Annotated in this window: 49 protein-coding genes and 1 tRNA gene (2 of these 50 cut by a window edge); 22 read left to right on the top strand and 28 right to left on the bottom strand. The window is 35.4% G+C overall.

The window, feature by feature from the left end; genetic code table 11:
• The 6 genes from ACJJVN_RS13115 to ACJJVN_RS13090 all read right to left on the bottom strand — a co-directional run.
• Nucleotides 1-931 carry the 5' portion of a tetratricopeptide repeat protein gene (locus ACJJVN_RS13115; protein WP_405378614.1) on the bottom strand. Its footprint begins 2 nt before the window's first position, so 931 of the gene's 933 nt are visible here — the first part of the coding sequence; it begins with the start codon at nucleotides 929-931; the stop codon is cut by the window's left edge — 1 of its three bases falls inside, at nucleotide 1.
• Nucleotides 932-984: 53 nt separating this feature from the next.
• Nucleotides 985-1419 carry a dUTP diphosphatase gene (gene dut, locus ACJJVN_RS13110; RefSeq protein WP_405378612.1) on the bottom strand — a complete coding sequence of 145 codons (435 nt, stop codon included), beginning with the start codon at nucleotides 1417-1419 and terminating at the stop codon, nucleotides 985-987.
• On the bottom strand, nucleotides 1416-2882 hold the full coding sequence (locus ACJJVN_RS13105) for a lipopolysaccharide biosynthesis protein (RefSeq protein ID WP_405378610.1): 1467 nt from the start codon (nucleotides 2880-2882) through the stop codon (nucleotides 1416-1418). Before ACJJVN_RS13105 ends, dut begins: the two co-directional genes overlap by 4 nt.
• Before the next feature lie 301 nt (nucleotides 2883-3183).
• Nucleotides 3184-3990: a hypothetical protein gene (locus tag ACJJVN_RS13100; protein ID WP_405378608.1), complete on the bottom strand. Its 807-nt coding sequence runs from the start codon at nucleotides 3988-3990 to the stop codon at nucleotides 3184-3186.
• A 99-nt stretch (nucleotides 3991-4089) separates the two neighbouring features.
• A complete protein-coding gene (locus ACJJVN_RS13095) occupies nucleotides 4090-4584 on the bottom strand; it encodes a hypothetical protein (protein WP_405378606.1) in 495 nt (164 codons plus the stop codon).
• A 45-nt stretch (nucleotides 4585-4629) separates the two neighbouring features.
• On the bottom strand, nucleotides 4630-5763 hold the full coding sequence (locus tag ACJJVN_RS13090; protein ID WP_405378604.1) for a methionine aminotransferase: 1134 nt from the start codon (nucleotides 5761-5763) through the stop codon (nucleotides 4630-4632).
• Nucleotides 5764-6281: 518 nt separating this feature from the next.
• On the opposite strand from ACJJVN_RS13090, the gene ACJJVN_RS13085 reads away from it, so the two are divergent.
• The gene (locus ACJJVN_RS13085) at nucleotides 6282-7298 is read left to right on the top strand and encodes a fasciclin domain-containing protein (protein ID WP_405370046.1); all 1017 of its coding nucleotides are present in this window, start codon (nucleotides 6282-6284) and stop codon (nucleotides 7296-7298) included.
• A 454-nt stretch (nucleotides 7299-7752) separates the two neighbouring features.
• Here ACJJVN_RS13085 and ACJJVN_RS13080 read toward each other — a convergent pair whose 3' ends face one another.
• From ACJJVN_RS13080 to ACJJVN_RS13070, 3 genes are read right to left on the bottom strand one after another with little or no spacing between them, the layout of a single operon-like run.
• On the bottom strand, nucleotides 7753-8499 hold the full coding sequence (locus ACJJVN_RS13080; RefSeq protein ID WP_104514298.1) for a succinate dehydrogenase/fumarate reductase iron-sulfur subunit: 747 nt from the start codon (nucleotides 8497-8499) through the stop codon (nucleotides 7753-7755).
• Between the two features lie 56 nt (nucleotides 8500-8555).
• A complete protein-coding gene (locus ACJJVN_RS13075; RefSeq protein WP_405370047.1) occupies nucleotides 8556-10559 on the bottom strand; it encodes a fumarate reductase/succinate dehydrogenase flavoprotein subunit in 2004 nt (667 codons plus the stop codon).
• A 9-nt stretch (nucleotides 10560-10568) separates the two neighbouring features.
• Nucleotides 10569-11234: a succinate dehydrogenase cytochrome b subunit gene (locus ACJJVN_RS13070; protein WP_104514296.1), complete on the bottom strand. Its 666-nt coding sequence runs from the start codon at nucleotides 11232-11234 to the stop codon at nucleotides 10569-10571.
• Between the two features lie 398 nt (nucleotides 11235-11632).
• On the opposite strand from ACJJVN_RS13070, the gene ACJJVN_RS13065 reads away from it, so the two are divergent.
• The 3 genes from ACJJVN_RS13065 to ACJJVN_RS13055 are packed head-to-tail and all read left to right on the top strand — an operon-like array spanning nucleotide 11633 to nucleotide 16066.
• Nucleotides 11633-13234: a hypothetical protein gene (locus ACJJVN_RS13065; RefSeq protein WP_405378602.1), complete on the top strand. Its 1602-nt coding sequence runs from the start codon at nucleotides 11633-11635 to the stop codon at nucleotides 13232-13234.
• Nucleotides 13227-14603, top strand: a complete 1377-nt coding sequence (locus tag ACJJVN_RS13060; protein ID WP_405378600.1) for a LysM peptidoglycan-binding domain-containing protein — start codon at nucleotides 13227-13229, stop codon at nucleotides 14601-14603. The genes ACJJVN_RS13065 and ACJJVN_RS13060 overlap by 8 nt, the downstream gene beginning before the upstream one ends.
• Nucleotides 14600-16066, top strand: coding sequence for an MBOAT family O-acyltransferase (locus ACJJVN_RS13055; protein WP_405378598.1), 1467 nt, complete (start codon nucleotides 14600-14602; stop codon nucleotides 16064-16066). The genes ACJJVN_RS13060 and ACJJVN_RS13055 overlap by 4 nt, the downstream gene beginning before the upstream one ends.
• Nucleotides 16067-16073: 7 nt before the next feature.
• On the opposite strand, the gene ACJJVN_RS13050 is transcribed toward ACJJVN_RS13055, so the two are convergent.
• From ACJJVN_RS13050 to hemW, 3 genes are read right to left on the bottom strand one after another with little or no spacing between them, the layout of a single operon-like run.
• Nucleotides 16074-16892: a DUF6624 domain-containing protein gene (locus ACJJVN_RS13050; RefSeq protein WP_405378596.1), complete on the bottom strand. Its 819-nt coding sequence runs from the start codon at nucleotides 16890-16892 to the stop codon at nucleotides 16074-16076.
• On the bottom strand, nucleotides 16885-17250 hold the full coding sequence (locus ACJJVN_RS13045) for a hypothetical protein (RefSeq protein ID WP_405370052.1): 366 nt from the start codon (nucleotides 17248-17250) through the stop codon (nucleotides 16885-16887). The genes ACJJVN_RS13050 and ACJJVN_RS13045 overlap by 8 nt, the downstream gene beginning before the upstream one ends.
• 6 nt (nucleotides 17251-17256) lie before the next feature.
• Nucleotides 17257-18384, bottom strand: a complete 1128-nt coding sequence (gene hemW / locus ACJJVN_RS13040; RefSeq protein ID WP_405378594.1) for a radical SAM family heme chaperone HemW — start codon at nucleotides 18382-18384, stop codon at nucleotides 17257-17259.
• Between hemW and ACJJVN_RS13035 the strand changes: the two genes are divergently transcribed.
• The gene (locus ACJJVN_RS13035; RefSeq protein WP_405378592.1) at nucleotides 18383-19507 is read left to right on the top strand and encodes a serine hydrolase; all 1125 of its coding nucleotides are present in this window, start codon (nucleotides 18383-18385) and stop codon (nucleotides 19505-19507) included. The two genes, hemW and ACJJVN_RS13035, sit on opposite strands and share 2 nt — an antisense overlap.
• Nucleotides 19479-22298, top strand: a complete 2820-nt coding sequence (locus tag ACJJVN_RS13030; protein ID WP_405378590.1) for an Npt1/Npt2 family nucleotide transporter — start codon at nucleotides 19479-19481, stop codon at nucleotides 22296-22298. Before ACJJVN_RS13035 ends, ACJJVN_RS13030 begins: the two co-directional genes overlap by 29 nt.
• 65 nt (nucleotides 22299-22363) lie before the next feature.
• Here ACJJVN_RS13030 and ACJJVN_RS13025 read toward each other — a convergent pair whose 3' ends face one another.
• The 5 genes from ACJJVN_RS13025 to ACJJVN_RS13005 form a co-directional block, all read right to left on the bottom strand.
• The gene (locus tag ACJJVN_RS13025) at nucleotides 22364-23629 is read right to left on the bottom strand and encodes a serine hydrolase (RefSeq protein WP_405378588.1); all 1266 of its coding nucleotides are present in this window, start codon (nucleotides 23627-23629) and stop codon (nucleotides 22364-22366) included.
• On the bottom strand, nucleotides 23626-26538 hold the full coding sequence (locus ACJJVN_RS13020; protein ID WP_405378586.1) for a PEP/pyruvate-binding domain-containing protein: 2913 nt from the start codon (nucleotides 26536-26538) through the stop codon (nucleotides 23626-23628). Before ACJJVN_RS13020 ends, ACJJVN_RS13025 begins: the two co-directional genes overlap by 4 nt.
• A 304-nt stretch (nucleotides 26539-26842) precedes the next feature.
• Entirely contained in the window at nucleotides 26843-29557 is a 2715-nt protein-coding gene (locus ACJJVN_RS13015; RefSeq protein WP_405378584.1) for a carboxypeptidase regulatory-like domain-containing protein, read from the bottom strand.
• Between the two features lie 75 nt (nucleotides 29558-29632).
• Nucleotides 29633-30484, bottom strand: a complete 852-nt coding sequence (locus ACJJVN_RS13010; RefSeq protein ID WP_405370059.1) for a GLPGLI family protein — start codon at nucleotides 30482-30484, stop codon at nucleotides 29633-29635.
• Nucleotides 30485-30582: 98 nt separating this feature from the next.
• Entirely contained in the window at nucleotides 30583-31431 is an 849-nt protein-coding gene (locus tag ACJJVN_RS13005; RefSeq protein WP_405378582.1) for a GLPGLI family protein, read from the bottom strand.
• A gap of 120 nt (nucleotides 31432-31551) precedes the next feature.
• Between ACJJVN_RS13005 and ACJJVN_RS13000 the strand changes: the two genes are divergently transcribed.
• The 4 genes from ACJJVN_RS13000 to ACJJVN_RS12985 all read left to right on the top strand — a co-directional run bounded on the left by ACJJVN_RS13000 (nucleotide 31552) and on the right by ACJJVN_RS12985 (nucleotide 35735).
• Nucleotides 31552-33039, top strand: a complete 1488-nt coding sequence (locus tag ACJJVN_RS13000) for a sensor histidine kinase (RefSeq protein WP_405378580.1) — start codon at nucleotides 31552-31554, stop codon at nucleotides 33037-33039.
• Nucleotides 33032-33721, top strand: coding sequence for a response regulator transcription factor (locus ACJJVN_RS12995; RefSeq protein WP_405370062.1), 690 nt, complete (start codon nucleotides 33032-33034; stop codon nucleotides 33719-33721). The genes ACJJVN_RS13000 and ACJJVN_RS12995 overlap by 8 nt, the downstream gene beginning before the upstream one ends.
• Before the next feature lie 608 nt (nucleotides 33722-34329).
• Nucleotides 34330-35115, top strand: coding sequence for a hypothetical protein (locus tag ACJJVN_RS12990; protein WP_405378578.1), 786 nt, complete (start codon nucleotides 34330-34332; stop codon nucleotides 35113-35115).
• 2 nt (nucleotides 35116-35117) lie between these two features.
• Complete coding sequence (locus tag ACJJVN_RS12985; protein WP_104514283.1) at nucleotides 35118-35735, top strand: deoxynucleoside kinase; 618 nt, start codon at nucleotides 35118-35120, stop codon at nucleotides 35733-35735.
• 123 nt (nucleotides 35736-35858) lie between these two features.
• Here ACJJVN_RS12985 and trpS read toward each other — a convergent pair whose 3' ends face one another.
• Entirely contained in the window at nucleotides 35859-36827 is a 969-nt protein-coding gene (gene trpS, locus ACJJVN_RS12980) for a tryptophan--tRNA ligase (protein WP_104514282.1), read from the bottom strand.
• Between the two features lie 212 nt (nucleotides 36828-37039).
• On the opposite strand from trpS, the gene ACJJVN_RS12975 reads away from it, so the two are divergent.
• Complete coding sequence (locus tag ACJJVN_RS12975; RefSeq protein ID WP_405379256.1) at nucleotides 37040-37720, top strand: lysophospholipid acyltransferase family protein; 681 nt, start codon at nucleotides 37040-37042, stop codon at nucleotides 37718-37720.
• 136 nt (nucleotides 37721-37856) lie between these two features.
• Here ACJJVN_RS12975 and ACJJVN_RS12970 read toward each other — a convergent pair whose 3' ends face one another.
• The 7 genes from ACJJVN_RS12970 to ACJJVN_RS12940 all read right to left on the bottom strand — a co-directional run bounded on the left by ACJJVN_RS12970 (nucleotide 37857) and on the right by ACJJVN_RS12940 (nucleotide 45601).
• Nucleotides 37857-39479, bottom strand: coding sequence for an outer membrane beta-barrel protein (locus ACJJVN_RS12970; RefSeq protein ID WP_405378576.1), 1623 nt, complete (start codon nucleotides 39477-39479; stop codon nucleotides 37857-37859).
• Nucleotides 39480-39481: 2 nt separating this feature from the next.
• Complete coding sequence (locus tag ACJJVN_RS12965; protein ID WP_405378574.1) at nucleotides 39482-40030, bottom strand: RNA polymerase sigma factor; 549 nt, start codon at nucleotides 40028-40030, stop codon at nucleotides 39482-39484.
• Nucleotides 40031-40044: 14 nt separating this feature from the next.
• Nucleotides 40045-40467: a hypothetical protein gene (locus ACJJVN_RS12960; RefSeq protein WP_405378572.1), complete on the bottom strand. Its 423-nt coding sequence runs from the start codon at nucleotides 40465-40467 to the stop codon at nucleotides 40045-40047.
• A 112-nt stretch (nucleotides 40468-40579) separates the two neighbouring features.
• On the bottom strand, nucleotides 40580-41593 hold the full coding sequence (gene recA, locus ACJJVN_RS12955; protein ID WP_104514277.1) for a recombinase RecA: 1014 nt from the start codon (nucleotides 41591-41593) through the stop codon (nucleotides 40580-40582).
• A gap of 190 nt (nucleotides 41594-41783) precedes the next feature.
• Nucleotides 41784-41960, bottom strand: coding sequence for a hypothetical protein (locus ACJJVN_RS12950; protein WP_405378570.1), 177 nt, complete (start codon nucleotides 41958-41960; stop codon nucleotides 41784-41786).
• Nucleotides 41950-42213, bottom strand: a complete 264-nt coding sequence (locus tag ACJJVN_RS12945; protein WP_405378568.1) for a T9SS type A sorting domain-containing protein — start codon at nucleotides 42211-42213, stop codon at nucleotides 41950-41952. Before ACJJVN_RS12945 ends, ACJJVN_RS12950 begins: the two co-directional genes overlap by 11 nt.
• 367 nt (nucleotides 42214-42580) lie before the next feature.
• A complete protein-coding gene (locus ACJJVN_RS12940; RefSeq protein WP_405378566.1) occupies nucleotides 42581-45601 on the bottom strand; it encodes a T9SS type A sorting domain-containing protein in 3021 nt (1006 codons plus the stop codon).
• A 184-nt stretch (nucleotides 45602-45785) separates the two neighbouring features.
• On the opposite strand from ACJJVN_RS12940, the gene ACJJVN_RS12935 reads away from it, so the two are divergent.
• Both ACJJVN_RS12935 and dusB read left to right on the top strand, forming a co-directional pair.
• Entirely contained in the window at nucleotides 45786-46817 is a 1032-nt protein-coding gene (locus tag ACJJVN_RS12935; RefSeq protein ID WP_104514275.1) for a rhodanese-related sulfurtransferase, read from the top strand.
• A 79-nt stretch (nucleotides 46818-46896) separates the two neighbouring features.
• Nucleotides 46897-47889 carry a tRNA dihydrouridine synthase DusB gene (gene dusB / locus ACJJVN_RS12930; RefSeq protein WP_104514274.1) on the top strand — a complete coding sequence of 331 codons (993 nt, stop codon included), beginning with the start codon at nucleotides 46897-46899 and terminating at the stop codon, nucleotides 47887-47889.
• On the opposite strand, the gene ACJJVN_RS12925 is transcribed toward dusB, so the two are convergent.
• Both ACJJVN_RS12925 and rbfA read right to left on the bottom strand, forming a co-directional pair.
• Nucleotides 47874-49091: an ABC transporter permease gene (locus ACJJVN_RS12925; protein WP_104514273.1), complete on the bottom strand. Its 1218-nt coding sequence runs from the start codon at nucleotides 49089-49091 to the stop codon at nucleotides 47874-47876. The genes dusB and ACJJVN_RS12925 overlap by 16 nt on opposite strands.
• Nucleotides 49091-49486, bottom strand: coding sequence for a 30S ribosome-binding factor RbfA (gene rbfA, locus ACJJVN_RS12920; protein ID WP_348114861.1), 396 nt, complete (start codon nucleotides 49484-49486; stop codon nucleotides 49091-49093). Before rbfA ends, ACJJVN_RS12925 begins: the two co-directional genes overlap by 1 nt.
• A gap of 116 nt (nucleotides 49487-49602) precedes the next feature.
• On the opposite strand from rbfA, the gene mce reads away from it, so the two are divergent.
• The 4 genes from mce to ACJJVN_RS12900 all read left to right on the top strand — a co-directional run bounded on the left by mce (nucleotide 49603) and on the right by ACJJVN_RS12900 (nucleotide 52201).
• Nucleotides 49603-50007 carry a methylmalonyl-CoA epimerase gene (gene mce, locus ACJJVN_RS12915; protein ID WP_104514271.1) on the top strand — a complete coding sequence of 135 codons (405 nt, stop codon included), beginning with the start codon at nucleotides 49603-49605 and terminating at the stop codon, nucleotides 50005-50007.
• 74 nt (nucleotides 50008-50081) lie between these two features.
• Nucleotides 50082-50155 (top strand) — tRNA-Ile (locus ACJJVN_RS12910).
• 54 nt (nucleotides 50156-50209) lie between these two features.
• Nucleotides 50210-50500, top strand: a complete 291-nt coding sequence (locus ACJJVN_RS12905) for a GIY-YIG nuclease family protein (RefSeq protein WP_405378563.1) — start codon at nucleotides 50210-50212, stop codon at nucleotides 50498-50500.
• 492 nt (nucleotides 50501-50992) lie between these two features.
• Complete coding sequence (locus ACJJVN_RS12900) at nucleotides 50993-52201, top strand: LamG-like jellyroll fold domain-containing protein (protein WP_405378561.1); 1209 nt, start codon at nucleotides 50993-50995, stop codon at nucleotides 52199-52201.
• Between the two features lie 84 nt (nucleotides 52202-52285).
• Here ACJJVN_RS12900 and ACJJVN_RS12895 read toward each other — a convergent pair whose 3' ends face one another.
• Nucleotides 52286-53041 carry a helix-turn-helix domain-containing protein gene (locus ACJJVN_RS12895; protein WP_405378559.1) on the bottom strand — a complete coding sequence of 252 codons (756 nt, stop codon included), beginning with the start codon at nucleotides 53039-53041 and terminating at the stop codon, nucleotides 52286-52288.
• Nucleotides 53042-53356: 315 nt separating this feature from the next.
• On the opposite strand from ACJJVN_RS12895, the gene ACJJVN_RS12890 reads away from it, so the two are divergent.
• The 5 genes from ACJJVN_RS12890 to ACJJVN_RS12870 form a co-directional block, all read left to right on the top strand.
• Entirely contained in the window at nucleotides 53357-53752 is a 396-nt protein-coding gene (locus ACJJVN_RS12890; protein WP_104514267.1) for a molecular chaperone Tir, read from the top strand.
• 64 nt (nucleotides 53753-53816) lie between these two features.
• Nucleotides 53817-54530 carry a PspA/IM30 family protein gene (locus ACJJVN_RS12885; RefSeq protein WP_405378557.1) on the top strand — a complete coding sequence of 238 codons (714 nt, stop codon included), beginning with the start codon at nucleotides 53817-53819 and terminating at the stop codon, nucleotides 54528-54530.
• A gap of 63 nt (nucleotides 54531-54593) precedes the next feature.
• Entirely contained in the window at nucleotides 54594-55304 is a 711-nt protein-coding gene (locus tag ACJJVN_RS12880; RefSeq protein WP_405378555.1) for a hypothetical protein, read from the top strand.
• Nucleotides 55305-55307: 3 nt separating this feature from the next.
• Nucleotides 55308-55706, top strand: coding sequence for a hypothetical protein (locus ACJJVN_RS12875; RefSeq protein WP_405378553.1), 399 nt, complete (start codon nucleotides 55308-55310; stop codon nucleotides 55704-55706).
• Nucleotides 55707-55864: 158 nt separating this feature from the next.
• Nucleotides 55865-57671 carry the 5' portion of a flotillin family protein gene (locus ACJJVN_RS12870; RefSeq protein ID WP_104514262.1) on the top strand. 266 nt of this gene lie beyond the right edge of the window, so 1807 of the gene's 2073 nt are visible here — the first part of the coding sequence; the start codon lies at nucleotides 55865-55867; its stop codon lies off the right edge, out of view.

Below are 57671 nucleotides of genomic sequence, written 5' to 3'. Positions count from 1 at the left end.
ACTCTCCTACAGTAATATCGTACTTCTTCAAGTATTGATCCCAAATAGAAAGCATATCGTTTTCTTTGAGATTATTATAAACTACCTGAATAACATGTTCTGCATCTCTTGCATATGGGCTATTCACCGCATTATATTTAACAAAGGCATTTAGAATATTATCAAGAGCCTTTTCAAATTCTTTTGTTTCTATATAAACTCGTGAAATACCATAATAACCTTCAGCATCGTTGGGAAATACTCTAATGTAGTCTTGATATGCTAGAATTGCTTCTTGTAATTTACCGTCCATAAGAAAAGCTATAGGCTTATTCATAAGCGGCACCGCTCCTGTAGGGTCTAATTCTATAGACTTATCATAAGCCTCTACCGCTTTTTTAAACTGACCATCTTTTCTATAAGAAAGTCCAAGATTATCCCAAGCAAAAGCAAAATTCTTATCTTTTCTTACCGCTTTTTTGTAAGATTTGATGGCATTTTTGTAATCTTCTTTTACATAAAAATCCATTCCTTGCTCATAAAACTCAACAGCTTTTTTCTTTTCAGATATGGAAACTTCTGACTCTACTTCATCGCTAGACATCAATAATTTCATTTTGGGACATCTTTCTAGCAAGGCGCTTTGAACTTCTCTTTTATATTTATTCTTTTCAATTATTATATCATTTGTAATAGTAGAATCTTTACCAATACCTAAGGTGTTTTTAATACCTTCTGTCATTTGAAAAGTATTAGATGCGGTTTCAATACAATCGTTAATAGAGTTATATCTTTTCTTTTTTGCTGCATCTAGCTTTATATCAACTAAACATTCACAAGCATCTGCTGCAATAACCTCTATTGCTGGATCTACTTCTTCTTCAGTTTCTTGAGCATATGATATCATTCCCAGAGAAATGAAGAGAATAAAAAGTATCTGATTGTTTTTCATGAATATGATTATTAAATTTTCAAAGAGATTCCTGCTTGCGCAGGAATTAGAGCTTACTTCACTCCAGTACTCCCAAAACCACCTTCTCCACGTTCTGTAGAACTTAATTCTTCTACTTGTTGCCAGTCTGCACGTTCATGTTTTGCAATAACTAGTTGTGCAATACGCTCTCCATTTTCTACTGTGAATGGCTCGCTAGATAAATTTACAAGTATCACACCTATCTCACCACGATAATCTGCATCGATAGTTCCTGGCGCATTAAGGACAGTGACTCCTTTTTTTGCTGCTAGACCACTTCTAGGTCTTACTTGCGCCTCAGTCCCTATAGGTAATTCAATAAATAATCCTGTTTTTATGATCGCTCTTTCTAGCGGTTGCAAAGTCACTGCTGTTTGTAGATTTGCTCTTAAGTCCATTCCTGCACTTGCTTCAGTTTCATAATGAGGTAAAGCGTGCGATGATTTATTTATAATCTTGATGGTCATTTTCTTCTGAGAATTTTATTGATAATTTCTTTTTCGCGTAAGCAAACTACACCTAATATAACAAGAGTCATTAATACTCCTACTAGGTACGTTTGCCATGTTTCTATACCTAATTCACTTCTTACATAGTAAAAGAAAACTAATGATAATGAGATAGAAAGGCATAAATATAGCAGAATATTTTTGAGATCGTAAGGAACAGCGAGGTGTTTTCTACCTATCAAGTAAGAAACCACCATCATTAATCCATAAGCTGCGCAAGTAGCATAAGCACTTGCCATATATCCTATATGCGGAATAAGTAGTACGTTTACTACAATAGTAAGAATCGCTGCAGTAATAGAAATGTAAGCACCATATCTAGTTTTATCTTGGATTTTATACCACACCGATAGCGTTTGATAGACACCAGAGAAGAAATAAGCGATTAAAATCAATGGCACAACTTCCATGGCGGTTTCAAAACCTTTATCTACTATAAATGGACGTATAAAATCTACAAGAACTACATAGGCAACTAGAGCTACCGACCCTAGCGCTACAAATGCCTTAGTTATCAAAGCATATTGTTGTGTCGCATTTTTATCGCCAGACTGACTAAAAAAGAATGGCTCTACTCCTAACCTAAACGCTTGTGCATATAAGGTCATTCCTACTGCAAGTCGGTAACCTGCGGTGTAAACACCTACTATACCTTCGGCCTCTTCTTCATTTACAGGTAGTAGTTTTTGTAATAAAATTTTATCTACCGTTTCATTAATAGCAAAAGCAAAACCAGCGAGTAAAATAGGCCAACCGTAAGAAAGCATCGTTTTCCACAGTTTTTTGTCAAATTCCCATTTGGAGAAATAAGGTTTAATTACAATTAAAAATGTCACAACACTAGCAGAGAGAAAAGCTATAAAGAATAGTTCAATTTTATCTGTAGGTAAAACGTTTTGAATTACTGGGAAGTCCTTTAAAACAGTAAAGAAAAGTAAAGTCATCCCTACCGAAATCACCACGTTAAACAACTTTATTAACGCATAATTTGTAGACTTTCCTTGGGCACGCATGTAGGCAAACGGAATCACCATTAAAGTGTCAAAAACAATTACAGCTATCACCCATTTCCAGTATTGAGCAGAGAGCTCTGTCACTGCCGCAATTTGATCCATAAATAAATAAGCCGCACCTCCAAAAACTAATGTTGTTATTAATAAAGAGATAAGAGCAGTACTTAAGGTCTTTGCCTTAGTAGATGCGTCATTATAAAATCTAAAAAACGCTGTTTCCATACCATAAGTCAGGATAACATTTGCAAAGATGATATAGGAGAATATTATTGAAACCTCACCAAATTCTACTTTACCTGGCAAATACTCTGTGAGTAACTTAGTAAGTAACACGGTAAGCAATCGTGGTAAAACCGTCGCCAGACCGTAAATAAAAGTATTCTTAAAAAGGTTTTTTATGGAACTCAAAAACGTAGATTATTTGAATATCAAAGGTAGGATTATTTTCTATTCCCAAAAGGCATAATTAATTCTGCATTTTGGAGATATTTGATACCGTAAAAGCTTTTAAGACTTGACCTACTTACTATTTATTTGTGTCGACATTGTCCAGATTTGATCGTGATATTTTTCTTAAACAACCGTAGTCGTTTCAACATCAGGCATAACAGATAAACTTTAAAATATCAATAACAACCAAACATGCCAAGACACAAACTTGGCATGTTGGTCTTTAATAGGTTTTATCAAGTTTATGGGAAAAAATTAATTACCCAGCACAAACGACATCATGACTATGCACATGTCGTTTATTGCAGTTAGTTCCACTATAGTCTGTATAACCACCTGGCCATGTGATGCTCCCTTTGGTCATTTGAGCAAGTTTGATATAATCGTCAGTTACGTAATCACATATAATGATATGTACCGGTCTTTTAATCTGACTAGCAAGCGAAATATCTCTTATGCCGCTAGAGTCTGCTATGAGGACAAAATCCTTCTGTCCGTTGCACAATTCCTGACTGGCAAGAACCGCCTCGATATCATTTTCTGGACCGTCGCCTCCATTTCCATTATCTACTGCAGTAGCTACAGTCTTTAAAAATGCATCGATATCAGAATGATCTGGATGGTATATACCACCTGTAGCGCCTATAGCTTTTGCACCAGAATTTGCATTGCGGTTTCTATCATCTCCATCATTAAACAACACCATATTATGTATTAATTGTTTATCCTTATTTACATGATGCCATCTTACCACCTGTCCTACATAACTATACATACTACCAGTCCAGTCCACAATGACTGACATGTCTTGCCATTCTGGATGTACATTAAATGCATCAAAAACAACAGTACTATTAGAAGTACTTGTACCACCTATATGATGTTCTGTCTTAGCTTTGGCACTTTTTACGTAGTGTGTTTTTCCAGATTTATCTTTTACCTCTATCATTTCCTCAGACACATCTGCATTGATGTAGCCTCTTAATTCCTTTGCGATTTGTTCTCCTTGCGCTTTCGCGAAAGCGGAACTTAAAACAAGAACCGCAACTATAACTAGATTTTTCATAATTAAATATTTTGATAAACCTATAAAAAGAAAAGACTCACACATAGTTGCAATGAGTGAGTCCTTTATATGAATGAGTGAAAGATATATATCTTCTTTTTAATTCCTATTACCTTGAGGTGGCGCACTAGGATAAGCGATGGTTTCTTTTTGATCTATACCATCTAGCTTTACATAAATCGTTTTTCCATTTTTTAAGAAAGCAACAATTGCCTGATCATTATTTAATTGAAAAGGTAAATTTTCTAAAGATGGAGACTCGTTACCATATTCCTTTTTAGGATCTAGCGACATTTCCCTATCTCGTTGTGGAGAATCAAAACGAGTTACCAACATTTTTTTATTGTTAGAGGTAAAACTGGCAATTTTTTTCTCCATACCACGGAAGTAAACCGCTAGGAACTGATTTCCTTCTAGTATCGATGCAGGAAAATAGAGCGATACACCACTGCTAGATCCTGGCGCACCACCTGACCAAGATTGATAATAAGGTTCTAGCCCTGTTTGAAAATCTGATGCCATCATCGTTTCATTTATTTTTTGAGAACTGCAAGAGCTCAAAACAATCGCTATACATATAATAAGGTATTTCATAATATTAAGAATTTAATAAACTCAGGATTTCAATAAAATGATTTCTTACAAACTGTTCAATATTTTTGCAGCAGCAATTATATCATTATCTTTCTTTGCAAAACAAAATCGCAACATTTTAGGGTCGGCACCCTTCATAAAAACAGAGATAGGAATACTTGCAATTTTATGCTCTATGGTGAGTCTTCTTGCAAAATCAAAATCACCTTCATCAGTTATTGCGCTATAATCTAGCAATTGGAAATAAGAACCTTGCGCAGGTTTAAAGGTGAATTTACTTTCCTGAATCAAGTTAAGGAATAGATCTCGCTTACGTTGATAAAACTTACCTAGATCTAAATAACGTTCTGGTTTTTGAAGATAATGAGCCATTGCATCTTGCACAGGATGACTCACACAAAAAACCATGTATTGATGTATTTTATAAAACTCTTCCATGAGATGTCGTGGCGCGAGGCAATATCCCATTTTCCATCCCGTAACATGAAAAGTCTTACCAAAACTACCAGTTATAAAACTGCGTTCTAGCAAACCTCGGTATCTCGCAGCACTACGATGCTCTATACCGTCATAAATAATATGTTCATAAACTTCATCACTGAGAAGAACTAGATTATTTGTTACTACTATCTCTTCTAAAATCAACATATCTTGATGACTTAACACATTACCACTAGGATTATGTGGCGTGTTGATCATGATCATCTTTGTACGTGACGTTATTTTATCTTTTACTTCCTGCCAGTCTATGGTAAAGTCTGGTAAAGTCATTGGGATACTTATCGTTTTACCACCAGCTAGTTGAATAGCCGGTTCATAACAATCATAAGCAGGAGTGAAAATTATCACTTCATCACCTGGATGGACCACTGTCTGTATGGCGCAATAAATAGCTTGTGTAGCACCTGCAGTCAGGCATATTTCATTTTCTGGATTGTAAAACGCTTTATGCTGTTGCTGTGTCATATTAGAAATAGCAGCTCGCAAAGAAAGCAATCCTGCCATAGGTGCATACTGGTTCTTGTCTTCTTGTATAGCTTTAATATGCAAGTCCTTTAATATAGGATCTACAGAAAAATTAGGAAAACCTTGAGCAAGGTTAATAGCGCCGTGTTCTTGCGACAGCCTACTCATTATAGTAAAGATGGAGTCTGTAACGTTGGGAAGTTTTGAAATCATGAAGGTAAATTACAACATAGTATTATAAAACCGGAATAAATAAGTGGTATAAAACTAATCCAAATAGTCCGCAGGACAGATTCTTTTTACAATACCATCAAATCAAAATTAAAAAAGTTTCCATTTAACTATCATTATCCTTAAATTCATGTTAATAAATTAACCTTTGTTAATTATAATCTCTTTTAAGATTGTTTTTACTAGTTAAAAAACATCATTGAATAAATCAAAAAACACTTAACTACGTGTATATCTACGCATTATAACTATTTCAAAAATGATACAAGCATACGAAATCGATGAAATGCATTTTTAATTAAAATTAAATCTATAACGACACAATAAAAACATTTACAATCTAAACAGTTGATTATAAGTCGATTAATTATTAAAATCAAGTTTAAAAATATCGTTGTAATGCAATAATATCGGTTTTAAGAAAAATATTATAAACTTAAATAGCAATATTTAACTGATAAACCTGATATTTGAACATATAAACGAATAAACCGAAAATTATGAAAAATATTTACTTACTACGTAGCTTACTTTTAATGTGCTTTATGTCCGTCATTGTTTCTTGTGAAAAGGACGAATTAACTAACGAAGATTTATATGTAGATCCTGCCGGAGGTACTATCTCTTCTTTCATTAAGTCTCAAAACAATCTTACTACGCTAGCAACAGCATTAGAACAAGTGAACCTTTTAGGATCACTAGATGAAGAGGGCACTTCTTACGTTTTCTTGCCAGACAACAATGCCTTTGACGCATTCCTACAAGAAAACGATTATCAATCAATTGAAGAAATACCTAATAGCTACTTAAAACAAATATTACTTAATCATGTAATGAATAGTGATGTAGATATTAAATCACACAACATTGCTCCAGAATTAATCATCACAACCAAAGCAACTCAGTTATTTAACAGCGATATTAATATTGCTGCAGTAGTACAACACCAAGGCAATACCACAACATTAAATGGGGTAGATGTAATGAATGAAACACTGTCATTTTCTAATGGTAGCGCAACTATAGTAAATAACATTATAGAGCCTTCTACTTTACAATCATTAATCACAACTTGCGAATCTTTCAATATCATGAACGACATTATCTCTCAGAGTTCATCTAGTGAAGAAATCATAGCTTTATGTAATCAAAAAGTTTTAAGAAGTTCTGACACACCTTTTACAGTGTTTTTACCAAGACTAGATGTACTTACAGCTGCGCTTGTATTAGATGCTGACTCTAATAACGCACCAGTTGGCGATAGATTAGGAGACTTTATCAACTCTCACATATCTGTAACAGGAAGTCACTACATAGGACAGTTGCAAGATAATCAAGAAGTAGCAACTAGATTAGCTACTGCAACGACTAACGTAAATACTAATGGTAGCGTTTCTTTGACAATAAATAACGGTTTTCTACCTCACACTGTTAACCTAATAGGAGATCAAGAAGCTATAATTCATGTAGCAAACGGTACTGTTCAAAAAATAGCAGGTTCTCTATACACTAGATAATATTAGATTACACTTATCTAAATTCGGTTTATTAAAAAGCTCCTGTACAAAACTGTACAGGAGCTTTTTACTTTTACAATTCTAAAGAACATTAAATATCTAGCATTTAACTAGATCACAACCCAACAACACTACTTGCGAGTTACCGTTGTAACTCAATTAAATTCTTAATCAACAATACACATCTAAATCAACACCAAAAATCATCATGGAATACGTTGATTAGGATGATTTAAGACCATTACAACTCGCTAGAATACAACACTACTAGAACATAACAAAGTAATTATACAGGTGTTTAAACACCATGTTACAATATCTACAGACAGTAAGATATTAATGGATGCTATAAAAACCGATCATCAAACTAAATAGATGGATCAAAAAAAAGGCTCAAGAACAGAAAGTTCTTGAGCCTTTTTATAATTATATAGCCGTAATTACAACCCTGAATCTATCCTAATGTCTCTGCCTTAAGATACTCACGATTCATTCTAGCAATGTTTTCTAATTTAATTCCTTTAGGACACTCGATCATACATGCTCCAGTATTCGTACAGTTACCAAAACCTTCCATATCCATCTGACGTACCATGTTCATAACACGATCAGTAGCCTCTACCTCACCTTGTGGTAATAAAGCATATTGAGATACTTTTGCACTAGTAAACAACATAGCACTTGCATTTTTACATGCCGCAACACACGCTCCACAACCTATACAAGTTGCTGAGTGGAATGCTTCATCTGCCTTTGCTTTTTCTACAGGAATAGAGTTAGCATCTTGTGTATTACCAGAAGTATTCACAGATACATAAGCACCAGCTTGCTGTATTCTATCAAAAGAAGAACGATCAACAATTAAATCCTTAATTACTGGAAAACCAGCCGCTCTCCATGGCTCGATAGTAATGGTGTCACCATCATTAAATTTTCTCATGTGCAACTGACATGTTGTTGTCAACCTTTGTGGACCATGAGGCTGTCCATTAATCATCATAGAACAAGCTCCACAAATTCCCTCACGACAGTCGTGATCAAATTCTACAGGCTCTTCTCCTTTATTAATTAATCCTTCATTAACGATATCCATCATTTCAAGAAAAGACATATCTCCATCTACACCATCGATAGGGTAAGTGATCATGTTTCCTTTAGCTTCAGAATTAGCTTGACGCCATATTTTTAAAGTAAGTTTCATACTTCTATGTATTTAGTTTGTTCCGCTTTCGCGAAAGCGAGACAATTAAAATTCTATTATTTATAACTACGAGTTTTCAATTCCACATTTTCAAAGACTAGGTCTTCTTTGTGTAATTTAGCATCGCGAGGATTCTCGTTATATTCCCATGCGCTTACATAAGCAAAGTTTACATCATCACGTAATGCTTCACCTTCTTCAGTCTGGTACTCTTCTCTAAAGTGACCACCACAACTCTCGTTTCTATCAAGAGCATCCTTTGCAAACAGCTCACCTAATTCAAGGAAATCTGCTACGCGGCCTGCTTTTTCTAGTTCTTGATTCTTAGTATCTGCGCTTCCAGGAACTTTTACGTTCTTCCAGAAATCTGCTCTAAGTTCAGCTATTTCATTCATTGCAGACTTAAGGTCAGCCTCATTACGAGACATACCACACTTGTTCCACATGATTAAACCTAACTTTTTGTGATAATAGTCTACAGAATGTACACCAGCACCATTCATCAATTTCTCTATGCGTGCACGAGTATCTTTTTCTGCTTGATCAAACTCTGCTGTTTCAGTAGAAATAGCTCCAGTTCTAATCTCGTTTGCAAGATAATCACCTATAGTATATGGTAATACAAAGTAACCATCTGCTAGACCCTGCATCAATGCACTAGCTCCTAAACGGTTTGCACCGTGATCAGAGAAGTTAGCCTCACCAGCTGCAAAACATCCTGGCACTGTAGTCTGTAAGTTATAATCTACCCAAAGTCCACCCATCGTGTAGTGTACTGCCGGATATATTTTCATAGGCATCTCATACGGATTCTCATCTGTAATGTTGCGGTACATATCAAATAGGTTACCATACTTATTCTCAATTACCTTTTTACCTAATGCAATAATTTCTGCCTCACTAGCATCTTTATGACCACTAGTTAACGCTTCTATTTTACCATATCTTAAGAAAGATGCAGCAAAATCAAGATAAACTGCCTGACCTGTTTTATTCACACCATAACCTGCGTCACAACGCTCTTTTGCCGCACGAGATGCAACATCACGAGGTACAAGGTTACCAAATGCAGGATATCTTCTTTCTAGATAATAATCTCTATCTTCTTCTTTAAGATCTACACCTTTAAGTCTTCCTTCTTGTATAGCCTTAGCATCTTCTATGTTTTTAGGAACCCAGATACGACCATCGTTACGTAAAGACTCTGACATTAAAGTCAGTTTAGACTGGTGTTCACCACTTACAGGAATACAAGTAGGGTGAATCTGAGTATAACAAGGGTTTGCAAAGTGTGCACCACGACGGTGTGTTCTCCACGCTGCCATTACATTACTACCCATTGCATTTGTAGAAAGGAAAAATACATTTCCATAACCACCAGAAGCAATTACTACCGCATGCGCTCCATGTCTTTCTATCTCACCAGTAACTAAGTTACGAGCAATAATTCCACGAGCTTTACCATCTACCTTTACAAGATCTAACATCTCATGACGGTTAAATGGAGTTACTTTACCACGGTTAATCTGTCTGTTTAAGGCAGAATATGCTCCTAATAATAACTGTTGTCCAGTCTGTCCAGCTGCATAAAATGTTCTAGAAACTAATACACCACCGAAAGAACGGTTATCTAATAGTCCACCATATTCACGTGCAAAAGGAACTCCTTGCGCCACACACTGGTCGATAATATTTCCAGAAACCTCGGCTAGTCTATGTACGTTTGCTTCACGAGATCTATAATCACCACCTTTAATAGTATCATAGAATAAACGGAAATTTGAATCTCCATCACCTTGATAATTCTTTGCAGCGTTAATACCACCTTGTGCAGCAATAGAGTGCGCACGACGTGGTGAATCGTTATAACAAAATGTCTTTACATTATATCCTAGCTCTGCTAGAGTTGCAGCCGCAGCTCCACCTGCTAGTCCAGTTCCTACAACGATAACATCTATGTTACGTTTATTTGCAGGGTTAACTAGGTTAATATGATTTTTATGATTTACCCACTTTTCAGCAAGTGGTCCTTTAGGTACTTTAGAATCTAATACTGACATAACTTCTTATTAGGAGTGAGAAAAATGGTGAAACAATGCGATAAAGATAAATCCAGCAGGAATTATCACAGACCATGCATAAGTGAACTTTCTTAATCCATCACCTTTATTAATAGCCTTTGCTCCCATAGACTGGAACGAACTATTAAATCCGTGCCATAAGTGCATTGCAAGAAGAACGTTTGCAATCACGTAGATGATTGTTCTCCAGAATGGCGCAAATTTATGAACCAACTCTTCATAATATCTAGTAGGATCTTCTGGATTTGCACTGATATACTTGTAACCTATCTCTTCTGCCCAGAAATCGTACATGTGCAATCCTAAAAATGCAAGTACAACTAGTCCAGTAATGATCATGTTACGAGATACCCATTGAGAGTTTGCGTTACCTGAAAACTTTGCATACTTAATAGGACGAGCACTTCTGTTCTTAAGTTCTAACACGATACCCATTATAAAGTGAACTATAAGTCCAATTATCAAGATAGGCTGTGCAATAAACTGTACCATAGGATTGTACCCCATAAAATGAGAAATCTCATTAAAGGTATCTGGTGCAAAGACAGATGTGATGTTGATGACAAAGTGTTGTGTAAGGAAGACAACAAGGAATAATCCTGAAAGTGCCATTACCCACTTTCTGGCAAGCGATGATTTTACTAATGCGCTCATGTGTAATTTTTTAGTTTGACGCAAAGATAACTTTCCGATCCATCAATTTCAATCGTAATAGCCAAAAGCCGTTTAACTTTGTCTTATTTGGATTGAATCTTAATAGCTCTCTAGCCTCAATGCACACAATTAGTAGGATGTTTCTTATTTTCCTTTCATAAAAATGGTTAATTAAATGTTGTTGTTTTGTTTCGCTTTCGCGAAAGCGGAATTACCACTAATACTAAATCAAAAATCGAATCAAGATCAAAATAAAAAAGTAAATTACATTAAAAGATAATTTTATAAATTACGGTCAGTAATTATCTAATAAACAATATATCGATTACTATAATAATCCTGAGTATTCTCTTAAATTGCGTCCAATAAAACGCGAGTAAAAAGCGTTCCATTTTCACATGCTTTTTAAGGATCAAAAACAATTTTTCTACGCTTTCTTTATTATAGCTATAGGCGCGCTCTTATTTTATTTTACAAAACCTTTCTTACCTAGCAAGATCTTTACAGAAAACTCCAACTCTACTAACATAGTCGTGGATAGTTTAATGTTAAAAGCAATGGAAGACGTAGAACAAGAACCTCTGACACTTGACCAAGACTCCATTAACTTAACTAGTCCTAAGATTGCAACTGATACTGTTTCCATACCGGTAATAGTAAAAGACTCTATCATAACACCTAAGAAAAAGATCACGTATGCCAGCCTTATTAGAACTACAGATTTTAATTACAACCTCGTACACCCTGTAGACTCTGCCGGTATTGCACTTATTCCTAGTGCGATTTCATACACTAGCTATAAGGGCAGTGAAAATCTAGCGAGGTTTTTTGAAAAATTATACCAGCTAGAACAATCTAAAAAAGGAAAAGTACGCATTGCATATTATGGAGATTCCATGATAGATGGTGATTTAATCGTTCAAGATTTTAGAAGTGCTTTGCAGACTCGTTTTGGCGGTCGTGGAGTAGGTTTTGTCTCGATAAAATCAGAAAGTGCTCGATCTCGATATTCTGTCAAACATTATGCTAGCGGTAACTGGACGCAGCGCAATTACATGAAAGGAAGAGCAGACAGCCTGCCTTATGGTGTAAATGGCGCTATTTTTTTTCCAGCAGACTCTACTGCAAGTGTAAAATATCTAGCTAGTGGTATAAAGAACTCGTACCGACTCAATTCCCCACGTCTTTTCTACGGTCCAGCAACAGATAATGCTCTTTTAAAAGTAACAGAAGAAAAAGATACCACCTTTAACTCAATCGCATTAAAAGGTAAGAACGGATTAAATACCGTAAACCTATCAAGTAAAAATCTCAAAAAAATAGAATTGGACTTTTCTGGTGCACAAAACACACCTATTTATGGAATAGACTTTTCTGACGCGACAGGTGTTGCCGTTGATGGGTTTTCTAATCGTGGTAATTCTGGATTGCCTTTAAGTATTTTGAATATAGGTCAAATGAAAAAATTTGATCAAGAATTAGGTTACGACCTCATCATCCTACAATTTGGCGCAAATGTTTTAACTCGCGAGTCTAAAAGTTACAACTGGTATTCTAGCAGAATGACAAAGGTTATAAACCATCTAAAACAGGCTTTTCCTAATACAGACATTCTTATTTTAGGTACTGCAGATAAGGGCACTAAGTTTGAAAACCTTGTGAAAACAGATACTAGCGTGGTAAAATTATTGCGTGCACAGCAAAATTATGCCGCAAAAACAGAGTCTGGATTTATGAGTCTTTTTCACCTGATGGGCGGCGTGAATACTATGCCTATATGGACCGATCAGAAATTAGCTAATAATGACTTTACACATTTCAGCCCTAAGGGTTCTCGTAAAATAGGTCGCATGATTTATGGAACATTGATGGAAGATTATTCCGCTTTCGCGAAAGCGAGATCAAAACAATTACAGTTACAAATAGAACAACATAAAGCAGATAGTCTGGCAACAAGTACGTTAAATGACAGTCTACAAAACACACCTTTACATGATTAAACAGTTACTTTTCTTATGGTTAGGAATTCTAGCCCTGCCAGTAATTGCCCAAGATGTGGAAGATTTACAAATCAATCCATTATTAATAGACCGCAGTTTTCAAGAAATCAAGAATCCGCTGGTGTTGAATGATTTCTTTAAAAAGGTAGTAGAATTAGAAAACGGCACACGTAGTCAAGTAACCGTTGTGCAAATAGGAGACTCTCATGTCCAAGGACCTTATTTCCCACAGTTTATAAGACAAGGGTTACAAAATAAACTAGGTAATGCTGGTCGTGGTTTTGTTTTCCCATATCGCGTAGCAGGAACTAATGGTGCCATAGACGTTAAATTTAAAGCAAATGGTGACTGGACTGCCGTACGCAATGTAAAAAGTAAAGGAAATGATAATGTAGGTCTAAGTGGTATAAATCTAGAAACTACAGACAGCAATTTTATCATGGAAGTAGATCTAGATAAATCTCTAGAAACGGTTACAGAGGTAACCATAGCATCACCACATTCTGAGCGATTTAAACTAAGCACAAGTGATCAAAGCAATCTTGTTAAACGAGTAAGTAACACAAAAACGTACAAGGTAAAATCTGGCGATTACTTGGGTAAAATAGCTGCAAAATTTCATACATCAGTAAAAAAAATACAGCGAGCAAATGGGATGAAAAATGTGAATTTGCGTGCTGGGCAATCACTTAAAATACCTGGTGCTACGTCTACAAACAAAGTAAGTGCAAACGCAAATTTCAAGGACCTAACATCTATAGATGGTATTACTTATCAAATACCTGCAGGAACACAACAACTTTATTTGCGAGCTGCAAGAAAAGAATCTAAATACGTCCTAGACGGACTTTTACTGAGTACAGGAAAGAGCGGTGTTAATTTTCACGGAATAGGCGTTAACGGCACAAAATTTAGTGATTACAACAAGTTCCCGAGGTTTTTTGATCAACTAGCAGCCATAGATCCAGATCTTATAATTATCTCTCTAGGGACTAATGAGAGTTTTTATGACACTTATACAGAAGAAAAACTCAAATCTGATATGGATATTTTTAATCGTGAGATGATTAAAAGAGGTATGACTGGTAGTGTGTTATTAACTAGCCCACCACCGTCCATGAAGAAACGCAAGCACATCAATTCTACCGCAACGGTGTATGCTTATGAAATGGGAGTTTTTGCAAGTTTAAACTCTTGGGCGTTTTATGATTTGCATTCTGTTTCTAGAACGAGTGCAGCAATGCCTGACTGGCATGCTGCAAAATTAACGTCTAGCGATAGAATTCATTTTATAAAACCAGGTTATCAATTACAAGCACAATTGCTAGTAGAGTCTATTTTCAACTCTTATGATAGTTATAAAAAATGAGTGAATCAGAAAGCATATGGAACTGGCTCAGTTATGACCCACAAAAACCTTTACTATTTAACAGTGAGGCATTTTTGTATTTATTTCTAGGATTCTACTTGCTATATATCTTAATGACTAATGTGCGTAGAACACGTATTTTATATGTTATTGCGTTTTCATTATTTTTCTATTATAAATGTAGTGGGATTTACTTCTTACTACTCATCTTTTCTTCTTTTGTAGATTATTATATATCTGATCTAATCTATAAAAGCAATGATCAACGTAAACGGAAATGGTTACTTATCACCTCTTGTATTATCAACCTAGGATTATTAGCTTACTTTAAATACACCGGTTTTCTTGCCGATAATTTTAATGCATTGTTTTCTGGCGACTTGAGTTTTGGAAATATCTTCCTACCTATAGGAATCTCGTTTTATACGTTCCAAACCATGTCTTATACGATAGATATTTATAGAAGAGAATTAGAACCAGCGAGAAATGTATGGGATTTTATGTTTTTTGTTTCCTTCTTTCCACAATTAGTAGCTGGACCTATAGTAAGAGCCAAAGATTTTATACCGCAGATATATGAAAAACTAGCCCTCTCTAAAAAAGAACTGAGCTATGCCCTGTTTCTCATCATAGGCGGATTGCTTAAAAAAGCGGTGATCTCTGACTATATAAGTGTAAATTTTGTAGATCGTGTTTTCAATTTTCCAGATAATTATAGCGCGTTTGAAAATCTGCTAGCTGTCTATGGTTATACGTTACAAATTTATTGCGACTTCTCAGGTTATTCTGACATTGCCATAGGACTAGCTCTATTAATGGGATTTGAATTACCAGCAAACTTTAGAACACCGTATCAAAGTACCAGTGTGACCGAATTCTGGCGCAGGTGGCACATATCACTTTCTGGCTGGCTGCGTGACTATCTATACATATCTATGGGAGGTAATCGCAAGGGAAAAGTAAGAACCTATTTTAATCTTTTCATGACCATGCTACTAGGCGGATTATGGCACGGAGCATCTTGGAAATTTGTTTTATGGGGTGCCATGCATGGGACAGTTCTAGCGGTAGAAAAGGCGTTTAACATTCCTAAGATTACTAGCAAACACTTTACTTTAAAATTTATAGCAGGAATAGTTACATTTCATTTTGTGGCATTTTGCTGGATATTTTTCAGGGCGTCAGATTTTGATAATGCTTTAAACGTAGTTAGTAATATAGGGATGATGGAATGGAACCCACAAATCTGGTGGACTGTTTTAACAGGTTATCAAAACGTGGCTATTGTTCTACTTATAGGTTTCTTATGGCACTTTGTACCTCAACAATGGCAAGATAAACAACTAGCCATTTTTCATAAAATACCGGTTGTAGGTAAAATGATTTTATTTGCAGCAGTAATTTGGGTGATAAGCGCTACTGCTAGCAGTGAAGTACAACCTTTTATTTACTTCCAGTTTTAGAATAGTACTATTTTTCTTGAGCGACGTTAAACTCTAAGTCCCAAAAAACAACATATTCAGATAGTGGTCCCAAGCCCATAATCGCTCTTCTAGAATCTACTTTGCTAGGCTCCTTTAAATCATAAAGTTCATAATTACCGTCTTCATTCATAGTAATTTGAGAGCCGTATAATTGCTGCTTACCAGCATCCATGAGCATTCTATCTTGCATTAAAGCAATATCCTGACGTTCTAAATCCCCTTTTTTTGCAGCTTCTAGCAGTTGTGGAAAATATTTAGTCCTTTTATCTGCACTAGCATGTTGTATCACTAACCAGATAGCACTCATCCCTTTATCTCCAGCAGTATCGACATTAGGCATGCCGCATTTTGCAAGAATTTGCTCTACCGATTTTAAGTTGTTTAAATCCAACTCTTCATCCATTAAGTTATCAGTTCTATTTTCCTGATCTCTATCGTAAATGCGTTCTAGAATTCTATTTAAATTACTACAGTCTACCTTATTTATGTCTTTAAAGACAGGTTCTTTTTTAAGCGCTATACGTGCCAATTCAGGATCTTGAAACTCGACTTTTCTAAGTACATTTTGATCATTTACAAACCAGTTTGCATAAGGTAAATCTTCAGACAGAGCGTCTTTCTCTGTGGTAGTTAGCAGTTTCCCCTCTTTATCATAATAAGCAACATCGTCGGACATAGTAAAGTCATTTACTAATATCAGGTCTGTCATCTCTTCATAATTAATACGCGTGAGTTTTTCTTCTTCTTTCTCTTTACAAGAAAACAAAAAAAGACAAGTAATTAGAACTAGGATATATTTATTCATAAGTAAAAAGTGTGGTGTCATTTTTTATTTCAATATAAATTTTATCATACATAGCGTGACCGTTAGAAAAATAACCAAAACTGTTAACTTGTCTTTGCGGCATTCCAATAAAAGTATATCTAACTCCATAAGCACCATCGCTGGGATGATGAGCAGACTCTGACATGTCTAATCTATTACATTCATGATTTTGCGATTCAATGTTAGTAAAACGCAAACTAGAAAACTCATCTGATGTGTAAACAACAACCTCGCTTAATTCAAAATCACTATTGTTAATAACCTCAACTACTGGCCCAAAATAATAAGAACAAGAGCTAAAAAGTAAAATAAAAAGCAAACCTATCATCTTTCTCATATCAACTCAATTTACCATAAACAACTCACTAGCAATACCGTCACTTAAAAACTTACCATTTCTAGTCACTAATAATGTATCACCATCTATATATAACAAGTGATCTTTAAGATATTCGGCAGCTTGTTTTAAAAGATATTCTTTAAAATTAGGACCGAAATCAGTTTCTATCTTATGTAGTGAGACTCCATAAATAGTCCGTAAACCAGTCATTATGTACTCATTATACCTATCAACTACGGTGAGTTCTTCTATTTCCATAGGTAACTCTCCAGCCTGAATAGCTTTTAGATATTTGACGTTATTATTGATATTCCAGCCGCGTTTTTTACCATCAAAACTATGTGCACTAGGACCTATACCTATATAGCTTTTACCTGTCCAGTAAGCGGTATTATTTTGCGAGAAGAAACCTGGTTTACTGAAATTAGAAAACTCATAGTTTTCAAAGCCATGCAGTTGCATAACATCTAGCAAGATTTGAAAATGCTCTTGTGCCACCTCATCATCCACATTCTCAATCACTCCTTTTTCAATAAATGATTTAAGCGCTGTATTATCCTCTACCGTTAATGCATAACTAGAAATATGTGGCACTTTTAAATCTATAGCTTTATGTAGATTTTCTCTCCACCGAGCCTCGCTCATGCCTGGAATTCCATAAATGAGATCTATGGATATGTTAGGGAAATAAGGCACGGCAAATTCTATACACTCATGCGCTTCCACAGCATTATGCGCTCTATTCATGAGTTTGAGATCTTCTTCAAAAAAACTTTGAACTCCTATAGAAAGTCTATTGATACGTGTGTTTGAAAAAGCGACTATCTTTTCTTTAGTTAAATCGTCTGGATTTGCCTCAAGAGTGATCTCTGGATTTGAACTAACTGTATAAACATCATAAACAGTTTGTATAATTTTTTCTACCTCAACAACTTCTAGCACACTAGGCGTCCCACCACCTAAGTAAATAGTTTGCACAGTGGTGTTTTTAAATTCGCTTTCGCGAAAGCGTAACTCATCACAAATAGCATCTATAATATCCTTTTTATACTTTAAATTAGTGCTAAAATGGAAATCGCAATAGTGACAAGCCTGCTTACAAAATGGAATATGTATGTAAATGCCGCTCATGGTGGCAAAAGTACTAGTTAAAACACTAGTAAAATCAAGGCATCAGACAAAAAATCTTTATTTTTACTTAAAAGTGTTAAATGTTGGTTTTAAAGGTGTTAAATCGTACAATAAATTTATATTCGGCCTCGTTTCTGTGTACATTACATTAACTCAAATCCCTAAATTATTTATGTTACATAAATTGATGCTTTTCTTCAGTTTACTGGTGATTAACTTAGCCCTGGCAGATGATAAATCTCCTTTAATAACTTCTCAAAATCCTCAATTTGAGGTCGTCAATTATCAAAATGCTGGTTTACAGTTAGCTCTACAAGATCAAATTAACGCAAACGCTCACTGGAGAAATCTTATCCAGCAAAAAATGATGTCTATAAGTCTAGTTGATATGTCTGACCAAGATAATATCAAGTATGCAAATATTAATGGTGATAACATGATGTATGCTGCTAGTATGCCTAAAATCGCTGTTTTATATGCTGCAATGGATGCTATAGAAGAAGGTGACCTTAGACTTACTAAGAAAGTTCAAAACGATATGTGGTTAATGATTAGTAAATCTAATAATGCTGCATCTACGAGAATGATAGATCGTGTAGGTTTTCAAAGAATAGAAGATCTTATGTGTAATCCTGAAAATCCTTTTTATGATAAAGAAGGAAACGGTGGTTTATGGGTAGGTAAAAGATATGCTGCACAAGGAAAACGTAATCCAGAACCTATAAGAGGTCTAAGTCATGCTGCTACTACTGATGCTGTTGCAAAATTTTATTACCAACTTGCTACAGGACAATTAATTAATGAAAGCCGTAGCGCGCAAATGCTTAAGTATCTTAAAAACCCAGGATTGCATCACAAATTTGTAAATACACTAGATGTTATTGCTCCAGATGCTACTCTTTATAGAAAAAGCGGTTCTTGGAAAAACTGGCATTGCGACTCTATAATGGTTATAGACGAAGCTAGAGGTAAAAAGTACATTCTAGTAGCGATGGTACAGGATACAGATGGAGAGCAAATTATAAGAAGTTTAGTAAAACCTGCAGAGATTGCACTAGATCAAAGCGGTACCTTAGCCCCAGATTTACAAAAGAATGAAGTCATTATTACAGCAGATTCATAAATTTTTTGACATTAGGGATGGAGAAGAATCCATTTCCTTAATGATGCAGCTGTATATATTTCTAATTATATGCGCACTACTGATAGTTAAACCTACAGTGAGTGCGCTTTTTTTATCTCAGTTAGGTGCAGAGAACTTATCAGTTGCCTTTATCATAATCGCTATAACAGCGGTAGTGGTATCTTTTATTTACAACAAGTCCTTAGAAAAATTTGCCCTGCGCTACATCATAAGAACAACACTTATCTTATTTTCTGTAGGATTTATTGCTATGGGATGCATCGTGGCTTTGGGATGGGTAACACCTTTTTTCTCTTATCTTTTCTATACCATGGTAGGTATGTTTGCTCTTTTAGCGACATCTCAATTTTGGGTATTGGCAAATGTGGTATTTAATGTTAGAGAAGCAAAAAGACTTTTTGGATTTATAGGTGCCGGTGGTATTGCTGGTGGTATTATAGGTGGTTATCTTACTTCTATCCTTGCAGAATATGTAGGTAATGGTATATTAATGATACTAGCAGGACTATTAATAGCGGCCTGTACGCTCGTTTTTAAACGTATCTGGAAAACACGTGTACAAAGCTTGAGTAAATTTAAAAGGAAAGAACGCGCTACCGTATCTACAGAATCTTCTATAAAGCTTATTTACAAATCAAAACACCTCACTTACCTTGCTGCTGTTATAGGACTAGGCGTTCTGGTTGCAAAGCTAGTCGATTATCAATTCAGTTACATAGCGGCTGCAAAAATTCCTGACCCACAGGAACTAGCTTCTTTCTTCGGCTTCTGGTTCAGTACATTTAATATTGTTTCTTTATTAATTCAGCTTTTTGTAACTAATAAAATTTTAGAAAATACAGACATCAGTGTAAGTCTTATCGCCTTACCTATAGGGATAGTTTTGCTTTGTCTTGCTCTACTCGTTTTTCCAGAGCTATGGATAGTTATTATCATTAAAGGCCTCGATGGTAGTTTAAAGCAATCATTACATAAGAGTGCTGTAGAATTACTAGCGTTACCTATACCGTCTAGCATTAAGAATAAAACTAAAACTTTTATAGATGTAGTTGTGGATAGCCTGGCCACAGGTATAGCTGGATTTTTATTGATATTTGTAATCAAAGGTTTAGAGTTATCTGCCACATACATCACTTTAATTACTATCCTTATAGTTCTTGTATGGATAATAGTAGTCTTTAAAGTAAGAGATGCCTATCTAGGTACTTTTAAAGAAAGCATCATGATGCGAGAAAACATGGGCAGCACTAAAAAATCAATAGGTCGCATACGTCAGAATATGCGTGTGATTTTTGAATCAGGATCAGAAAAAGATATTCTAGAAATTATTAAGCGTTTACCAGAAATAACGCATCCATCTCTTAAAAACGATATTCTCAAATTACTAAACCATGAAAGTCATAAAGTAAAAGCTGCTGTTGTTGATAGTCTTAGATATATTACAAAAGAACCTCAAACTAAGGTTCAAGATTTTATTTATATAGAAGATGACACTCTTATCATGGCTACTATGCGTTATCTAATGTCACAAGACAAAATCTCTTATCAGTTCTTTGAACAGTACTTAGATTATGAAAATGAATTTATAGCAACTGCCGCTTTACTAGCGCTAGCAAGAGAGTCTGAAGACAACCCTACTCTAGCTGCAAAATACAATCTCCACCTGAGGATAAAGATGTTTATCGACGAGCTAGAAAGTGAAGATAGCGACCTGAAAATATCTGAAATAGCTAGACTAATAGAAACTCTAGGTTATGTAAAAAGAACGAAGTATCATGACATTATTCAAACGTATTTAAAACACCCTAATCCTATTCTAAAAAATGCTGCAATATTAGCAGCTGGAGAAACAGCAAGAGAAAAATTCTTGCCTGTACTTTATAGCGAATTGGAGAATATCGCTTATCGTGAGAGTAGCATTAAAGCCATCTCTAGTTTTGGTAACGCTATTATACCCACTCTGTATAAAAAGTATCTAAATGCAAACCTTAACAGCCAACAAAAATCACAGATACCGACTATTATCAGTAACATCCATACTGAAAAGGCTTATCGTGCTCTGTTTAAAATGAGTCAACGTGGTGATTTTAAATTGAGAACTAAAGTAGCCGACTTACTTTATACATGGCGCAAAGAGGGAATTGATTATTCTATAAATCAGCGTACTTTAAGATTAATGATAGCAAATGAGTCTAAATTGTATAGACAATTATTAGGTTGTTATTTTTCCATCCGTATTATAGAACGATCAAAATTGCAACCGCTCAAAGTAATCTCCTTACCTGAAAAAACAGAAAGGTCTCATTTAATTCAACAATTAAAAACATCTCTAGAACTTAACCTAAAAAGAGTTTTCAACTTACTCGCCTTATACTACAATCCAGAAGATGTATTTGTAGCATACAGAGGCTTAAAAAGTGACACTAAAGAGTCTCAACTACACGCTATGGAATACTTAGACGGCTTACTAAGTAGAAACCTTAAAACGCTTCTATTACCGATACTAGAAAGCGGCATGTCTTCTCCTAATCAAGAAATGAGTGACTACCATAAACATGTCTCTTTATTTAATCAAGAAGATTGCCTTAAAACGATTATGTATCTAGAAGATGAGTCCTTACAAATCAAAGCCATCGCTCTATTAAAGATTTTAGAAGATGACTATTCTTATAAATTACTAATAGATGCCTCAGATTTAGCATCTAATAAAGTAACAGACGCTGCCTTAGAAGCATTAAAATTTAAGAATGGCAAACAACGCAGTGCCTAGATAATTGAAACAAAAAAAGCTGACCTCTTAAAGAAGTCAGCTTTTTTTTAGAAACCATAGAAATATTACTTCTCCTCTATCTCATATTTTTTTCTAATAGCTTTGTCAATAGCACTTGCTAGATAAAGATGTGCTCCGGCACTATTTTTACTCAACACGTTACTTTCTAGACATACTATATAATTGACACCACTAGGGTGCTCTACTATACAAACACTGTTCATATAATTGTAAACATTTCCTTTATACTCTCCATATGGAGTCCCTAGGGATTTATTATTGCTATAAAAACTACCAGATTTAAAATACACTGCAGCATCATTTAATTGTGGGCTTGCTCCATAGCGTATTCTGCGATCAGTCATGTAGAGTAAACGTTTGATCTCAAGACTAGACTCCTCATCTACTACAAGACCTTGTTCTAGTTTAATAAAGTACTTCATTAAACCTTTGGGTGTTCCTATAGAACCGCCTTTACTACCTACATAACGATCTGGACCATTTGTAAATAAACTGCCTAATCTCCACTCATCATTGGTAATACCTAGATTTCTTAAAGGATCATTTACCACACTTATTGCTATGTCAGTAATTTCACTCTTATCTACCTGATCAAAATAAGCATCAGCTTGTTCTTGTGTTAAATTAAAATACTCATCGCCAAAAACACGCATTAACATCGCTTCTCTCCATACTATACTCGCTGCGCCGTTATTACTTACACTAAGCATGTGATCTACCCATTCATAAAGGGTAAACTCGTCACTAGCGATAACAGTACGCTTTACATAACTGTCCTTTTCTATATTATAAATAGGAATCGTATGATGGTCATAAAGACCCCAATTACCAGATTTTACCACTTTATTGCGCATTAAATTAGTACGCACATTAAAATCTTCTGGGCACAGGTTTTTTAACTCTGTAAAAAATGCAGTTGCTACCGCTATTTTACCTACACTACCTGGCTGGAAACCAGTATTTTCATTCATCTCTGCATAGCGCGTATTATTGACATCTGTAATATCCAACACTGTTATACCGTACCCAGAACGACTAGGGAAAAGTCGCAACATCTCTTTCTGGAATTGGGTATCTACAGACATAATCTTATCTATGGAATCTGTTTTTTCACACATCCATAGATTGATCTCATCATACTTTTTAAAAGATCCTTTTCTAAGATAGTATTCATTAAGAGTACTATCTAGAGTCTTTTCAAGTCTTTTAAGTCGCTTTATCCCAGTCTTACTAAATCCATCAATAGGATAGAAAGCTAGCAAGAAAACCGCTGTAAATAAGACCGCTATTATTTTAGTTATATTTTTCAAATTGCGATAGGTTTATGTAATAATAAGGCAGTGTTTACATCAACATCTGCATCGATAGAATTTAGGTATTCAGAATTTACAGCTTGTGTATTTTCTACAAATGGCCTTATCTGGAACAAGTACATTTTACCATCCTTAAAACCTAACTCAATATCCCATGCGCCAGTATAACTACCGTCTTTAGAACCTGGCATGATCTCGTGCACCGTTTTAGCAAACTCTCTAATGGTTTTTAAATTTTGCGACGTTAATATACTTGTGTCAAAATCTACATGCTCCATCACAGACCCACCAGTTATAGGTAATTTGCGTTGCTTGTTTTCTCTAGCCGGAGAGATCAATAAGCCTTTTCCTTCTTGATCTATTAAATACGTTTCGGCATTCTGTCCATCTACAGCACCACCAGCACCACGACTCATAGCAACCGTAATAGAATTCTCATTATCATTAATAAAATCTTTAGTAATTAATACACCACTATAATCTACATCTACTGTAGGAATTATTAAAATAGACGGATATACGTTCTCTGGATTTTCTAGATATACTTGTCTCCATTTAAAACTACGCTCTGTATAAGGACTGGCCCATACCTCGCGTATTCCATTGATTACTTTCTCTCTTGCCACAGCATTAAAAACAGTAAGATTTAAACCGGCTCCAGTAAATTCTTCAAGGTCTTCCATATTGGTATCACTACGCAAGAATACAGGCACATTACCTAGTTTATCTCCTAGAATAGATTTAAAATCAGCCTCTAGAGCATTTATAAAACTTGGTTTAAATTCCATTTTAGCAATAGCATCTCTAAGAATAGCTAGTTCACCTAGTTGGTAATCTATAATTTCTTGTTCTGATTTTCCATCTGCTTTTAACTGTTTCGCTTTCGCGAAAGCGGACATCAAAAAGTCCCAGTAACTACCACTAGTTTCTGGCATACTTTGATTCATATGATCTTTAAAAACCCCAAACGGAATCACAATCCCATTCACTACTTTATCAGGAAAAAGCTGTTTTAATTGACCCAAGTTTGCTGCCTTAGGACCACAAAGAATACCACTGTCCGAACTGCCTACAGCAGCCATGTCTAAAGGTAAGACACCATCTAATTTAAGTTTACCTTCTGGAATTCTGATGGTTTTCTTTTCTTTCTTGCTAGCGGTATTGAAAAGAGCATTTTCTTTATCATTCATGTCGCTAGCCGATTTAATAACCACCGTACCACGATTACTCACAGCATAGAAAATCTCTTCTCCATCAAGTTCTTTTAAATCATTTAAGTTATCTATAGAAATAGCAGCGTTAGGAATACCTAGATTACGCGCCAGTAATTGCACGTGAGAAACTAGATTACCTTCTGACACTGTTGCTATACCAGCGACAGGTTTTAAATCACTAGGTGGATGATCAAAAATGTAGATTTTATTAGGGTCTACCTGCATACCTTCGGCATTACCGCTTACTACTACCAGTTCTCCTTTTGTATATCCAGGATTAAGACCTCTTATGGTACTCACATTATTTACACTTGCTATCTGACTAGTAAGACCTATCTGTCTAGAGACTAAACCGCCTAAATTACCTATCGCATCACCTAGAGGTAAAAGCAAAGAACTTCTTATACGGTCGTCATAGAAACCATATGCCTTAGGTTCAAACTGAGAATATTGTTCTACCACGTCTCCATAAATAGCGTTTACCATACCTGTTCCCCATTCTACCTGGCTGCGACCAGTATTGATAAAATCGAGTAATTCATGTGCTTTTATCGTCTCACCATTGGCTAGAAATAATTCGCTCTCTATAGCGTCCCATTCCCACATTTCTACATAACCAGCACTTGCTAGCGCCTCACTAAGGGAATATATTTTATCCAAATGTTCTTGAAGATCTACCGGCTCCCAGCTACCTGCCTGCTGAAAGATTAATTCTTCTAATCTTATACTTAATTCTAGTGCATTAGTACGTCGTGTGCCTCTTTTATCATCTTTAATATTGGTTTTAATGTCGCACATTAAATTTGCAGCTGCAGGTACTAATATGGCAGGATCTGTTTCAGTTGCATAAAATTTTGAGAACCATTCTGTTTGTGTTCTTATGTAGGCGCCTTCATTCCAGTCTGCCACCATTTTACTTAAGTCTTTTACAGATACTGGTTCAAAAAACTCTTGCATATCGCTCATAAGTTTATTGAAGTCTTTTTTAGACTGCTCGCTTATATCACCTTCGTTTTCGTCTAACCATTTTTTTACAGACTCAATATCCGCAGCTTGTGGATTACCGTGAATTTTAATTCTGATATCCATAAATTTTGAATGACGCTCTGCAAGTACCTTACTTAGACTTCTAATATCTTGAGCCAGGTTAGTATCACCGTCATGGGGTATATCTCGCAAACTCTCTCTTATTAAAAAGAAATCGCGCTCTACCAGATCGTTATCTGATAGTATGGTATAATAGAATTTACGTCCCCATTCTTCTTCGTCCTCAATTTGTTTTGCACCGCGATAAAATTTAGAACGTTCTTGTATCCAGCCATTATCAACAGACTCTAGGTATTTACCTAATTGATATTGTTTTACACGACTGTGATTATTTTTACCATCCCAAAAACTCCATACTTTATTAGAGGCAAGAATTTCGGCAAAATAGATATTGCGTTTTGTAGCCAGTTCTTCAACATCTTTCTTATAACTAGCATGTTGTATTCCTTCACCTATAGCATCTGGACAAGGATCTTTTGCGTCTCTAATGGTACCGTCTGGACAAAACCAGTTGATACTCTTGTACGGTCCACGATCGAGCTGTCGGTACTCATTGATCATTTCTTTGATACGAGTATCTGTAAATTCTTGTGCAGTGGCAACACTACTCGCAATAATCACTAATAGCAATAAAATTCTTTTCATAGTACCAAAAGTATAAGGAATTAACATAATTAACTACTACTTAAGAGCAGTTTAACTGACATACACGCAATAACTTAATCTTGCGATTACTCTTTAGTTAAAGTAGCCTTTAAATAAAGTGATTTCAATAAAAGTTTAGAAAACAACAGCAACTGTATTAGATCACATACATCACACTATATAATTAAGTTTGGGGATGCAATAATTTCGCTTTCGCGAAAGCGAGACCACAAAATATCTATAATACAAAAAAGCAGCTCTTATATAACAAAGAGCTGCTTTTTAAATTTAAATAAATCGTGATCTATAAATCGTACTTTAACTGTAGATATACATATCTAGGTTGCACAGTATAGAAACTAGTACTAGTAGCTATCTGTCCAAAAGTGTTTCTGTTCAAGGCCTCTGTGTTTAACAAGTTACTTGCCGCTAGTTTATATTCCCATTTAGAATCTGGCTTATTGTAATATAAAGCTGCTTCTAGAAAATCATAGTTGTTATCTACGTTTGCAGATGTATCAAAAAGATTCAAGTCATAATCTACATCAAAGAACCACGCTTTATTGATTTGCCAGTCTGCATTTAAAGTTATCGTTTGTGTCGTTGCATCATTTACCTGCCCACCGTTATCAGAGTTATTGAAAGCGATGTTATACCTTACATCAAAGTTTACTCCATCTTTATAATTACTTCTAAAACTTGCACCATAACTATGTGTTATGTTTTCTGACTCTGTAGCGTTACCGTTAAAGACGTTGTTAAATGTACTCCAACTTAAATTTGCATTTACGCTAGCTCTTATCTTACCAAATTCTCTAGAAAAACGTCCAAAACCAGTTGCACTTTCATTTGCAAAAGGTGAATTAATTAATGCACTTTCTTGATTAATTCCATCGATAACAATACTGTTTTGAATAGCGTCTGTCTGACGTGAATATGTTACTCCTGCATTAATGTTAGTATAATTAAACATGTTGAAGTTAAAATAGTTTAAACTAAAACGGTCATTAGTCGCTCCTGTCAATTGATTATTACCGCTAAATAATGCGTTATAATTATTAAAAATAGTTCCTAAAGCGTAGTTTTCTACGTCTGTAAAACTTACCGTCCTGCGGTAATCAAAATTGATATTCTCACTAGATCTTAATGCAAAACGCACATTAAAATCTGGAAGGATTTCTTCAAAATCAAGCTCGTTAGTATTACCTAACTGTGTATCTTCTATTTTATAAGAATGTGCTGTAACACCTGGTGTGATGGTAAATTTACCAGTGATAAATTTATAATGAATGGCACCGTATAAATCTCTGAACTTATAGTTCACGTCGTTACCAAATTGTGCATCAGTAAGATCATTGCGACTACCGTCATCTAGTATCTGAAAGATGCTAGTATTATAGTCTTGATTTACTATCGAGGTACCTACTGTAAAGTTAACATTACTCTTCTTATTTAATACTCTCCAAAAATCTGCCTTAGCATCTAGCTTAGTGCTTTCTACCAGTTTCTCCTGGTTAATGTCATAAGGATTTGCTTCATCCAGACCTAATGTTCCTGTAAATGGCTCGATATCGTTATCAGCATTATCTACCTCAGGATCTAATATGGCATTATAAAAAGGATCTTCTTCTGCATCAACATACCTACCTTCAAATGCAAAAATGTTTTTCTCACTTTGAGTGTAATATAAGTTAACAGATTGATCTATAGTAATCGGTTTTTGAGATTCATTTTGATCTATATCTCTAACTACACCTTCTTGTGCAGATGTGAAGTCATTGAACTGACTCACATCACTTAAATTAATTTGTCCATCATATTCCAGAGAGAAATCTGCATTAGGTTTATAGTCTGCACCTAATTTAAAAAGACCTATTTGATTGCGCTGGAAAGAACGGTCTTCTGTATTTTCTTGAACACCACTTTCTGTAAAAGTTCTACTAGCGATAGTTTCTTGCTCTGTATCTACACTAGATAAGATAGCAAACGCTTCTATATTCAGTTTTTTATTTACCGCCCATGATCCATTAAAGGCACCAAATTTACTTTCTATCTCTTTGGCTCTATTAGCTTGTAAATTTAGTAAGCCACCTGCTCCAGCACCTATATCGATAGAAGAACCTGTACTACGAGTATTACCTCTATTAAAACCTACAAAACGTCTATACTCTTGAAAGGTGAATGATTGTAATCCTAAATTATTAAAATCTGTAAGTATGTTAAGTGATACATCTTCACTGTAATAAAAAGCTTTGGGCTTTGCCTGATATCTTAACTCATCACCACCTTCACCTAAAGCGCCAGTAATCTCTCCAAACCAGAAATTCTTCTTTCCTTCTTTTAATCTAATATTGATAGCTATACGGTCTTCATCATTACCTAGCCCTTTTAATTGACTTACGTTATTGTAATTTTTAAGAACCTCTACTTTACCTACTGCGTCTGCAGGAATGTTTTTTGTAGCAAGTCTAGAATCTCCTGCAAAGAACTCTTTACCATCTACCATTACTTTTTCTACTGTCTTACCTTCTACTTGTATATCACCATCTTCATTAACCTCTACACCAGGTAATTTTTCAAGTACGTCACCTAGTTTACGTTCTGTACCATTTGTAAAACTATCGCTGTTATAAACTATGGTATCACCTTTTATAGAAACCGGCATATCATAAACTATGTTTACAGCGTCTAATGTATTTTCATCTTCATACATGACATAATTTCTTACTAGATCACCTTGAACATTTCTCACAGTGTCTTCAATCGTTTTTAATCCTAAGAAAGATACTTTAAGTACATATGTACTATCTTTTTTAAGACCTTGCAACTGGTATCTACCAGCGTCATTTGTAATACCGAAACCACCTAGGTTTTTGTCTTTCTGATAGGCAATCACATTTGCCATTTGTAATGGCGTACCTGTACTATCCACAACTACACCTGATATTTTAATGGATTGTGCGCCTGCTAGAGAAAGCAGAAAGCAAGCCATAAGAGTTAAGAGTAATGTCTTTTTCATGTTAAGTTTTTTGATTAAAAAAAAGCGAGAATAATGGTTAGGTTACTCTCGCAAAAGTTTTGATATAAGTGTTATTTATCCTCTCCCACGACCGCCGCCACCGCCACGACCACCACGACCGAAACGCTCTGACATTTCTTTCATCTTTGCATTAAAAAGAACGTTGTACTCTTCTTCATTAGTTTCCTTACCTTTTGTAGCAGGTTTAATCTCTTCCTTATCTTCTGGGTTCACTACTATTTTACTACATAGTAAGGTAGTTTTACCTGAGTTAACTTCTAATATTAAACCAGGTAAGCCAGCATACTCTGCAGGACCATGTTGTACAGGAATTTGAGGTGTAAACCAGGCTACAACCTCTATTTGATCAACTTTCTCAGCTACTTTTTCCTCTTTTTTATCGTCACTAGAATTGTTGCGTCCACGTCTTCTAAAAGCAGAAAAATCTAATTCATTGTTGTTTTTAACAGCAGTTGCTTTAATGGCCTGATACTGACCTATCATTCTAGTCTCTCCAGTAATTTTCCACTCTAGATTAGGGATACTATCTTTTATCAAGAAAGTTTTACCCATCATATCGCGTTGCTCTATCCACTCACCATCTTTAAGATTCTTGTACTTTTCACCAGCCATAGCTGTCCCTAAAAAGTTTCCAGGGCCACGACCGCCACCTTGTCCAGGTGCAGAAAGTTCTTTCTCTTCTTTATAAGTAGATTCATTACGATTAAATTTAAGTACAAAAGTCTTTTCATTAAAAGCCTTCATTCTTTCCTCAAAACGCTTTTTTTGTTGTGGAGATGCATCTTCTGGTAAGAAACTAGTGTCGGTTTTAGTCTTAGACATATAAGTTGCCTCACCATAAAAATCTTGTGCGCTCAGCACACCAGTGAAGATTATAGCAATGATTAATAATACCTTTTTTTTCATGATCGTATAATTTGATTATCAGCTGTTAAACAGTTAGCCAAATCTTAGACGTCCAAAAAAAACAATAGTTTCATGTTAAGATAAGTTTAACACAGTGCCTAGTGCGTCTCGATAAAAACACCACCACTGCCGCTTTTAAAACGTTCTCTCATTTCTTTTGCCTTTTTATCTCTTAGTTTGTTGAATTTTTCAGTAGATATCTCTTTTCCTTTTCTAGGTTTTTTAATTTCAAAACCTTCAGGATTCATTTCTATTTTATTACATAAAATAGTTATCTCTCCTTCATTGAGTTCTAGTATTAAACCAGGTAATCCTTGATAAATTCCAGGACCATTACTTATAGGAATATCCATAGTAAACCATGCGGTTACTACGTGTTCTTTGTCATCTACCATGTTTAATAAACTTGTAGATTCTTCTTCACTCTGCTCTTTCTCTTCTTTAGGAAAAGTATAGGTTGCTTTCATCGCAGTATACTTACCTATCATTTTAGTCTCTCCAGTCACTTTCCAATCTAGTTTTTCAATTTTATCAGTTACGAGAAATTCCTTTCCTTGAATGTTATCTTCTCTTAAAAAGGTTTGCGCAGTAAGATCCTTGTAAGTAGTACCATAAGTATCTCCATTACCACTCATTTCAATGGTCATACTCATACCATTTACTGGTTTCTTAGGTGCAGCAAGTTTCTTTACTTTTTCATAAAGCGACTCTGTACGGTTAAACTTGAGAGTAAATTCTGCCTCACCAGCTTTTTTCATAGCCTCTTCTATCATCTCTCGCATAGCAGGCTCTAGTTTTGCCATTTGAGTGCTATCTTCAGATTGTTTCATAGTCATTTTACTTTGGTAATGGGCGATACCAGTAAAGTCTTGCTGTGCTTGTACTGTGTACGCTTTCGCGAAAGCGAGAACGACAAAGAATAACATACTTAGATTAAATCGTTTCATGTAGTTGGTTTTTAATTAGTTATTCAAATATCAACTATTTTTATAGTTGTCAGGGTTAAGTTGCGTTAATATATGTTAATCGACTTCTATGTATAGTAGGAATAGCGCACCTTTGAAATTATGAATGATAGAAAATATCACTTTCTTCTAGTTTTAATAAGTGTTGTTATTGCTACTACCCTAGCAATTCAACTGTACTGGAATTACAACAACTTTCAAGAATCAAAAAAAAATCTGGTTACTGACTTGCAGAAGAGTCTAGACCAAAGTGTTGATACTTATTATGAACAGCTCGTTAAGGATAATAATGTAGGTATTATCGTAAAACAGACGACTAATCGTAAGAAAGAATTTGACAAACTTTTTAGTAACGTAGATAGTTTAGGTTTTCTGTTAGAAAACAGACCTACTAATGAAATGAGTGAAATTTTCATTACTCAAGGTGGTGATATGGCTAGTTTAAATGAACTAGAACCTATGAAGGATCTGTGGAATTTCCCTAACTATGAAATTCAAAAACCTGATGGTGATTATATTCCTGTAGAAACCTTTTTTACAGACCGAGTTAATTTACCTAGCACCATGTTTACCCTTACTGCAAAGGTGGTGAGAAGTCTACAAGAAAAAGAAATGAATCTAGAAAGACTGGACAGCCTTCTTAATACCCATCTTGTAAATAGAGGTCTAGATGTAGAGTATGAATTTAAAGTTGTAGAGACAGACGAAAATAATTTTTTATTAAAAAGTATCGACAAAAACGTTCTTAGAGCAAATTCTCAATTAATAAGACGTGGGGATGCGTTGTTATTAAATTACTCTAGTCTGTCCCCTAACATTTATAAACTAAACCTAACCGGTATTTTATTAAGCGCGCTTCTTATCGCAGCAGTTGTTCTCTGTCTCTTTTATCTATTACAGATAATTAAAAAACAAAAAGCTCTAGGAGAGATGAAAAACGATCTCATCTCTAACATCACACACGAGTTTAAAACACCTATCGCTACTGCGAGCGCAGCACTAGAAGGTGTCCAAAGTTTTACAAATAGTGGCGATCTCGATAAAACCGATCGGTATTTAAGTATGGGTCGCGATCAGTTACTAAAATTAAATGGTATGGTAGAGCGTATACTAGAAACTGCCACACTGGACAGTAAAGATCTTATGCTACAAAAAAGTGCTTTTGAGATTAATGAATTGATAGATGTAATTGTTAAAAAACATCAAAATCAAACTTCTAAAAAAATTACATTTAACGAGTTAGATAAAAACATCACCATTACTGCCGATGCTTTTCACCTAGAAAATGCCATTAATAACCTTATAGATAACGCAATAAAATACGGTGGTGACCAGATAACGGTAGACTTAAAAAACAATTCTAATTCCACTATTATTACTGTTAGTGATAATGGACAGAACTTAAGTAATAAAGATGTAAAACTTATTTTTGACAAGTTTTATCGAGTAGGAAAAGGAAATCGACACGATGTAAAAGGATTCGGTATCGGTTTATTTTATACTAAATCTATTATAGAAAAACACAACGGTACGATAACTGCTGCTGCACAACCACAAACCACTTTTAAAATCACGATGCCTCATGAATAAAAACACCACCATAGACATTATCCTAGCCGAAGATGAACCTGCATTAGGAATGATCGTAAAAGAAAGTCTAGAGACTAGAGGTTTTAGTGTACGACATAAAGAAAACGGTGCACTAGCACTAGATGCTTTTCATGAAAAACAACCAGACATACTGGTACTAGATGTAATGATGCCGCAACTAGACGGTTTTGAACTTGCTAAGAAAATACGCGTAGAGAATGAAGAAATTCCTATTATTTTTCTAACCGCAAAATCTCAAACAGAAGACGTTCTAGAAGGTTTTCATGTAGGTGGTAATGACTACCTTAAAAAACCCTTTTCTATGGAAGAACTTATAGTGCGCATAGAAAACCTATTGAGTAGACAGACGGTTCAAAAAACCGCTGCTATTTATGAACTAGGCGACTATTCTTTTAATTTTCCAAAACAACAACTTACTTATAAAGAAGAGGTTACTAAATTGACTCATAGAGAATCACACTTGTTATACCACCTAGTTTTAAAGAAAAACAAAGTACTGGACCGTACTTTTATTCTTAAAAAATTATGGGGTAATGACGATTTTTTCTCTGGCCGTAGTATGGATGTATTTATTACTAAGTTGAGAAAAAAACTAGCGCAAGACGACCAGTTAGAAATAGTTAACGTGCGTGGTTATGGATATAAATTAATGGCGCCATAGTAATTATCAGAATACTTATTGCTTTTGCGGCGATCTAAATTCAGCCAAAAATGACCTATTTAAAAAGTCTTCTTACCATCAAACCGTGGATTTGGTTTTCAATATTTGTTCTCTATAGTATTCTAGGCAATGCATTTCCTATATATGTACCTATTTTTCTATTTCTATTGACATCTTTCTTCACTTATTGGACTCTGGGTGTAGGAACTGAGCTTCATGGGAAATTGAGAGACAATAGTATGTTAAGATTGAAACGTTTTAAATTTCAGATAGGATTTGCCATTGTGATTATATTAATAGCTTTATCGTTAGTTATAATAGGACAAAACATTCTAGCTGAATTTATTAATGATAATAGTTGGATTTTGTGGATAATTATACCAATACATTTTCTTACTATGTTCTTTATGTTTCACACCATATACTTTCTCTCAAAGTGTATCTCAGTTTTAAGAAATGAAAGAGGAAACGTCTACTGGTATATGCTTGGTTTTTGGTTTTTCCCAATTGGAATTTGGATTATTCAACCTAGGATCATTAAATTGATTAATAAAGAAGATTGATAAAATCATATTATAAAATCCGTTACATAGTTGTACTTTGCTTTTATGAAATGGATATTCTTTTTACTTTTTATAAGCTCGCTTTCCTGGGCCCAAAAAACAGATCAAGGTTTTAATCTCACGGCAGACTCTTTCTATGGTCTTGATGATTTTGGCGCTGTTTATTATGGTAAAAACGATGCCTTTTTCAAGAAAAACGGTAAAGAGGTCACACAATTCTATGACCTACAATTAGGCGATTTAACTGAGGTAGATCTTATCAACCCATTAAGCATTTTATTATTCTATAAAGACACTCAGACCATAGTTTTACTAGATAATAGGCTTAATGAAAAGCAGCGTATTCTTTTAAATCAACTAACACCTAGCAGATTTATAGAACACGCTAGACTAGCCGGCGAGCGCCATTTATGGTTACACGATCTGGACCAGAACCGTCTAGAGTTATACGATTACATTAATAACAAGACTCTAATAAGCACTGCTGTTTTAAAAGAAACTACATCTCAATTATACAGTGATTATAATTTTTGTCATGTGCTGAGTGATCACTCTATAGAAACATTTAATTCCTACGGTAGTAAAACCTCTTCCCTAGCTATAGAAAATACCACACTTATAGATTATGATTTTGAAAGTCTAGTTATACTTAAACAAGGTATAATTAAGGTTTATAAGTTAGATAAAACGTTCCGCTTTCGCGAAAGCGAGATCGCAACCATCACCATCTTAGAAAAGGACATTAAAACCCTTTATCTAAAGGGCGGAAAACTTTATCTTTGGCATGATAAACGTGTGGACGTTTATGAGATCAATCCTGTTAAGAAATAAAGATGCATATAGCCGTTGCCGGAAATATAGGTGCTGGTAAAACTACCCTAACTAACTTACTTGCAAAACATTATAAATGGACACCTCAATTTGAGGATGTTTTAGAAAACCCATATCTAGAAGATTTTTATCAAGATATGGAACGCTGGTCCTTTAATTTACAGGTCTATTTCTTAAACAGCCGTTTCCGTCAGGTGCTGGATATACGCGAGAGTGGAAATAAAATCATCCAAGATCGTACTATTTATGAAGATGCAAGCATATTTGCACCTAACCTACATGCGATGGGATTGTTATCTCAACGTGATTTTGATAATTACAGTTCCTTATTTGACCTTATGGAAAAGGTAGTTGCGGCCCCTGATTTATTGATCTATTTGCGCAGTTCTATACCTAATCTAGTGAGCCAAATTCATAAACGTGGTCGCGATTATGAAAACACGATCTCTATAGATTACCTAAGCCGCTTAAACGAGCGCTACGAAGCATGGATTCATGGTTATGATAAGGGTAACTTATTAATAATCGATGTAGATGATATCGATTTTGTAAACAATCCTGAAGATCTAGGTGGTATTATTAATAAAATTGATGCCGAGTTAACTGGGCTTTTTGCTTAAAGATTAAAGATATCTGATTAACGATTGGAGATTTTTGATTTGTTCACTCTTGTGAAAAGAATATATTAACAAAGCCTGTTCTAAATATTAGAACAGGCTTTGTTATAAATAAGTATTCAAGTATTAATACCCTACTTTACTACGTACACGTTTTAATACATCATTTGCGATATGGCGTGCTTTAAAAGCACCTTCTTCTAGTGCCTCATCTATTTCATGTCTATTATCCATAAGATAGTTATAACGTTCTCTGGCATCTTTGAATCGGTCACAAAGTGCTTCAAAAAGCGCTTGTTTTGCATGTCCATAACCATAGTTACCAGCCTCATAGTTATTGCGCAATTCCTGTATCTTTTGCTCTGGTGCAATTAACTTATATAATGCAAAAACATTACAAGTTTCTGGATCTTTAGGTTCTTCTAAAGGTGTACTATCTGTCTCTATGGACATACACTGTTTACGCAATTTTTTATCGGTCTGGAATATATCGATATAATTGCCTCTAGACTTACTCATCTTTTCTCCATCAGTTCCTGGAATAAGCATTCCATCCTTTTGAATCTTTGCTTGAGGTTCAATAAAAGTTTCTCCCATCTTATTATTAAATCTTCCAGCAACGTCTCTAGTAATCTCAAGGTGTTGTAATTGATCTTTTCCTACAGGAACGATCTCTGCATCATATAATAAAATATCTGCAGCCATTAACATAGGATAGGTAAAAAGACCAGCGTTTACGTCTTCTAGACGGTCTGCTTTATCTTTAAAACTATGCGCTAGAGTTAGCCTTTGAAATGGGTAGAAACAAGCAAGGTACCAGTTTAATTCTGTTACTTGCGGTATATCACTTTGTCTATAAAAAACGGTTTTATTGATATCTAGACCACATGCCAGCCATGCTGCTGCTGTAGAATAGGTGTTTTCTCTTAATAAATCTCCGTCCTTAATCTGTGTCAAGGAATGCATGTCTGCAATAAAAAGAAAAGAATCGTTTTCTTCATTTGTAGACATTTCAATCGCTGGTAAAATTGCTCCTAGAAGGTTTCCTAAGTGCGGTGTTCCAGTAGATTGAACGCCAGTAAGTATTCTTGCCATTGTTTTTAATTGAGGATCAAAGATAATTAGTAAAAAGCGATCAACACAATGGAAAGGACGTTAAAGCTTTATAAAATATCATGAGGGCAATTATTTTAAGTAGATCCATAGAAATAGATGTCCATAAAGTCATAAATTCTTCTATTTTTGATTCCTTGAAATGGATGCGCTACATATTGATGCCTTTATACCGAGTATGGTTTTACATTTTAATGGGTGTACCTATTATTATTATGTTTCCCTTACTGGTACTGCTTACTATTTCAGAAAAAACGTATCATTTATTCTTTAAGGTAGCTCGATTTTGGTCGGCAATAATTATCTATGGAATGGGTTTCTGGCCAGTTATTAAGCGTGCCCAACCCATGAAAAAGAATCAAAGTTATATGCTGGTTGCCAACCACACGAGTATGACTGACATTATGATGATGTTGTTGATCTCTAAAAACCCTTTTGTCTTTGTAGGTAAAAAAGAGCTTTCTAAGATTCCTGTTTTTGGTTTTTTCTATAAGCGTACTTGTATTCTAGTGGATAGAAAAAATCCTAGAAGTAGAAAAGAGGTTTTTGATCGTGCTAGACAGCGCATGCAAGATGGTGTTGGGATTTGTATCTTTCCTGAAGGCGGCGTTTCTGACGATTTAAATGTGGTTTTAGATCCTTTTAAGGATGGTGCATTTAGACTAGCCATAGAGCATCAAATACCTTTATTACCAGTTACTTTATACGATAATAAAAAACGATTTCCTTTCCACTTTTGGGGAGGTAGTCCTGGGATTATGAGAGCAGAAACTCATGCTCCAATGGAGACAGTAGGCATGAAGGTGATGGAGGATAAGGCACGCTTTCGCGAAAGCGTAAGAAACATCATTCTTCACTCTCTAGAAAAGGCTTAAAATAGAAAAACCGCTCCATGGCACGGAAACGGTTTTTCATCATCATTGCAAAAATTGAGTTTCAATAACCAACCTCAATATTCTTCTTTTTCTTTTTCACTGAAATCTTAACTAGCTCACAATGACTGCTAGTGATTTAAAATTTTAATGCCACACCACTTTGTACCCCAATGGTATAGGGTTTAAAGTCTGCAACGTTATTTCTTAAGGTACTTAATTGATATTTAAATGTAGGTTCTATAAACACACCTAATTTAGATGTAAAGTCATAGCTTAATCCTAATCCAAAGTTTGCGCTCTGGTTGAATTCATTAAAATTACCATCCTCACCTAGTTCTAATCGCTGATTATCATTTTGAACAGTCACCATATTATCTGTTAGAAATAAAGCGCTCATACCACCTAATACGTTTACCTTAAATTTGTTGTTTATCAAACTGTATCTAAGTTCTAACGGTACTTCTATGTAACCTAATCGTTGAGAAAGCTCTCCTTTAAAGCCTTGTAACTGACTATCTACTAACTCTTGCACTGCAAAACCAGTATCTAAAGCATCATTAGAAAGTGGGCTAGCATTAGTCACCACTGCACTCGTTATAGCACTAGAAGAATAAGCCTGTGGAAGAAACTGACCGCGACTGGCTATGTCTACATTTACCTGATAATTAACATCTTGTGTGCTATAAGTCATGTTTACTTGATTAAGACCGGTTCTTACACTCCATCGAGGAGAAATCTCATAGCTTAATCCTATACCATAACTCAGGTTGAGCCCTTCATCGCGATTATTATCGATTACTTCACTGTTTATAGCACTACCACTTAAACTGTTGGAATAAACAGGCCCTACTTGTGTACTTGCTGCCCATTTTCCTTTAAACACAGCTACATTTAAACTGTCTTCTTTTTCTTCTTCTGCTGCTATTTCTTCTAGAGTAGGTAGTTTTTTCTTAATGGAATCTACTGCTGCGACAGCACTGTCTAAGGCATCTTTATTTAGAATGTCGTCTACTTTATTCTTAGAACTATCACTAATACCTGCTTTCTTACCAGCGGTATTCAAGCCCGTAGAATTATTTTCTGTGATCGCATTTACCTTGTTAGAATTGTCATTTACTACATGAGAATTATCACTTTGAGTTGCTAAAACAGATTGATTATTATTTTGAGCAATAGGAGTTTTATTATATCTATCATTAGCTCCAGTTCTGGACGGACTGGAATATGTATTTATTACCGTATTTTTATTTAAATCACTCTTAGTAGAAGAATTACCAGCAGTTAATAAATTACTCGATTTTTTAGGAGCGTTTATTTGAGTCTCTGTTCTCGTATCACTAACAGGGTTTTCATTTAAATTATTTAAACCGTTTTGCTCAGAATCAAGATCCTTAGTTACTAATTGTACATCCTTAATTGATTCTTTGCCATCAAGTGTTGTGTCTACACTATTATCGACATCTTTAGTTTCTGTTTTTATTTGAGAATCATTGCTCTTTCTTACTTTTTCTTGAGTGTTAACAATAGGTAAACTGTCATTAATTAAGCTATCGTTATCTACACCAGTGTAAATGAATGTAAATAATATAGCTAGTCCAGCAGCTACACCACCTAGAATCCACCATAATGGAATAGTTTTTTGCTTTTTATTATGACCTATTTCTTGGCCAATATTATCCCAGACCATAGCAGGTGGTTTCACCTCAAAGTCTTTAAAACCTTCTTGAAAAAGTCTATCTATATTTTTCTTTTCACTCATAATTAGCTGGCGTTAGAATTATGCGATTCTCGCCATGATTTAACCATTATTTGCAGGTTTTGCCTTGCTCGAGCAAGGTTAGATTTTGATGTACCCTGGGTAATCTTCATCATATCTGCTATTTCTTTATGACTGTATCCATCCATTACATACATGGTAAAGACCAGTCTATATCGTTCTGGTAACTGCTGTACCATAAAAAGTAACTCTTTAAGTGGTACGTCATCAGACTCTTCTACCTCAACGGCTTCTACATCTTCTATTTGATCTTCATTAACTAAGTCAAATACTTTTGTACCTCTATACCTTTGCAAGGCTGTATTTACCGTTATTCTTTTACACCAGCCTTCAAAAGAACCTTTAAATTTAAACTGATCTATTTTTTTAAATATGGTTATAAAAGAATCTTGCAAAATGTCTTGTGCCTCTTGCTCGTTAGGAGCATATCTTAAGCAGGATCCATAAAGCTTAGGCGAGAACATTTCATACAGTTCTCTTTGGGCTTTAGGATCATTTTTTTGACATAATGAAACTATCTTTTTATAGACCACACTTTAAAATTCAATCATTCTTCTACAGGTATTGTATATTCTAAATAAATAGGTTGGTTATTTACATCAAATCCGGTAAAGAATTTAAATACATAAGTCCCATTACTTGCTGCTAAAAATCTTAAATTTTGTTCTGTTCTAACTACCTCATCAAGACAATTACCGTTACTAACTGATGCTACCACGGTAATGACTCTTTCGTTTAAGTTAGAATCTACTTCAAAGCCTGCAAAGTTCTGACAGTTATTAGTAAAATCAAAAGTGACAGGAATTACATGCACATCACCGAAGGTAAACGCTTGTGGCAGCTCTACACTTTCTACAGCTAGCGCTTCATAATTGATGATAGCATTGCTATTACCATCATCTATGCTACAACTATTAAGGGTGATTATTGCTAGTGCAAGAATCATAATAAATTTTAATCTCATCTTCATTTTCAGTATTATACATTATAGATGCTCACTTATATAAAAGGTTGCGTCTAGTTATAAAAAAAACCGCTTCTTTTTAAGGAGAGCGGTTTTAAAGTTTATAATAGGTAAAAGACTAGTTACTTATAGCCTTTATAGAATCCATAATTTTAACTTCTAACTCTTCTACTAGATCTGGATTATCCTTAAGAATAGTCTTAACAGAGTCGCGACCTTGTCCTAGTTTAGTATCTTCATAAGAGAACCATGAACCAGCCTTATTGATGATTTCATAATTAACACCTAAGTCGATAATTTCTCCTAGTTTAGAAACACCTTCACCGTACATGATATCAAATTCGGCCATTCTAAACGGTGGTGCTACTTTATTCTTTACCACTTTTACACGAGTCTTGTTACCTAACACGGCACCACTACTATCTTTAATTTGTGTAGATCTTCTTATATCTAGTCTTACAGAAGCGTAAAATTTCAAGGCATTACCACCAGTTGTAGTCTCTGGATTACCGAACATTACACCTATTTTCTCACGTAACTGATTAATAAATATAACCGTACAGTTAGTTTTAGAAATAGAACCTGTAAGTTTTCTTAGTGCTTGTGACATTAAACGAGCATGAAGACCCATTTTACTATCTCCCATCTCACCTTCTATCTCACTTTTAGGAGTAAGTGCTGCTACAGAGTCTACTACTATTATGTCTATTGCTCCCGAGCGTATTAGGTTATCTGCAATTTCTAGAGCTTGTTCTCCATTATCTGGTTGTGAAATAATTAAATTATCCAGATCAACACCTAGCTTCTCTGCATAGAAACGGTCAAAAGCGTGCTCAGCATCAATAAATGCTGCGATACCACCTGCTTTTTGACATTCTGCTATTGCATGTAAGGTTAAAGTTGTTTTACCAGAAGATTCTGGTCCATAAATTTCAATAACTCTACCTCGTGGATAACCACCTACACCCAAAGCTGCGTTTAAGGCAAGTGAACCAGTAGAAATAGATTCTACCTCAACAACTTGCTTATCACCCATTTTCATTACCGTTCCCTTACCGTAAGCCTTATCCAGCTTATCAAGGGTTAATTTAAGGGCTTTTAATTTTGCTTCTTTCTCTTTATCGTCTGCCATTGTAATTATTTTAGGTAAAAATACGGCCTAGATAAAGTAGAAACAATAGGATAGAGATTAGGTTATTAACGATGTTTATAAAAGTTCCGCTTTCGCGAAAGCGAAACTAATATCCAACTAGGAAACATAAAAAAAGGGAAATCTTGAATTAAGACTTCCCTTTTTTTATTATCAATTGAATAACTTAAGATTATTTTTTTGCTCTTAATTTTGCTACTCCTATACCGATTGCTGCACAAAGTGCTAGTAAAAGACCAGGAATGGGTGCTGCGTCAGTAACATCTTCTTCAAAACCAGGAGCTTGCGCATGAACTATTGTTCCTACTAATATAAAAACTGCTAAAACTAAATACTTGTTATTTTTCATTTTCCCTATTTTTTAAATTTAAAATTATCTTTCTCGTTACCGTTTCCATCCCGTTTGAGATGTTTAATATATAAAGTCCACTTTCTAAACTAGAAAGGCGATCTAATCTAATGGTATCATTAGAATTACTATTGAAGTCCCTAGAAATCACTTGCTGACCTAATGTATTAAATAAAGTCACTTGCACCTTTTCTTCTGTAAGAGAGCCTAAAGATATATAAATTAAGTCACCATTTACAGGATTAGGGTACACATTTATCGAATTAGTAAACAAATGATCATCATTCCCTAACGTTGATCTTTGAAATACTATTTCAAATCTAGCTGCATTTATACTTTGAGCGTCATTTACCGCTTTCCATGTTTTATGATTAAAATCGGCCTATAATACATACCAACTTTTAAAATCCCCTTAACCATCTCAACTAAGTTGTTGTTAGTTGTTTCAAAAAATAAAAGTCACTTTCTTATCAGATCAAAACAACTTATTTCATAGATGATTTTATAATATAATTCCGCTTTCGCGAAAGCGGAACAACAATAAATAGAACGGCATAAAAAAAGGGAATCTCATTACAAGATTCCCTTTTCTAAATAAATTAAATGTGTAAACTACATTCTTACTCTTTTATAAATTTCAAAGTAGATTGAGAATTACCATTAACTACTTTCACAAAGTACATACCTGTAGAAAGACTAGAAATATTATTAATATTAATTGTATTACTTACTTGGTCAAAAGATCGAGTCATTACTTGCTGTCCTATAGAATTATAAATAGCAACCTCTAAAGAAGGTGCACTAGAGCCATTCATATTTATTGTTACCACATCGCCATTTACTGGATTAGGGTAAAGAGATAAATTATTTTCAAAAACATCTTCATTACCAGCTGTACCATCTATAATGAATCTACCTACATGAAAATCATAATCTTCAAAATCATCTGCTACCCCATCGCTAGCAAGAAATGCAAACTGAACTGTACCGCTATAAGAACTTAAATCAACAGTTGCTCTTGTACCATCTACTGCAGGCTGGTTTGCAACCGTCCATGTTAGTAAAGAAGTCCATGTAGTACCACCGTCTGTAGTTATAAGTAAATCTACCTGATCATCAGATCCCATAGTATCTGGAACGCTTGTACTATTCCAATTAGTTACTGCCACCTCTACAGTAAGTACGTCATTACTCGTACCTGTCATGTCATATTGTTCAGAAATAAGCCACTCTCTATCTGTATCACCTGCAAAAATATTAATTGCATTACTAGGTATAGAAGTTCCAGCAAAATCAACATAAGATCTAGCTCTCCAGTCTGAAGTACCGAATCCTGAAGGACCACCTACTATCTCACCATTACCAGCCTCATCCCAACAACTATTAGGAACATTTATGGTAAAGTCTGTTGTATAAGGGTATGAAGAAACCACCCCACAAGCTGTAGAGAAGATTAAAGGTGTAGGATTCCATGAACCTTGATCACCATTAGCACAAACTTCTCTTACATATAAAAAATACTCTGTATTTCCACTAAGTCCCATTATTGTATAGGTAACATTAGGATTTACTCCTGCAACGTCAGACCATACTCCTGTAACAACTGGCGTTGCTGTAGCTGTAGACATCAACGCATATTCATAAGTACCTGCACTCATAGCATTACTACTATCAAAATTAATAATAGCATCTGTTGCGGTAGCGCTTACTAGCGTGAGATTTGCAGTATCTGGACAGCTAGGTACTTCTCTTACTTGAAACTTACTTACATGAAAATATACATCCTCAGCATCATCTACTGAACCTTCATCTCCTAAAAACGCAAATTGTACATTACCAGTAATTGCAGATAAATCGTAAGTGATTTCTTCACCTATGTCTGTAGGCACAGTTCCTTGTACCCAGGCTTGCATTTCGGTCCATGTAGTACCGTTATCAATAGTCATTAATAAACTCACTCTATCATCAGAACCTAAGTCTGCACCAGAACCGCTAGTACCTCCTTCAGTTAAAGCTACGTACACATTTAATTCACTAGGTGCGGCAGTAGATAAATCAAAAGTAGGTGATATAATCCAGTCACTTCTAGTCGCTTGCCACATGTTAATTCTATTACTAGATGTACCATTATGATTTGAAGAAGTCCAAGTACCAGCACCAATATCAGAAGGTCCAGTAGTCATATTCCCACTATCTGCCTCTTCCCAGCAGCTAGGAACATTTACAGACATATCAGCATTATAATCAGGAACAATCGCAATACAAGCTGTCGTAAAACTATAAGGTCCTGAATATTCACTTGTGTCACCACCAGCACAATCTGCACGCACATAATAATCATAAGCCGTCTCAGGCATAAGGTTTGTTGCCATAAAAGGATTAGATACCCCAAAATCAGTTGGAGTTCCTGTTGGTGTAAATCCATCAACTCCTAACTCTACATCCCAAGATGCTTCTCCACTACCACCAGATACCCAAGATAACATAGCCGTATTAGTCGTTATATTAGAAACGGAAAGATTATTAGGTGATAAACAGGTAGGCCCCTCTTGAATACATATATCTGTAGTCCCAGTAAGACCTGCAGTAGTACTATCTTTCCACATCACAAGCTTATATATACTACCAGGCGTTAAACCTGTAATAATATCACTTGTAGTAGTTGCAGTACTCTCACAAACTATCTCAGCACCACCACATGTATCAAACAGAGCAAATTCCATTGTAGTACTAGAATTAATAATTACCGACCCAACAGATGGAGCAGTAAATTCAAACCAAGCTCCTGTATTTACACCAAAAGTATCGCAGCTTGCAGCAGTAGTACCTATATCAACTGTAGTTGCAAAATCTAAAGTATATGGAGTTGCAGCACTGCAATCTACCTCAACATTCAATGCTAGAGCAGTTGAGCAAGTATCTCCAAAGCCAGGCACTCTAAAAGTAAATGGCCCTGTATAAACACTACTTCCTGCTGCTGCACAGTCAGATCTTAAATAATAATCATAGCTATTTCCTGAAATAAGATTAGTTGCGATAAATGGATTTGACACACCTATATCCGTTGGAGTTTGAGTAGGTGTAAATCCAGCTGCACCCAACTCGATATCCCATAAAACCTCACCACTAACGCTAGCAGTCCATGATAATTCTGCCGAGTCTGTCGTATTTGACACAGCAGTTAAACTAGTAGGAGGAGAACAAGCTGGTGGATTAGGTACAACTATCATAAAAGAAGCTTCTAATTCATCTGCTGGCGTTTCCCAAGAAGAATCACCATCTACATCATTACCGTCATCTGGCGATACACCACCATTATTACCTATAGAAGTACCATAAGCAGTAACATCTATGGTCGTACCATCCCACGAGTCATCATATCTATCATAACAGTTCACCCAGTAGGTACCAGGCGCTATAGTAACATCTTGATTAATAACTCCTTGTCCATTTCCATAAGTCCCATCACCTTGACCCCATATTTGAGTTCCTGCACCGTCTGCCATGTCGGTTATACTAACCCATTTTTCTGTACCACAACAAACATCTATAGTTGTTGTTATATTAATAGTAGACTGTCCTTGAGCAATAAGTCCAAAGGTGAATACTACCATAGTTGTTAAGAGTAATTTTAATTTCATATAATTTTGTTTTAGATTCTAGAGTAATTTCTAGGGTTAAAAAGTACAGTTAATTTAAACCCTATCTCAAAAACTAGTATTAAGTAGTTGAAATGACCCTTTTAACAGACCAAATACTGCTTTTAGTCTTTTATTAATTCTCAGTATCTTTGCGCAAATTTTCAACACATAAACTGTTTATAGCATGCAACTGTACAACAAACTAAGTGCTGAAGAAAGACGTGTATTAATACGCGAGGCTGGAAAAGAACGCCTTACCATATCTTTCTATCAGTATCACCAGATCGGTAACCCACAACTTTTTAGAGATCATCTATTTCTTCACTGGCATCCCATGGATGTTCTAGGGAGAATTTATGTCGCTCATGAAGGTATTAATGCACAACTATCTGTTCCTGGAGATCGTTTTGAAGAATTTAAAACCTTTTTAGACGGTATTGATTTCTTAGAAAACGTACGTTTAAATATCGCAAGAGAGCACGATAACGAGAGCTTCTTAAAACTCAAAGTAAAAGTGCGTAAAAAAATAGTCGCAGACGGACTTGAGGACCAGAGCTTTGACGTTACTAATAAAGGTATACACGTAGACGCGACTGCTTTTAATGAACTTATCGACGACCCTAATACAGTTCTAGTGGATATGCGCAACCATTACGAGTCAGAAATAGGCCATTTTAAAAATGCCTGGACTCCAGATGTGGACACCTTTAGAGACAGTTTAGATTATATAGAAGATAAACTTAAAGACCATAAAGAAGACAAGAAGCTAGTCATGTATTGTACTGGTGGTATACGTTGTGAAAAAGCTAGCGCTTATTATAAACACAAAGGCTTTAAGGACGTTTACCAACTAGAAGGTGGTATTATAGAATACCACAGACAGGTAACTGAACAAAATCTAGAGAATAAATTCAGAGGTAAAAACTTTGTCTTTGACCACAGACTTGCCGAAAAGATAGGTGATGAGGTTATCTCTAACTGTCATCAATGTGGTGCACCTTGTGACACACATACTAATTGTGAAAATAACGCCTGCCATTTACTATTTATTCAGTGCGATTCTTGCAAAGAGAAGTATGAAAACTGTTGTAGTGAAGAATGTAATGATATTATTAAGCTGCCTTATGAAGAGCAAAAAGCTTTGAGAGCAGGACATTACAACAGCAATAACATTTTCAAAAAAGGCCGCTCAGAAAAGCTGGCTTATAAGAAATAGCTTAAGAAATTTAAATTAAGATTTTACTAGTTCCGCTTTCGCGAAAGCGGAATTTTCATTCAATCCTTACCCTAACAACATGGTTAAAATAGGCGACATAGAATTACCAGATTTCCCACTACTACTTGCACCTATGGAAGATGTGAGCGATCCACCTTTCCGTACGTTATGTAAAGAAAACGGTGCTGATGTGGTTTATACAGAGTTCATTTCTAGTGAAGGTCTTATACGTGATGCTGCAAAAAGCACCATGAAACTAGATATTTATGAAAGTGAACGACCTGTAGGGATCCAAATTTTTGGCGCAAATCTAGATTCTATGTTACAATGTGTAGAGATAGTAGAACGCACAAAGCCAGATATTATAGACATCAACTTCGGCTGTCCTGTAAAAAAGGTGGTTTCTAAAGGTGCTGGAGCAGGTATCCTTAAAGATATAGATCTTATGGTGTCGCTTACTAAGGCTATGGTAGAGCACACCTCTTTACCTATTACTGTAAAAACAAGATTAGGCTGGGATGACGACTCTATAAGAATAGTAGAAGTTGCAGAGCGTCTACAAGATGTAGGTATTAAAGCCCTATCCATCCATGGTCGTACAAGAGCACAGATGTATAAAGGTAACGCAAACTGGAAACCCATCGCAGAGGTGAAGAACAACCCACGCATGCATATCCCTATATTCGGTAATGGAGATGTTACCACACCAGAGCTTGCTATGAAAATGCGTGATGAATATGGTCTAGACGGCTGCATGATAGGACGTGCTAGCATAGGTTATCCATGGTTTTTTAACGAGATCAAGCATTTCTTTGAGCATGGAACACACATGGCGCCACCTACTATGGCAGACCGTGTAGAAGTAGCTCGCAGACATTTACAAATGGCTATAGACTGGAAAGGAGAAACACTAGGTGTTTTTGAAACACGTAGACATTATACAAATTACTTTAAAGGAATACCTAATTTTAAAGAATACCGCATGAAAATGGTCACTAGTGACGATTCTGCTGGGGTTTTTGCGGCCTTTGATGAAGTGTTAGCAAAATTCGGTGATCATAATTTTGCCTGAGAAAGCAAACGATCATTTATTCTTCTAGAACCTATATAACTGGCGATTATTCCTAATACGGTAATAGTTGCCAGAGATATAATCACATTCCAAAAATCCATCGCAAACGGATAAGGTAAACCAGGTGCTATGTAAACCAGTTTATACTCCACTTGTAACACTACAAATATTACTCCTATAACAAGACCTATCACACCACCAGAAAGTGTCATAAGACTACCTTGTATAAAAAATATCTTGCGCAATGACGCAACCGGTGCGCCTAGGTCTAACAAGGTTTTCATATTCTTCTTCTTATCAAGAATCATCATGATAATACTACCTACTACATTAAATAATGCAATAATTAAGACCAGTGTAAAGATTAAATAAACGACTAGATTTTCTGAATTAAGCATTTTATAAAGCGCATCATTCATCTGGAACTTATCCTTAATCTTAATAGGCTCTTTAAAAACATCATTAATCGCCCTGCGCACATCGTTCTCGCTTGCCGTAGGAGATAATTTTACCTCAACAGCACTAGCTGTAGAATCGTCCATTTGTAATAATTGTCGTGCTGCACTTATTCTTGTAAAAATGTACTTGCTATCCAGTGCCTCATTAACGCTAAAAGTTCCTACAGGTATGGCATCCATTCTAGAAAATGAACTACTTATATTTAATTTATTGATAGCATTAGTACCTGGTTTAGGCACCATAATTTGCATGTAACTACCATAGTTATTTACAGTAAGTGATAATCGAGAAGCTAGTGAGTATCCTGCTACTACTTGTGCATCGCTTTTAGATAACCAGCTACCGTAATATAAAATAGAATCTGGCTGGATCATGTTCACATAATCATCAGGAACCCCTTTTATAAAAGCTATGTCGTTTTTCTCTTCATAGTTCAAAAACGCCTTTTCTTCTATAACAGCACATATTAATTCTACTCCAGGGATTTTTTCAAGTTCTCGCTTTCGCGAAAGCGGAATAGAAACAGTCTTACCTTTTACCGGTAAAATTTTAAGATCTGGATCAAAATAATTTGAAAATTCTGTACTAAAATCCTTGAGTCCTGAAAAGCCAGAAAGCACAATAAATAGTGCCGCAGTCCCTACTACAGTAATAATAAAACTAAGGATATTGATAATGTTAATGGCGTTTTTGCCATTTTTTGAAACGAGGTAACGTCGCGCTATGTAAAGAGAAAAATTCACTAAGACTTTTTACGTCGTGGTAGAAGGTCTGGATTATCGATTGGGTTATTCTCTCCTCTCAGTTCACGATCTATTTGATCCATGTATTCTAAAGAGTCATCATTAAAAAACTGTAGTTCTGGCATACGTCTAAACTGGTGACGCACCTTTGCAGCCACTTCATAACGTATCTCATGACCCATTTCTACTATTTCTTTAACAACTGCAACAGATTTCTCTGCTGGAAAAACAGACAGGTACACCTTTGCATAACCTAAATCTGGAGTAACAGTAACCTTAGTAACTGATACTATAAGATTGTTTACAGCATTCTTTCTCATCACGTCCTGAATAACCGTAGATAAGTCTCCCTGTAAAATTCCGGCTATTTTCTTCTGTCTATTACTTTCTTCCATGCTGCAAAGGTAAGTTGTTCCTCATTAATAGTTGATAGACCAGTAGTTAATATGACTATAGAAATACGTTCTATTACCTTATCTATAGTAAATTTGCCTTACAAAAGGTAAATAATATGTTTGGAAAAATAGAACACTTAGGAATTGCAGTTAAAAATCTAGATCAAGCAAATGAATTATACACAAAACTTTTAGGGCGTGAACCTTATAAAACAGAGACCGTAGAGAGTGAATCTGTAGACACAAGTTTTTTTAAAAGTGGTGATAATAAAATAGAGCTTCTTGCTGCTACTAGTGAGGACAGTGCTATAGCAAAGTACATCGCAAAGAAGGGAGAAGGTATACATCACGTAGCATTTGCCGTAACAGATATTAAGTCAGAACTGATAAGATTAGAAAAAGAAGGGTTTCAAATTCTCAATAAAGAACCTAAACGTGGTGCGGATAATAAATGGGTAGCATTCTTACATCCTAAAGGAACAAATGGAGTTCTTGTAGAATTATGCCAAGAAATTGAATAAAAGTTTGCAGTTATCTAATAATTGATTAAATTTGCAGACTTTTTAGATAAGATATTACCAGCTATTATCTTATTGGGCCTATAACTCAGCTGGTTAGAGTATCTGACTCATAATCAGAAAGTCCCTGGTTCGAGCCCAGGTGGGCCCACAACAAGACCTTAGTTAACGCTAAGGTCTTTTTTATTTTAATACCTATTCATATATGGCGTGGCTCTATATCATTTTTAGCAAACAATTGAATAAATTCTATGTAGGTATTACTCAAGAGAGTCCTGAAATAAGACTCAGTGCACACAATCAAGGCAAATACGGTAAAGGAAAATTTACAGCTACTGCTCATGATTGGGAAATAAAACTAACTATACAATGTGATGATTATGCACATGCTACTCGATTAGAAAAGAAAATCAAAAGAATGAAAAGCAGAACTTACATCGAAAACTTAATGAAGTATGAAGAATTACGTGACAAAATCGTAAACCAAACTAAATAATCTGACTCTCCCGATAGCTATCGGGACAGAAACTCCCTGGTTCGAGCCCAGGTGGGCCCACAACAAGACCTTAGTTAACGCTAAGGTCTTTTTATTCCTTCTTTTTAGAAATGACAAAGTCCATATTTACATAAGCGAGAAACCACGTCACACTCGACACAGTAATCCTAAGGAGATTCACTAAAACAACTCTTTATAAATTGGTGCTTATTCTACCTTAAATTCTCGATACCCTTACACTCATTAATATCTATTCATTAATCAAATACAGCATTTTTCTAGCATAACATTGCCTCAATAGACAAAGGACTTTCTTAAAAAGAAAGAAATGATATATTCTTAAAATACACCATTCACAAAATTGATTTTGGTAAAAAACCACTACATAAAATATAATATTATTTACAGGTAAATTTTTAATATTAATGAAGTCAAAATTTTGATATAAAATACGTATCATTATGATTAATAACCAATTAATATCCAACAACCATGAAAAAAAAACTACAACTAGCCCAAATTTTCCTACTTTTTTTATGCACAACCGCTCAAAGTCAAACACAAAATGCCCTTAGTTTTGACGCTACAGATGATTATGTCCAGACCACATACGCAGGTGTAACCGGTAGTGCAAACAGAACATTTGAATCATGGATTTACATAAGTCCTAGCGCTCCTAGCACCAACCTAACCATATTAGATTATGGAGTAAATGCTGCAGGAGCTAGAAACACTTTTATGGTCAATGGAAATAGAGGCCTGTCCTTCTTTTCTGGCGGGACTAATGCAAACCTATCATCTTCTACAGGAGTCGTTCCTGTGGGACAGTGGACACACGTCGCATTTGTATTAAATAATAGCACAGGTTTTCTATATATAGACGGACTGCAAGTAGGTACAGGAAACCTATCTAGCGTTGATACTCCTACTACAGGAATTGATTTAAGAATAGGTCGCCGAGTACCTGGTGGCACAAACCTAACATTTGCAGGAGAATTAGACGAAGTAAGAATATGGAATGTAGCAAGAACACAAACTGAAATATCCACCTCTATGAGTAATGAAATATGTCAATCTGCCTCAGGAATAGAGGCTTACTATAAATTTAATCAAGGAAACGCTAGCGCTTCTAACACTACTATAACCAGTCTAACAGATTCGTCAGGGCTTTCTTCTGGCACATTATTCAACTTTGCATTATCAGGTACTAGTTCTAACTGGGTTTCTAGCGCAGTAACTTTAACACCTATAATGGATCTTACAGTAACAGAAAATAATGGTGTTCTTTCTTCACAGCAGTCTGGCGCTGCTTACAGATGGGTAGATTGCGCAAATAATAGAGCAATAACGGGCGCTACATCTAGCTCTTATTCTCCTACAACTATAGGTGATTATGCTGTAGAAGTCACCATCAATGGCTGTACTCAATTATCAGACTGTGTAACGGTAAGCACCCTTAGCATGGATAACCATGACTTAAGTAATTTAAATATAACTCAAAACCCATCGCAATACTTAAGTTTTAATGGTATGAAGTTAGAAAACGCTCAAATAAGTATACACACCTTATCAGGTAAAGAATTACTTACCACCACGTTGAGTGAATCACAAATCATCAAACCTACTATAACTACAGGACTATATATGGTAAGCGTTACTCAGGATAATGCAAGTAAAACTTTTAAATGGATTAAGAATTAATAATTTAAAATCATAACAGATTTATAAATAAAAAGCTGCAAACAGATGTTTGCAGCTTTATTTTGTACTAATATATTTTAAGTTCTAAATAGAATCTCTCAACTCCTTCATTTGCGCTTCTAGAAAAGCCATTTTATCTTCCATACTGTCAGAAAAGTCAGGCATTCTTCTAAAGAACACATAACGCACACGCCACAATTGTTTCACAGCTTTTTTATCTACAGTAATATCATCAACATTTTTGTGATCTGCTCTCAGGACCAGCCCCTTGTCTGTAATATACAGCCTTCTTAGAATAAGTGTCTTATCAGTTACCGCAAGAACTACAGTTCCATTATTAAGTTTTGTAATTACTTTTTTAGGCACCTTCTCACCTATCACTACATCTTTAGGAAACAGTCCTTTGTCATGCGTTGTCATTTCTAAGTTAGTCACCGTATAACCTATAAAGTCCTTTTCTGTATTGAGCGGTAATGTAAGTGTAGGTAAATCGGCAAGAAAAGCATCGTTGTCATAATATTCTATATAATCATGTGCCGTTTTTTCTGTAATACAAGGTATTTGTGCAAACTGCTCTCTCTCTAATTCTTCTGGTGTTAAAGTAAGACTATCGTTAAATCGCAAGAGCTGATTTACGGTTAATTCTGCAGTGAGCATATCTCCTATAGCAATGCTAAAATAATTAGCAATAAGAATTATAGTATCTATCTTAGGCTCACTCCTACCTTCTTCATAAGCACCTAAAGTACCTCTCTTTAAGTCAAATAGATCTGCAAATGCCTGCTGACTTAACCCTTTAACCCCACGTATTTTTTTTATGTTCTTTCCGAAAAACGACATATTTTGCTAATTTTATTTGCAAATATTAAAATATTATGTATATTTACACTAACAATATTAGCTAAATGATTTTATTTACACTAATATTTTGAGCAAAAGTTCTAAAAATGTACCAACCTTTTTAGAACAATTGTTTTTTAAAACAACTGTAATAATGCAATAGGCCGTTGCTATTTACGCTTTCGCGAAAGCGAGATAACCTTAAACTAAAAAACTATGATACCTATTATTATATATCTTATTGAAATAGCTACCCAAATTTTAGTGGGATTACAATAAGCTTTTTCGTAATATTAAACCTGCCAATTAAAACCTATGAATAATTACTTCAATACAATAAAAGACTACCTCTTACAGCTTGATTTTGACATCATCAGAGAAAATCCACAAGACGGAATAATGGTGATAGAAAAAGAAAGCGCTGGTGTTAAAAATATGATTTTAGGAATCGCACCGCCTATTCTCATTATGGAACAATATATTTTTAAAATTAATAATAAAAACGAAGAGGTTTTTAAAAGTCTTTTACAAAAAAATCGAGATATCATTCACGGCGCATTTGTACTCGATGAAAGTGGAACTAAAGTCATCTTTAGAGACACACTTCAAATAGAAAATCTAGACCTTAACGAGTTAGAAGGTACTCTTAACTCATTGAGTTTATTAATGAGCGAGTACTCAGACCAGATTATCAAATTTTCAAAATATTAGTACGGGCGCGACGCTTGCGCCAAAGTATAACAGCGGATGTAATCCGCCATATAAACACAACATTATGAACATATTTAAAAGAATATTCAAAATAGGAGAAGCACAAGCTAACAAAGCAGTTGATAACCTAGAAGACCCTATCACAATGACCGAGCAAGGAATACGTGATATGAAAGAAGACCTTAATAAAAGTGTAGAAGCTGTCGCACAAGTAAAAGCAATGGCCATACGTTCTAAAAATGAACGCGACGAGCACACTGCAACAGCCAAGGATTATGAATCCAAAGCTATGTTGATTCTCAAAAAAGCACATTCTGGCGACATGGAAGTAGGAGAAGCTGATAGACTTGCAAAAGAAGCACTTACAAAAAAAGAAGAAGCTCAACAACACGCAAATCGTGCCGCTGCAGACACAGAAAAGTTTGAAAAAAATGTTTCTCAATTAAAAGATACCATTGAGACCATCAAAGGAAACATCACCAACTGGGAAAACGAACTTAAAACACTTAAAGCACGTGTTAAAGTAAGTGATGCAACAAAAAATGTCAATAAACAAATGGCAGAACTTGATAGCGCAGGAACAGTAAGCATGCTCGAGCGTATGAAAGAAAAAGTCGCTCAAGACGAAGCGCTTGCAGAGGCTTATGGAGATCTCGCAAAAACAAATAAATCTGTAGATGATGAAATCGATGCCGCAGCAGACATGACAGAATCTAAACTGGACGACGACCTGGCAAAACTGAAAGAACAACTAGGTATTAAAAAAGATGAGGCTTAATGGCGGTTCGCATCCGCTAGAAGCTCATGCATACCAACACTAACCATTAAAAACTAACCAACCTTGGAAAACTATTTCAACATATTATTCTCTGAAGTGAACATCACACTTACCGTGTTGTTGATCATTCTCATTCTATACTGGCTTGCTACCATGATTTCAGGTATCGATTTTGACCTGGACATCGATGTGGACGTAGACGTAGATATAGATGCAGACATTGATCTAGACACTGGTCTAGAAGGTGGAAATATGGATTTTCAAGATGTTGCAAATGCTGAAGTTGATCGTGAGCACGTGGTAAATAAACGCACGCGTAAACTTAAATGGTGGCAAGTCTTTTTGATCTACTTCAACTTTGTAGGCCTGCCATTCATGTTCACATTTACGTTTTGGATTTTTATCTGGTGGATATCATCCGTACTTACCACAATTATAACCAGTAGTTATGACAACTCTTTTGGATATATAATCGTTCTGGCCGCATTTATCCCATCACTTATTTTAACCAAAGTGATAACAACACCATTCAAATCTTTTTTTAAAAATTTGAATAAAGATGGTGATAAAGCAGTGGACTTTTTAGGGCGTAAAGCCTTACTTTTATCTTCCATATCTGGAGATAAATTAGGAAATGCTGAGGTCATGGCAGACGGTAACGTGATGAGTATTTATGTAAAATCATTAGATGGATCAGAGTTACGCTTTCGCGAAAGCGTGCTCATCATCAAACAATCAGATGATAAGAACTATTTTTTAGTGAGTAAAGCTTAGGAATTGGAAAAGGAAGATATAGCATTGTTTATAGATAAATTAAGGTCACAAAACTCAGCTAAAGAAAGCATGTTTGGGTTTTATAAGGACCCAGAAAATATTACTGGATATATAAAATCAAACAAACAAGGACTTGAGCTATATGCAGCAGAACTTCTCGAAGCAAGTATCACAGATGATACTCACTCAATAATAAACGAAGATTTGATAGATGAAAATTCTGAATTCTTTTTTGATTCAGTGGATATTATTAAAAGCTCCAAATTAGAAAGCGAATATTTTGAAAATCAAAAGAGATCATGGAAAGATCATGTTCTAGGAATCGGATTAGGAATAATTCTTACGATACTTGTGTTTTGCTCAATAATTGGATTTATAATGATCATCAAATGGATTTTTTGAAAACAAATGCCAGTCTGAGCTTGTCGAAGAAGATATAATAGTCAATAAAGATTTTACAGTCGCACTTCCATAAGCCTGTGCTGAATAAACCGAAGTGCTCAATGTGACAAAAACATTAAGATAACAACTAAATAAACAACAAAAACCAAACAAAAACTATGGACGGAATATTAGGAATCATTGTAATAGGAGTAGGTATTTTTCTATTTCTTGTAATTGTTTACTTCGCAATTATTGCGATGTTTTACAAAAAAGTACATCAAGGACAGGCACTCGTGCGTACTGGTTTTGGAGGTACTAAAGTGGCTACGGATAAAGGACTTTATGTCGTACCGGTATTTCACCGTGTAGAAACTATGGATATTTCTGTAAAGAAAATCCAAATTGAGCGTATGGGCGTAGAAGGTCTTATTTGTAAAGACAACATGAGAGCCGATATTAAAGTAGCGTTTTTCGTGCGTGTCAATAACGAGGTAGAATACATTAAAAAAGTAGCTCAGACAATTGGTGTAGCTCGTGCATCTCGTAAAGAGACACTAGAAGATCTTTTTGAAGCAAAGTTCTCTGAAGCATTAAAAACCGTAGGTAAGAAATTTGAATTTATCGATTTGTATGAAGCACGTCGCGAGTTTCGTGATGAGATTGTGGACATTATCGGTACAGACTTAAATGGTTATACGCTTGAGGATTGTGCGATTGACTTCTTAGAGCAAACCAGCGTTTCTCATTTAAAAGCTGACAACATCTTAGATGCTGAAGGTATCAAGAAGATTACAGATCTTACTGCAGCACAAAATATTAAAGCAAACCTGATTAAGCGTGATGAGGAAAAAGTGATACGCAAGCAGGATGTTGAAGCTCGTGAGGCGATTCTAGAACTAGATAAGCAACTGGCCGAAAAAGAAGAGCAACAAAAACGTGAGATTGCCAACATAAAGTCTCGTGAAGATGCTGAAACACTAAAAGTAGCTGAAGAAGAAAGATTGAAGTCAGAAACAGCTCGTATCGCTACTACAGAAAAAGTTCAGGTTGCCGAAGAAAATATGCAACGTCAGATTATCGTTGCAGAGAAAAATAAGCAACGTACTGCTGCTGTAGAGACAGAACGTGTAGAAAAAGATCGCATGCTAGAACTTACCGAGAGAGAAAGAGTCGTAACTCTAGCTCAAATCGAGAAAGAAAAAGTAGTAGAGGTTGAGAAAAAGAACATTCAAGATGTCATTAGAGATCGCGTAGTTCTTGAAAAAGGTGTGGTAGAAGAGCAGGAAAATATGAAAGACATCGAGGCTTTCAAAACTGCAGATCGTGCTAAGCAAGTTGCTATCACAAATGCTGAAGCAAAAGCTCAAGATGATTTAATTAAGGTAACTAAGGCTGCCGAGGCTTCTAAACAAGCTGCAGTTCAAAAAGCTGAAGAAATCAACATAGAAGCACTTGCTCATAAAGAAGCTAGTGAAAAAGAAGCAGACGCACGTAAGATTCTTGCTGAAGCACAAGCTAAAGAAGAAGCAACTGTAGGATTATCTGAAGCACAAGTAATGCACGCAAAAGCTGAGGCTAGCGAGCGTCAAGGAATTGTAGACGCACTAATCATCCAGAAAAAAGCTGAGGCTGAAGCAAGCGGTATCGCTGCAAAAGCTGAGGCTAAACGTAAGGATGGACTTGCAGAGGCTGAGGTAATCAAAGAAAAAGCCCTTGCAGATGCTGCTGGTATCGAAGAGAAAGCTGAAGCAATGAAGAAACTAGATGGTGTAGGTAAAGAACATGAAGAGTTTAAACTACGTCTAGATAAGGAACTTCAAGTAGACCTAGCACAAATCAATATCCAGAAAGATATTGCAGACGCACAAGCGCAAGTAATAGGAGATGCATTGAAAGCTGCTAAGATTGATATCGTAGGTGGCGAGACTATGTTCTTTGAACAAATCATTGGTCAGATCACTAAGGCAAAAGGTTATGACAGAC

This window comes from Nonlabens sp. Asnod3-A02 (assembly GCF_045063755.1).
Taxonomy (GTDB): Bacteria; Bacteroidota; Bacteroidia; order Flavobacteriales; family Flavobacteriaceae; genus Nonlabens; species Nonlabens xylanidelens.
The sequence above is the reverse complement of the archived record's forward strand: the minus strand, read 5'-3'. Positions and strand labels throughout refer to the sequence as shown.

Coding starts and splice junctions, on each gene's coding strand:
- dut (WP_405378612.1), bottom strand. CDS start 1,419: ATGACCATCAAGATTATAAATAAATCATCGCACGCTTTACCTCATTAT.
- ACJJVN_RS13100 (WP_405378608.1), bottom strand. CDS start 3,990: ATGAAAAATCTAGTTATAGTTGCGGTTCTTGTTTTAAGTTCCGCTTTC.
- ACJJVN_RS13095 (WP_405378606.1), bottom strand. CDS start 4,584: ATGAAATACCTTATTATATGTATAGCGATTGTTTTGAGCTCTTGCAGT.
- ACJJVN_RS13090 (WP_405378604.1), bottom strand. CDS start 5,763: ATGATTTCAAAACTTCCCAACGTTACAGACTCCATCTTTACTATAATG.
- ACJJVN_RS13085 (WP_405370046.1), top strand. CDS start 6,282: ATGAAAAATATTTACTTACTACGTAGCTTACTTTTAATGTGCTTTATG.
- ACJJVN_RS13080 (WP_104514298.1), bottom strand. CDS start 8,499: ATGAAACTTACTTTAAAAATATGGCGTCAAGCTAATTCTGAAGCTAAA.
- ACJJVN_RS13075 (WP_405370047.1), bottom strand. CDS start 10,559: ATGTCAGTATTAGATTCTAAAGTACCTAAAGGACCACTTGCTGAAAAG.
- ACJJVN_RS13070 (WP_104514296.1), bottom strand. CDS start 11,234: ATGAGCGCATTAGTAAAATCATCGCTTGCCAGAAAGTGGGTAATGGCA.
- ACJJVN_RS13065 (WP_405378602.1), top strand. CDS start 11,633: ATGCTTTTTAAGGATCAAAAACAATTTTTCTACGCTTTCTTTATTATA.
- ACJJVN_RS13060 (WP_405378600.1), top strand. CDS start 13,227: ATGATTAAACAGTTACTTTTCTTATGGTTAGGAATTCTAGCCCTGCCA.
- ACJJVN_RS13055 (WP_405378598.1), top strand. CDS start 14,600: ATGAGTGAATCAGAAAGCATATGGAACTGGCTCAGTTATGACCCACAA.
- ACJJVN_RS13050 (WP_405378596.1), bottom strand. CDS start 16,892: ATGAATAAATATATCCTAGTTCTAATTACTTGTCTTTTTTTGTTTTCT.
- ACJJVN_RS13045 (WP_405370052.1), bottom strand. CDS start 17,250: ATGAGAAAGATGATAGGTTTGCTTTTTATTTTACTTTTTAGCTCTTGT.
- ACJJVN_RS13035 (WP_405378592.1), top strand. CDS start 18,383: ATGGTGGCAAAAGTACTAGTTAAAACACTAGTAAAATCAAGGCATCAG.
- hemW (WP_405378594.1), bottom strand. CDS start 18,384: ATGAGCGGCATTTACATACATATTCCATTTTGTAAGCAGGCTTGTCAC.
- ACJJVN_RS13030 (WP_405378590.1), top strand. CDS start 19,479: ATGAAGTCATTATTACAGCAGATTCATAAATTTTTTGACATTAGGGAT.
- ACJJVN_RS13020 (WP_405378586.1), bottom strand. CDS start 26,538: ATGAAAAGAATTTTATTGCTATTAGTGATTATTGCGAGTAGTGTTGCC.
- ACJJVN_RS13015 (WP_405378584.1), bottom strand. CDS start 29,557: ATGAAAAAGACATTACTCTTAACTCTTATGGCTTGCTTTCTGCTTTCT.
- ACJJVN_RS13010 (WP_405370059.1), bottom strand. CDS start 30,484: ATGAAAAAAAAGGTATTATTAATCATTGCTATAATCTTCACTGGTGTG.
- ACJJVN_RS13005 (WP_405378582.1), bottom strand. CDS start 31,431: ATGAAACGATTTAATCTAAGTATGTTATTCTTTGTCGTTCTCGCTTTC.
- ACJJVN_RS13000 (WP_405378580.1), top strand. CDS start 31,552: ATGAATGATAGAAAATATCACTTTCTTCTAGTTTTAATAAGTGTTGTT.
- ACJJVN_RS12995 (WP_405370062.1), top strand. CDS start 33,032: ATGAATAAAAACACCACCATAGACATTATCCTAGCCGAAGATGAACCT.
- ACJJVN_RS12990 (WP_405378578.1), top strand. CDS start 34,330: ATGAAATGGATATTCTTTTTACTTTTTATAAGCTCGCTTTCCTGGGCC.
- ACJJVN_RS12985 (WP_104514283.1), top strand. CDS start 35,118: ATGCATATAGCCGTTGCCGGAAATATAGGTGCTGGTAAAACTACCCTA.
- trpS (WP_104514282.1), bottom strand. CDS start 36,827: ATGGCAAGAATACTTACTGGCGTTCAATCTACTGGAACACCGCACTTA.
- ACJJVN_RS12975 (WP_405379256.1), top strand. CDS start 37,040: ATGGGTGTACCTATTATTATTATGTTTCCCTTACTGGTACTGCTTACT.
- ACJJVN_RS12970 (WP_405378576.1), bottom strand. CDS start 39,479: ATGAGTGAAAAGAAAAATATAGATAGACTTTTTCAAGAAGGTTTTAAA.
- ACJJVN_RS12960 (WP_405378572.1), bottom strand. CDS start 40,467: ATGAAGATGAGATTAAAATTTATTATGATTCTTGCACTAGCAATAATC.
- recA (WP_104514277.1), bottom strand. CDS start 41,593: ATGGCAGACGATAAAGAGAAAGAAGCAAAATTAAAAGCCCTTAAATTA.
- ACJJVN_RS12950 (WP_405378570.1), bottom strand. CDS start 41,960: ATGAAAAATAACAAGTATTTAGTTTTAGCAGTTTTTATATTAGTAGGA.
- ACJJVN_RS12940 (WP_405378566.1), bottom strand. CDS start 45,601: ATGAAATTAAAATTACTCTTAACAACTATGGTAGTATTCACCTTTGGA.
- ACJJVN_RS12935 (WP_104514275.1), top strand. CDS start 45,786: ATGCAACTGTACAACAAACTAAGTGCTGAAGAAAGACGTGTATTAATA.
- dusB (WP_104514274.1), top strand. CDS start 46,897: ATGGTTAAAATAGGCGACATAGAATTACCAGATTTCCCACTACTACTT.
- rbfA (WP_348114861.1), bottom strand. CDS start 49,486: ATGGAAGAAAGTAATAGACAGAAGAAAATAGCCGGAATTTTACAGGGA.
- mce (WP_104514271.1), top strand. CDS start 49,603: ATGTTTGGAAAAATAGAACACTTAGGAATTGCAGTTAAAAATCTAGAT.
- ACJJVN_RS12905 (WP_405378563.1), top strand. CDS start 50,210: ATGGCGTGGCTCTATATCATTTTTAGCAAACAATTGAATAAATTCTAT.
- ACJJVN_RS12900 (WP_405378561.1), top strand. CDS start 50,993: ATGAAAAAAAAACTACAACTAGCCCAAATTTTCCTACTTTTTTTATGC.
- ACJJVN_RS12895 (WP_405378559.1), bottom strand. CDS start 53,041: ATGTCGTTTTTCGGAAAGAACATAAAAAAAATACGTGGGGTTAAAGGG.
- ACJJVN_RS12890 (WP_104514267.1), top strand. CDS start 53,357: ATGAATAATTACTTCAATACAATAAAAGACTACCTCTTACAGCTTGAT.
- ACJJVN_RS12885 (WP_405378557.1), top strand. CDS start 53,817: ATGAACATATTTAAAAGAATATTCAAAATAGGAGAAGCACAAGCTAAC.